Source organism: Mesorhizobium sp. WSM4840, assembly GCF_055811755.1.
In genome coordinates this window covers 1-57,671 of sequence record NZ_JBVVQD010000031.1, presented here as the reverse complement: position 1 = coordinate 57,671, position 57,671 = coordinate 1, and the positions used below count along the sequence as shown (strand labels likewise).

Genomic DNA, 57,671 nt, shown 5'->3' with positions numbered 1-57,671 from the left:
CGTCAACACGCCTGCGATGATCAGCCCTCCCGCCGTCAGTTCGTCTCCGGTCGCGAACACGGGGTCCAGCACCGGGCGGCAGCACTTGAAATAGGCTGCTGCATCTTCAACGCTGATCAGGGGAGAGGCGTAGGGCGCGCTTCCATCGCCGCCGACGAGAACGATTTTCCCGGCCAATGGCTGCGGGTAGCCTTCAAAGATGGTGAAGGCGGTCAACCCGTCGCGTAATCCTTCCTCGTCGACGAACAATGTATGCCGTTCATCGAAACGCACAACCTCGATCATTTGGCAGCTGATCAGGTCATACAGTGGTTTGTAGCTGTTCCCGGCCGGAAACTCGACCGCGCGAAAAGTCGTCGTTTCGGGGTCCAATAGGTAAGCGGTCTGTTTCATGGTCTAGCTCTTTCTTTCTCCGCGAAGCGGTCCTGCTCTTGCCCGAGGGGCAGGAGCCCCGCTCCTGCTCCCGAGCTCGTGCGGAACAGCGGGAGAGAGGGAGGCAGGGGAAAAAGCGGAGGGGGTTCGCCCGCCCGCAGGCGAAGCCGGAGGGTCGGCGCCGATCCGCGCATGCGGAACCGCGTCGATCCTGCACGGAGCGCGGCATTGGCCGCGCGGAGGAAGGACGGGGAGACCGCTTTTTCGCTTGCGAGGGAGAGAGGGCAGAGCCCTCTTTCCCTCTCCCACTTAATTAACGTCGGCCGCGATCGCGGCCGTCATTCTGGACTGAAAGGGAGCCGTCGCCGGCTTACGCTAGGACGGCTCCCCCGCGGTGTATGACAAGAAGGGCTAGCTACTTGCCACCACCAACTCTGTGCTGTGTGCCGTGGCGCACTATGCTGAATTCGCTCCGCGCTGTAAACGGCTGATACCGCCAATATGGTTCACTGACAAATGATCCGGCTGCGAAGCAGCCTGCACGAGCGATCGTTACCCGAATGGGCGGAGACTGGTTGAAAACCACGCTCCGTGCCGCTAGGCATAGAGCGCGGCCGCGAAGCGGCGTGCCCGAAACTTCCGCTTCAGATACGGTTTTCAGGGGGCAACTGCTTACCCAATTAGGATACATGCCATTGAACCGAGTATTTTCGACAGGAGCCAATTGGCACGAGATATGGCAGGACCATCATTCAACGACTGGATAGATCAGCTTGGTTGCGCGAGGTCCGGGATCCTCACTTCGACAAGCCGGTCTATCGCAAAGCTCCGTTCGGCAATTTCACGCTCAGTGCCGACATCGAAAAGGAGATCAGCGCCAGCCTTCGACGCGTGCGCGACAAGCGAAAGATTCCGCGGTCAAAATTCGCCCCGGTGCTCGGCCTGAGCGAACCGGTTTATGTCCGCTACGAGCGGGCAGTGTCGAAATAGACGGTCGGCCGACTTCTCCACATTTGCGAGCTGCTGGATGTTTCGCCGCTGGAGATTCTGTTTCCGGCCGCGCCGCATCTTTGGGGCGACGACTAGGCCGAAGCGGAGAAACGCAAAGCGATCATCGAAAGGCTCGAGGACTTCGACGAGCTGACCCTGACGGCCATCAATGATTTCCACCAACACTTGAAAACTAAGGACTGCGACCGAGGCAGCGCCGGATTGATCAGGGAGGCGCGATGCGTAAGCTTTTAGAGGATTTTGAAGAATGTCAGCGTGAAAATCCGAAAGGAATTAGCGCTGCCGACAAATAGCGTGAACCCAGCCGTATAGCCATATCGTCGACCAAACTTCATGCCACTGAGAGGGTAGAAAGGGCTCTGCCCTCTCTCCCCCACAAGCAGAAAGCCGGCTTTCCCCATGCTTCGGCCTTCGGCCGGCAGCACCGGCCTGAAGCCGCTACGCGGATCTGGGCCGGCCCTTCGGGTGGGCGATCCCCCTTCCGGTTTTCTGCTTGTCCCCCGCTCTCCCGGTCCTCGCCGGACAGGCAGAGGCAGGGCGAGGCCTGCCCTGCCTTCCATTCGGAAGGAAAGATGATGGTACGGCCGCTTTTGAAGGAGCTGGTGCGGCGATGACTGAAGCGAGGATTAGCGGCACGGGTCGGTTCCGGTAGGGGGCGACCCCAACGCCAAACTCATGCTCGCCGGGCCGACTTGTCAGCAGACGACAGAAACCGCTGAACGGCCGCGCCTTAGTAGCCGCTTCAAGCTCAAACCGGCCAAAAAAATGTAAGGCGGCATGGCGAGCGAATAGTGACCACAGTTTAATTCCAAAATATTTGGCCTAGCCCCGGCGTCCTTCAGCCTCTGCATGAACCTCTCCGATAGCTCTGGCAACACCACTTTGTCTCTCTTAGCCAACACAACCTGAAGATCGAGATCAGGCCGTGCCAAACTATGCGCGTAATTCTCCAAGTTAAGTGGACCCCAGGCCCTTCTGAGATCGGTCAGCTCAATCTCAGGCTCAAGGCTATCGCGTATCGATCGTGTCGCGCGGCCCGTCCAAACCATATCCGCTAGACTCCCAGCCGTCAGAAACAACGAGGCTTTTGACACAGCCAAGTCGTGTGCCGCGACTATGGCCGCAACCCAGGAGCCTAAGCTCATTCCGAGAACCGAAATCTCTCGATAGCCTTCGCTTTTCAACCAACGTATGAGTTTTCGCCCATCCAACACTGCCTGCCTTACAGATTGGATCGTTCGACCGAGATTAGGGCTAAGCATATAGTCGGCGTGCACGGAGCCGGGACGGCTGCGTTCGAAGTGATAAGGCATAGCAATCTCGACAACCGTGATGCCACGCTGCGAGAAAACGTTGGCAATCTGACGATTCCGGGCGCTTGCATTCCAATGGTGAAAAATCACCATCGCCTGATCGAACGACCCGCTTTCTGTGATTTTCGCCGAGACGACATTGTTCTGTTCGATATCAGTAGAAATGTCCGATGGAAATTTGAGCCACCCATCTAGCCTTTCAAAACCCTGATCACTCACACTCGGCTCATCGAAAAAGGCTGGATCAGCCGCGGCTTGGTCTGCAAGGGCACAGAATTCCTCGATACTTGTTATCTTCTTCGCACCTGGAAAGGCGCGTTCCGCGTCAAGGACGAAATCCGTTGGTTTCTTCCCTTCCTCACCGCGTCGCGCCCGCCGCTCATCCCAATGATCAAGCCAACTATGATACACTCTGATTGCTTCCTAACTTACTCGCTCGCCATCGCCCCAACCCTGGATCAAACAGGCCGTATATTGCGAGCAGCACTCCAACGCCCAGAAGGATCGAAAAGCCAGCAAATGCATCGATCAGCAAGTAGCCGGCCACGAGTAACGCTACGATCGCTGACATCCTCCACAAAGGCATACAAAACCGACGTTCGACCCCTAAACGGATGGAGCCGTACAGAAATACAACACAGGTCGAGATAGCGATAAGAAGGCTACTGTAATGGGTCGGCCTACGATAACTGATCCCGGCGCCCACATCGTTGTGCCCATAGAAGGCGGAAGACATATCGCTGACCAACCAAGCCACAATATTCTCTCCACGCGATGTCAGGTAAGCACTCTGGACCTTCATGACTATGGCGATCAGAACCCCCAAAACAGTACACCGAAAAATTCCACGCATCACTCTGAGGCTGGCTTCGTGCTGGTGTTGATAATCCACTTCCGGCCGATTACTCGCTGCTTCTCCAATTCTCCAAAGATCATGGATCACCGTATAGAGCAAAATGAGACCTACGAAGAACAGATAAAAGCACAGGCACATGTATAGGTAAGCGAGCCCGGTGAATACGACCGCTTCTGGTACCGATATGACCTCAGGGCGCACAATCGCTAACGAGCCCCAATCCGTCGCATAGTTGCCACCACCTTTCATCAACGGGATCAATGACACGCCGATCCACTGAAAAAGACCGGCGAACAGCACACAAATCAAAAAAACCGCCCAATATGAATACGAAGAAGCTTCTACGCTGCGCGCCCAGGCATCGTCGCTTTCCATCTTGTCGCCCTGCGCTACAAGCTTTGGGCGGCCTTCATCTTTCCAAAAGGTCACTAGCTCGGTCACGAAGGCAAAAAACAGTGGCAAAAACACCATGAAGACGAATGTCCAATTCGCTGTCCAAAGAAACCCAACCTGCTTGACGACGCCATCCGCCCGGCCATATGTCACGCTGTGAATCCCCGTAATATACGACAAAAACCCAAGAGCGGTGACACCCGCAAACACCGACGCCGGTAAATTCAGGGGAGATCCGTGACTAAAAAACGCCTCCGATTTCCTCGCCAAACTAAAACGCCGCCTCGGCCCCTTGGCGTCAGTATCCCGTTTTAGCTCTGCCGGAGACGCTGTGTCGTCATCGAAGGTCGCAGCCAGTGCTGTATCTGGAATCTCCTGTGCAACGCTGCCTCCGGCTCTCTTCCATTCTCGTCTCTTGGCCGATAATCGCGATTGCGCCGCACTAAGCTCCATCTGCCATTCGCTGGTTGCCACCGGATCATCGCACCCAAAAACCCTCGCCAGCCAACGAATATTGGCAGTGCTAATTCCCTTCTCGTTCTCTTGAAACCAAAGCTGCACCGTTCGCAGATCGACCCCAATCCGGTTGGAATCGATCTGTGAAATCGCCTCTGCGAGAAGCTCGGGCGTCCATGGGCCTGCAGGAAACCCGTCTTTGCCCAATGGCCGACCCGCACCCGCCGCGGCCAACCGCTTGAATATTTCTTTGAAATCACTTTTGTCTCCCGGCGGAGGGAGAAATATTTTTCCATTCTTAATCAATGGCTTAGAGGCGCTGCTTTCGTTTCGTTTCGCTGGCCTTCGTATCCTATCGTGCTCTCGTCCTTGATCAACGTTTTTATCAACTCGATTTTGGCCGGGGTGGCAGGGGCGGAGTGTGCCCGCATGAGGAATGAAGCCATGCTGAGCCTAGGAAAATCTTCAAATGACCTATCCGGAGACAACCATTTCACTCGGCAGAATCGCACGGCGATTAATGCTGAGGCGCGGCTCGGCACCCTGGCCGACATAACCGAACGACATGTCGCAGCTCAAAGAGCGGCCAAAGCGTTGCGAGAGGCTGAGAAGGGGCCCGGGGCTGGCGACGTGATCGCGTTGGACGAGGCCGCGGCGCGGCGCGACGTGATTGCGTATCAGCCCGCCGATCACCGGGAATCCATCGGGAAGCTGGTATACATCGCGGCATATTTGATCGCGAGGCGGGAGCGTCTCGAGGAAAGGGAAATGGCGACGGTTATGGAGATGGCGGCGCCTTTTGGGTGAGGTGATCAGCCATCATGGGGGTGAAAAAGCCCGCTGAAAAGCGGGCTTCTTCATGCCACAGGTGCTTGCGGGTCAAAAGTCGATCTGCTCTTCCGTGGATCAACCTGATCGCACCGGCTTGCACGGCACTCGATCAAGCATCCCCAAATCAAAGCGGCGATGAAGTTCCAGCCGAAAAGCAGGGCAATGACGAGGCAGATCAGACCTGTCGCACAGACTGTGGCGTAGTCGAGCAGTTCGTCTTCCATTTTCAGCAACACCTGTTTTCGTCGGTCTCGCCCAGAGGGGGCAGGACGAGGCCTGCCCCTTGCCTTCCAAGAAGGGGGATCGCGACACAGGTGTCCCTGGAAGAAGCCGATCTGTCTTGAGTAGCGGTGGAAGGTTCTAAGAGTGGTGAAATCCTGACGCTTGGTACCGTTTGTGAAAAGCGGAAATGGGTGGTTTCGTGCCGTTCGATTGCCGACTGGAAACGAGCTACCAGCGCCAGGAACTGTCCTCGCTGCGCCGAACTCCAAATGTCGCGATTTGGGCCGAAAGCAGAAGTTCGCTCGACGTACTTCAACGAGTCCGTGGGCTCAAAGCTGACGTCGCCGATGCTTTCAATGACGCTGATCACTACAGTCCCTCTTGATAGTCGACGGGCCTTCTGGATCACGCTCGAGCATGCTTCGATTCGAATGTCCCTGAATTCAGGATTTACAGCTCCGTCGCGGCCGCCTCGTGTGTGACGATTGGTAAACTGCGAATGCCTTGTCACTGCCCAAAGAGCTGCCACGTGTGATCGGTGCGAGTTCATACCGATGTGTGGGGCGGTGTAACCAATTCATGCAGCCCATTCCCAATAGGCCACAGCGGCCAAGGGCTGCCGCGCAGGGGCTTGCGTGCACCGGCAGGCTCGCAGGTCGGGCAGCGTCAAGTCCGCTTCACTGCGATTCCTTGCCTGCGAAATGACTGCGCAGTTCCTCGACGAGGACGCGGTCATTTTCCGAATAGTCAATCGGAACGTCCACCAGGTGGACACCGCCTCCCTTGAAAGCCGCCTCCAGCGTTGGAACGAGATCCTCAACCGCACCGACGCGAGACCCCTTGGCGCGGTAGGACTCGGCGTAGGGGACGAAGTCCGGATTGCCAAACGTGAGTCCGAAGTCCGGGAACCCGTCAACCGCCTGCTTCCAGCGGATCATGCCGTAAGCAGAATCGTTGAGGATCATCACAACCAGATTGAGTTTCAGGCGAACGGCGGTTTCGAGCTCCTGGGAGTTCATCATGAAGCCGCCATCTCCGCACACCGCCATCACGCGGCGCTCCGGATAGAGCAGCGACGCCGTGATCGCCGACGGCAGTCCCGCCCCCATGGTCGCCAGCGCGTTGTCGAGGAGCATCGTGTTCGCATGGTGGGTACGGTAGTTGCGGGCGAACCAGATCTTGTACATGCCGTTGTCCAGACAAACGATGCCGTCCTCGGGCATGACCGCTCTGACGTCATGCACGATCCGCTGCGGCGTGATCGGGAAACGATCCTCTTCACTGCGTTCTTTGATCGACGCGAGAATCGTCGGCCGAAGCTTGATGATCGACTCTTCGGGACTGAGCCTGCCATCGAGTCGATTGGCCAAGGCGGCCACCGTCGCGCCGATGTCGCCAACCACCTCGGCATCGGGGTGGAACACCTGCTCCACTGTCGCGGACGTGAACCCGATATGGATGACTTTCGGGCCGCCCTCGTCACGCATCAGGAATGGCGGCTTTTCAACCGTGTCGTGTCCGATCGCAATGATCAGATCCGAAAGTTCGATTGCATCGTGCACATAGTCGCGCTCGGAAAGTGCTGCCGTTCCGACATAGAGGTTCGAGCCACCATTGACGGCGCCTTTGCCCATCTGTGTGTTGAAGAACGGGATGCGCATCCGCAGCACGAAATCCGAGAGCGGACCGACCAGGCGGGGGCGATTTCCAGCCGCGCCGATCATGATCAGCGGGCGTCTGGCCGCCAGTATCATCTCGGCGGCACGATCGATCGCATAGGGATGGGCTATGGGGCGTTCAAGCGGATGCACCGGAATCGGTGGAACGAAGGGGATCTGTTCGCCCGCGACATCTTCGGGAAGCTCCAGGTGCACAGGGCCGGGACGCTCTTCCATTGCAACCCTGAAAGCATTGCGCACGACCGTCGGGATGCTGTGAGGACTAACAATTTGCCGCGTCATCTTGGTAAGCGGCTTCATCGATCCGATCACGTCAACGATTTGAAAACGCGCTTGCCTTGCGGTCAGTATCGCCTTCTGGCCCGTAATCATGATCATCGGCATCGCGCCGAGATGGGCATAGGCGGCCGCGGTCGAAAAATTCAGCGCGCCGGGTCCAAGCGTTGAGATGCACACGCCTGGCCGCCCTGTCAGCCGTCCATACGTGGCTGCCATGAAGCCGGCAGCCTGCTCATGACGGGTGAGGATCAATTCGATCTGTGAGGTGCGCAGCGACTCGAGGACGGCGAGGTTTTCTTCGCCGGGAACGCCGAAAATCCGATCAACTCCCTCATTCTCAAGGGCGGCAACGAGAAGATCTGAGCCCTTTTTCACTTTTCAGCATCCTCGTGGTTGCAGCGGGGCCCACTTGAAACAGATCGATCGGGAAACGAAAGGAACGAGCTTGATCTATACTCTATCGTTTGGCGGCAGGTATGGTAACTCGGACAAGCACGCGGTGGCGGATAATTGTTCAAGCTCTGTCAAGGTAGGTCAGTCCGATGAATGACCGCATCCAGGAAAGATGGCCGGACATACCGTATCTTCCTTGGCGCGATACCTGTTCCGCGCTGCATCTTTATACCCAGATCATTGGGAAATATCGGCTTGCCCGCACGCCCTGGGTGAACCATTCGTGGCACGCAACCCTCTATCCCAATGCTCGCGGCTTCACCACCGGGCTCGTCCCGGATGTTCCTGGCGGGATTGAGCTGAGCCTCGACCTGATCGATCATCAGGTGATCGGAATGGCCACCGATGGCAAACTGAAGGATGGGCTGTCGAGCGATTGGTCGGAAGCTCTGACCTTGAGCGCTGGTTGCGGCGATGGCGTCAGCGTCCATTTCAATCGTGGCTATGTTCTTTCCCAATTCATGGCGCGCTACATGAAGCGCAAGGGGATCACCCTCGCGGAGTTGAAAGCGACGGCGGTGGTTGTCAGTCAGCAGGTCGACCGGGAAGTTCGAGCCTTCCTTGGTGGAACGCTGCGGGAGGCCATGCTGGGGATAATGGGCGAGGTTGCGGAGTCTCCCAGCCTCGAGCTTCATGCTGCACTCTACGAATTGAGCGACGAGGAACTGATCGACGCTCTCGTCGCTGTTGGGGAACGCGCTCATGTCGTGTTGGCCAATGGCAGCGTCGACGAAGAGGGTGAAGACGAGAACGCGGGAGCACGAAGCCGGCTGAAAGACGCCGGTTGTGTTGTGCATGACCGGTTCCTTGCCCCCAAGGCTTTGGCGCATAATAAGTTCGTCGTTATTGGCCATCGCGAGGGCGTGGGCTTCGCGCCGGAAGCAGTCTGGACGGGGAGCACCAACTGGACGCCGACCGGTCTTTGCACCCAGCTCAACAACGGCATTATGCTTGTGAACAAGGACCTGGCGGAGCGGTACGAAGCCCAATTCAAGCTGCTGGCTGAAAGCGGCGACGTCGTCTCCGATGACCTGCTGGACTCGAACAACCAGCCGAAACGCGGCATCCCGCTTGGCGATGCAACGGTCGATAGCTGGTTTTCCAAGCTGAGCGGCGAGATCGACAACAAGGAACTGGTCGAACTCGTCAAGAGCGCCAAGCAGGGCGTGTTCTTCGTCATGTTCCAGCCCGGCAATGAGCCGGTGCGAACGCTCCTCAAGATGCAGAAGGAAAAAAATCTCTATGTGCGCGGTGTGGCGACACAGTTCACCAGCACCGGCGCCGAGGACTTCAAGCTGCTGAAGCAGGACCCGGAGGAATTTTTCCTCGACGCCGCGCAGACCTCGGGGGTCGGCAAAACGGTCGGACAGTGGGCGGTCGAGGGTACGGCATCACAGTTCCGCACCCACATTGGCCATGCCATCACCCATTCGAAGATGATCGTGATCGATCCGTTCGGCGATGATCCGATCGTAGTCACGGGCTCCCACAATTTCTCAAAGGCCGCGAGCACCAAAAACGACGAGAACTTTATCGTCATCCGGGGTCATCGCGAGATCGCGATGCACTATGCGATCAACGCCATGCAGACCTACAGCCACTATCGCTGGCGCGCCTATCTCGAGGAGGCTGAGCGAGAGGACCGGGACCCATTCCAATATCTGTCGCGCAATCCGAAATGGCAGCGCCGCCGCAACACGGGCGAGACCAAGCGCATGCTAGCCTTCTGGCTGCCGCCCGCTTAATGGATGGAATCATGGCCCGGCGATCCTGTCATCGCAGTCAACGCCGACAAAGGCCGTCATTTCGTAGCCGGCGGTAGCCGAAGATCTTTCCGGGTGTGGCCGTCCCGTCCCGGCCGGGACGTGCGCGCTCTCTCTGTTGGTGCGGGCGGGGGAAGGACACACAACCGGCAGCATGCGACATGTCGAAGAGGAGACATGGCAATGTTAGCATCATTCTGTTGCTTCGAAATGATTTTTTCCGTTGGCATGTTACATGCATTTCATCGACAAACGCGCTCACACTGAGCAGAAATTGTCCATGACCACGCAAAAACGGACCATTCCGGTCTGCGAGGCTACTCATGTGTAATCAGGCTGTTAACAGCTTATGGCTCGATCGTTAAATTGGCTGCGTCCACCTAAATAGAAGGACTCAAAAAATGACTTATCCCGTGGGTTCGCCGTCGGATGGCTCTCTGAAAGAATCTATCGAAGCAAATGGCCATCATAATCCTCGATTTCACGGCATTGATCACATAGCTTTGGCGGTTCATAAACTAGACGACGCTATCCACCTGTTTCAAGATGTCCTTGGTTTTAAGCTTAGACGGCGATTGCATATAAAAGGTAAGAAGACTGGGATGGTGTGTGCGGACATGGTTCGGAACGACATGTGCTTTGTGCTTTGCCAAGGCACAGAGCCAGAGTCGCAGGTGTCTCAACTTGTCCAAAACTACGGGGTTGGTCTAGCGCATGTTGCATTATCTGTCGACGATGTGTCGGCGGCGGTCAATACGCTTACAGCGCGGGGATTGTCGTTCGACACGACCATTATTGAAGGACCTGGCCTAACACAAGCATTCTCTTCTCGATGCGCTAATACGGGGATAAGTTTTGAACTCATCCATCGGAACGGAGAGGAAGCATTTCTTGAAGACAACGTACAAGAGCTTTTCGAGCAGCTTGAGCAGTCGGGAAAATACTGATCAAAGAGGTGTGGCCCACCGGATTTCGCGATCCGACTTCAGGCGCGCCCGCCGGCCTACCAGGGTCCCGCAAGACTGATCGAAGGTGGCATTCCAACTGGACGAAAGGAAAGCGTCACCTGATCTGCGCCAGGCACGGTGAGCTGCCACTGAACTTTCATTCAGCGGCGATCCCCGACCTGTTACGCCGTGGGCGCGGGTTGAGCAATCGGCGAGGACTTCGATCAGCGTACCTCCACCGCCCGAATCGCCAGGGTATCACCTTTAGAGCTTCTGGCCTGATCCTGGCATCGTCCTGTCCTTCAACCCGCCCGCGCGGGACCAACTCGAACCTTCCTCAGATGCTTACGTCCAATGTCCGACAATGTCGGACACTAGTCATCTTAGTAGCGCCACGTAATTGTTACGATTTTTCCTTCGGCACGGCACTTGCCTGGACATGTGTATCTGGGTCGCGGTTGAGGAGAAATCGTCTTATGACTACCCAAAATCCAGTCAGTTCTAGGTGTGCGTGGACGCAGGTTGCCAGCTTCATAGGATGCGAGTCCTCTCGCTTTGAGGGGCGGCTCAGCTTCGAAGACATGCAGCCGCGCAGGATGGATTCATCAATCAAACGATGGGTGCTTTTTGATCAGCTTGATCATTCTGGCGAATAAACCGTGAAAATGCGTGAGCCCTTGGGCCTCAATGATGTCGTCGCTCTGAGACTGGTGTGGTCCTCAGCTCGCCAATAGTCCTACGCAGGGTTCGATGTTGGATCACAGATCGCAATGTTCAGTTATGAACTTTTTGAACGAAGTCTCGAGTGCGTTTCCCTCGGCAGTCTCGCTGGCGTCTGGCAGACCGAGTGAGCGGTTCTTCGACAAGCTCGACCCCCAGGTGCTGTTGAATGCGCTAGTGGTATATCAACGCTATTCAGCTGGCGGTCACGGGGGCGGGCAATTATTGTCGCACTTGCTGCAGTATGGACGAACCGCCGGCATTATCGGCGAGCTCGTTGCGCAACAGGTCCGGTCTGATGAGGGGGTTCCCGCGAGGGCGGATCGCGTACTGATCACCTCAGGATGCCAGGAAGCGCTCGCACTCTGCCTCGCGGCGCTGTGCCCTGAAGCTGCGGATGTGCTCCTAGTCTGCAATCCCACGTATATTGGTGCGACCGGTGCAGGTAAGGCCGCAAGGGTCGCCGTTGCAGCATTGTCCAACTCAGTGCCTTGCGTTGCAGAGGCAGTCGAACTCGCCGTCCTACAATTGCGCCGGAATGGTCGGAGGGCCCGCGCTCTATACCTCATTCCCGATTTTGACAATCCGACCGGCCGCGTCCTCGATAAGGCCTCACGATGCAATATCCTTCAAGTGTGCGCAAGAAATCGGATTATCGTTCTGGAGGACAATCCATATCGGCTATTTCGGTATGAAGGTGATGAGATCCCTCCGATGGCCGCTATGGATGAGGCAGGAAGTGTTATTTACCTGTCCACATTCTCCAAGACCTTGAGCCCAGCTCTCCGCGTGGGAGCTGCGATACTGCCCGATACAATATTTGGAGACGCGCGCGCTTGCCGGGCACTTTGGGAAAACCTGGTCCAACTCAAGAGTTTCATTACCCTCAATACAAGCCATATTACACAAGCGATTGTAGCGGGACTCTTGATGGAGCAGGCAGCAAGCTTGCGTGGCTGGATTCGCCCCGCGCTGGATTGGTATCGTTCAAATCGCGACGTCATGGTGCGTCAGCTGGACAGTGTGTTTTCGCCTTTCCCGGAGCAGATTCGATGGAATCGACCCTCTGGCGGCTTTTTCCTGTCTCTTGATCTTCCTTTCAGATTTGGCGCGGACAGCGTGGACGAGTGTGCAAGGTGTTACAATGTCATTGTTATGCCGATGAGCTTCTTTGCGTTGGATAACTCTCAAGACTGCCGGATTCGATTAGCATTCAGCGCGGTTACTCCTGAGCAAATCCGAACCAGTGTGACAGGTTTAGGCCGCTATGTGGCGCGGCGGTTGGGGAGGGAACTGCCCAGCTTAGTGGATGGACTGGCCGAGGGATGAAGATGGCACGTCACTCTTCACCGGAACGCGCAAGCGCTTGCGAACCAGGCGATCGGGATAGGCCACAACCTGCAGCGCGATCAATCTCCTCCAGCGTCTTTGTTGGCAATGGTACGCTTGCTATCAGCTGCGCGCAGCTGGCAATGGCGGTGGGCCACGACATTCGCGCAGTGCTATGTGGCGACGCTATATTCGCGGATTGGGCGGCTCGCGCCAATATCCCGTGTATTGCGAGTGTTGACGAGCTCTGCTCTCTTCTGAACGCGGAGCCGGTGGATTGGATTTTCTCCGTTGCCAATCCGCTTATATTGCCACCGGACGTGTTTGGGCGAGCGCGACAACGTGCTTTCAATTTCCACGACGGTCCACTGCCACGGTATGCAGGAACTCACGCGACGTCCTGGGCGCTGCTGGCCCAGGAGAGCGAGTATGCCATCACGTGGCATAGTATCGATGATGGTGTTGGTACGGGTGACGTCGTGGTTCAGCGCCAAGTGCTGATTGCGCCCACCGACACGGCGTTGAGCTTGAACCTCAAATGTTTTGAGGCTGCAGTCGAGGGTTTCCGCGAGCTTTTGACTGACCTCAAGAGCGGGAAGCTTATTGCCCATCCGCAGGCGCTGGTGAACAGAAGCTATTTTCCGAAACGTCGACGCCCAGATGCGGCAGGCTGTCTGCGATGGGATCGATCCGCGCAAGAGCTGTCAGCCATGACGCGTGCCCTAGACTTTGGCCCGTATCATCCCAATCCATTGTGTCTGCCCAAGGCGCTCGTAGGCGATGAGGTTGTCACTGTCAGACGCCTGGAGGTGTTGCCTCGACGCTCGGGCTTTCCCGCGGGTTCCCTGCTTGAAATCCACTCCAGCCACTGGCGTGTGGCGACGGGTACGCAGGATGTCGATGTTTGCTTTGGCGGCCCCAATGGTCAGCTGCTGGACGCGCGAGCCTTCGCCAGGCACTCCAATCTGGATGAAGGTGGTCGCCTGCCAATTTTGAGCGATGAACAAGCGCGGAGCATAACTGCCGCCCATGAATTGTTGGCGCCTTCAGAGGATTTTTGGCGACGGCGGCTTGAGCGATTTAAAACATTCCAGTTTCCTTTCCTGTCGTCGCCCGTGGCTGAAGCGCCGCCTAGATGGCAGTCGAGTTCGGGGGGCATTCCAAGTGCTTTGGCTAAGCTGTCGCCACTCGATCGCACGGAATACTTGGTAACGGCTTGGCTGATCTATCTCGCCCGCATCACGGGAGAAGCAGAGCTTCAACTGGGATGGACGCCTGCATCGGATAGATCGCAAGCCGGTTTAAAAGCGGTGGAGATGCTTATCGCCTCTGTCGTGCCGATGGAAGTTACCATTGATCTTGCACATAATTTTGAGGAAGTGCGCGGGGCGGTGGCGGCCGAATTCGCTCGGCTGACGGAGCACGGCAGCTTCGCGCGGGATCTTATCGAACGCTCCCCGACATTGCGAGGTGTGGAGGCACTACGATCACACCGGCCTTGGCCGATTGGCATCACGATTACAGCAGATAGCTGTTCTGCGGCTGGCGATCTAGCTTCGAACGCGAGTTCTGAGACAACCCTATCCGGTGATTTGCTGACATTCGAGCTTTGCACTCGGGATGGGAGCTTTCGATGGCACTTTGATGCAAGTCGATTGGCACCGGAGCAGATCGACCGCATGACGCGGCATTTGCAGAATCTGTTGTGCGCTGTGGTTGCCGATGCAGGGCAGCCGGTCGGCCGGATTGAACTGCTGTCGCCCGAGGAGCGGACCTACCTTTTGGAGGAGCTGAACCGGACGGCGGCGGACTATCCGTCGGATCTTTGCATCCACGAGCTGTTCGAGCAACAGGTGCGCCAGGCGCCCGAGGCGGTGGCATTGGTTCATGAGGGCGAGGCGCTGAGCTATGACGAACTCAACGCCCGGGCCAACCGGCTGGCCCACCATCTGATCGGGCTTGGGGTCAAGCCGGGGGATCACATTGCGACAGTGCTGGACCGCTCCGTCGCCCTCATGGTGGCGCAGCTGGCGATCCTGAAGGCGGGCGGAGTGTATGTGCCGATCGATCGCGGCGTTCCGTCTGAGCGACAAGAATGGCTGATGGCCGATTGTGCTGCGCGCCTGGTGCTTAGCGAGAGTGACGATGACGATCTGCTTGAGGTGACGATCCCTGTTCTGGCCATTGAGCCGCTCATGACCGGAGCAGGGTCCAGTGCCGATCCTGGCCTGGCATTGAGCGCCGAGGCTGCCGCTTACGTGATGTACACGTCCGGCTCGACCGGCCTTCCCAAGGGGGTTGTTGTTGCTCACCGTGCGGTCAACCGGCTCGTCATCAACAATGGCTATGCGCAGTTCAGCTCAAGTGATCGTGTGGCGTGGGTGGGCAATCCCGCGTTTGATATCAGTACCCTGGAAGTGTGGGCACCGCTGCTACACGGTTCAAGCCTGGTTGTGATTCCACAAATTGATGTGCTGCAGCCAGAGGTGCTGCGCCGTCTGGTTCAGCAGCATGGCATTACCGTCCTGCATCTGACAGCCGGGTTGTTCAGCCAGAGCGCTGATGATTTAGGCCCGGCGCTGGCAAGCTTGCGGTTGCTATTGGTCGGCGGTGATGCGGTTGATGTGGCGGCAGTAGCACGGGTCTTGAGGGGGAACCGACCGCAGCATCTCTTGCACTGCTACGGTCCGACCGAGACGACGACCTTTGCGACAGTCTGCGAGATTACCGCGATTGATGAGACGTTTGGCCGGCTCCCGATCGGGCGTCCGATTGCGAACATGCGGGTGTATCTGCTGGACGGTCATGGTGCTCCTGTGCCGTTCGGGGCGGTGGGCGAGCTCTATATCGGCGGGGCGGGGGTTGCGCGTGGCTACCTGAACCGGCCTGATCTGACGGCGGAGCGGTTCATCGCCAGTCCCTTTGTGGAAGGCGATCGGCTGTATAAGACCGGCGACCTGGCGCGTTATCTGCCGGACGGCAATCTGGAGTTTTTGGGCCGCAACGACGACCAGGTGAAGATCCGCGGCTTCCGCATCGAGCCGGGCGAAATCGCGGCGCGGCTCATCGAGCATGCCTGGGTGCGCGAGGCGGTGGTGGTGGCGCACGAGGACCGCGCCGGCGACAAGCATCTTGTCGCCTATGTCGTGTGCGCGCCGGAGGCCGGCTCGGACGACGATGGAGGCGCGCTTGCCGGCGCCTTGCGCGCGCATCTGGGCGGGCGGCTGCCGGACTACATGGTGCCGTCGGCCTTCGTGCGGCTGGATGGGCTGCCGCTGACGCCGAACGGCAAGCTCGACCGCCAGGCGCTGCCGGCCCCCGACGACGATGCCTATGCGCGCACCGCCTATGAAGCGCCGCAGGGCGAGGTCGAGACGCTGCTGGCCGGAATCTGGCAAGAGCTGCTCGGCCTCGAGCGCATCGGGCGCCACGACAACTTCTTCGAGCTCGGCGGCCACTCGCTCCTGGCCGTGCAGTTGATGGAGCGGCTGCGGCAGTTGTCGCTTGGGGTGGAGGTGCGCACCCTGTTCGCCAGCCCGGTGCTTTCCGATCTTGCCGCAAGCCTTGGCAGCCATCGCGAGGTGGCGGTGCCGGCCAACCTGATCGGCGAGCAGAGCACGGCGATCACGCCGCAGATGCTGCCGCTCATCGATCTTACCCAACAGGAGATCGACCAGATCGTCGCCACGGTGCCGGGCGGGGTCGCCAACATCCAGGACATTTATGGCCTGTCGCCGCTGCAGGACGGCATCCTGTTCCATCATCTGCTGGCGACGAAGGGCGATCCCTACCTACTGGTCTCGCAGATGGCGTTTGCCGAGCGCGGCCTGTTGGAGCGCTATCTTGGCGCGGTTCAGCAGGTGGTGGGCCGGCACGACATTCTGCGCACGGCCTTTGTCTGGGAGGGGCTGTCGAGCCCGGCCCAGGTGGTGTGGCGGCGTGCGCCGCTGGAGGTGAGCGAGGTCGAGCTGGATGCCTGTGACGGTTCCGGCGCCGAGCAGCTCAGGCGCCGGTTCGATCCGCGCCAGTACCGCATCGACCTTGGCCGGTCGCCTCTGTTGCGGTTTGTGATCGCGCGCGAGCCGGGCAGCACACGCTGGCTGCTGCTGGAGTTGCAGCACCATCTGATCGGCGATCACACGACGCTGGAGATCATGCATGCCGAGGTGCGGGCCGTGCTCCAGGGTCGCGGGCATGAGCTTGCCGCGCCGCAGCCCTTCCGCAATCTGGTGGCGCAGGCGCGGCTTGGGGTTGATGCCAAAGCGCATGAAGAGTTCTTCCGGGGGCTGCTGGCCGACATCGACGAGCCGACCATGCCGTTCGGGCTGAGCGAGGTCTACGGCGACGGCAGCGGGGTCGGCGAGGCGCACCGGATGCTGCCGCAGGCGCTCAACGATCGGCTGCGGGCCCAGGCGCGGCGGCTGGGGGTGAGCCTGGCCAGCCTGTGCCATCTGGCCTGGGGTCAGGTGGTGGCGCGCAGCAGCGGCCGAGAGCAGGTGGTGTTCGGCACGGTGCTGTTCGGCCGAATGCATGCCGGTGCCGGGGCCGACCGCGCCATGGGCCTGTTCATCAACACCCTGCCTGTGCGCCTCGACCTCGACGGCACCGGAGTTGAGGAAAGTCTGCGTCTCACCCATGCCCGTCTGGCCGAGCTGCTCTTACACGAGCCTGCCTCGCTGGCGCTGGCGCAACGCTGCAGCGGCGTTGCGGCGCCGGCACCGCTGTTCAGCGCGCTGCTGAACTACCGCCACAACACGCCGGCGGCCATGGCCGCCTCCGGCACGGATGATGGTCTGTCCGGCGTGGAATGGCTGGGCAGCGAGGAGCGCACCAACTATCCGCTGACGCTGTCGGTGGAGGATTTTGGCGAGGCGCTCGGCCTCACCGCACAGGTGGCGGAGCCGATCTCTGCGGATCGGGTCTGCGGCTACATGCAGCGGGCGCTCGAAGCGCTGTCGGAGGCATTGGAGCAGGCTCCCGACAGGCCGGTGCGCGCGCTCGACATTCTTCCGCCCGAGGAGCGGACCTATCTTTTGGAGGAGCTGAACCGGACGGACGCGGACTATCCGTCGGGACTTTGCATCCACGAGCTGTTCGAGCAACAGGTGCGCCAGGCGCCCGAGGCGGTGGCATTGGTGCATGAGGACGAGGCGCTCTCCTATGGCGAGCTCAACGCCCGGGTCAACCGGCTGGCCCATCATCTGATCGGACTGGGGGTGCGTCCGGACGAACGGGTGGCGATCTGCATGGAGCGCAGCCCGGCGATGGTGGTGGGGCTGCTGGCGATCCTCAAGGCGGGCGGTGCCTATCTGCCGCTGGACCCGGCCTATCCGTGCGCGCGGCTGCGGCAGGTTCTCGGCGATGCCACCCCGCGGCGGCTGCTTTGCGATGCGGCCGGCCGCACAGCTCTCGGCGCGGAGGCGCTGGCCGATGTGAGCGTGGTCGATCTGGAGACGGCGACCCCGGCCTGGGCCGAACTGCCCGCCTGCGATCCCGAGCCGCGCGCCCTTGGCCTGACCTCACGCCATCTCGCCTATGTCATCTACACCTCAGGCTCAACCGGAACCCCAAAGGGCGTCATGGTCGAGCACCACAGCCTGGTCAATCTTACAGTATGGCATGTGCAAAGGTTTTGTCCGCAACCAGAAACCTGCTGCACACTCACGGCGGGAGTGGCATTCGATGCCAGTGCTTGGGAGCTATGGTCTGCATTATCCAATCGTAGCGCATTGCTGCTCCCGCCCAGAGCAGCAGGAGGAGATCCCCTGCTTCTACTGCAATGGTGGCGTGATCAATCGCTGGAGACCGCCTTTTTAGTCACGCCGCTGGCTACAACCGCGTTAGAAGACAAGCTGATAAATCCCACGTTGGGGTACTTGCTTATCGGTGGTGATCGTCTCCAGCGTGTGCCTTCCCTGGAACCGTCGCCTTTCAAGTTAATAAACAACTATGGTCCGACGGAAGTTACCGTCGTGGCAACCTCGGGACGTCTCTTCAGTGACAACGTTGTGCCGCATATCGGCCGCCCGATTGCGAACACGCGGGTGTATCTGCTGGACGGTCATGGCGCGCCGGTGCCGTTCGGGGCGGTGGGCGAGCTTTACATTGGCGGGGCGGGCGTTGCGCGTGGCTATCTGAACCGTCCCGAGCTGACGGCGGAGCGGTTCACCGCCAGCCCCTTTGTGGAAGGCGACCGGCTGTACCGGAGCGGCGATCTGGCGCGTTATCTGCCGGACGGCAATCTGGAGTTTTTGGGCCGCAACGACGACCAGGTGAAGATCCGCGGCTTCCGCATCGAGCCGGGCGAAATCGCGGCGCGGCTCATCGAGCATGCCTGGGTGCGCGAGGCGGTGGTGGTGGCGCACGAGGACCGCGCCGGCGACAAGCATCTTGTCGCCTATGTCGTGTGCGCGCCGGAGGCCGGCTCGGACGACGATGGAGGCGCGCTTGCCGGCGCCTTGCGCGCGCATCTGGGCGGGCGGCTGCCGGACTACATGGTGCCGTCGGCCTTCGTGCGGCTGGATGGGCTGCCGCTGACGCCGAACGGCAAGCTCGACCGCCAGGCGCTGCCGGCCCCCGACGACGATGCCTATGCGCGCACCGCCTATGAAGCGCCGCAGGGCGAGGTCGAGACGCTGCTGGCCGGAATCTGGCAAGAGCTGCTCGGCCTCGAGCGCATCGGGCGCCACGACAACTTCTTCGAGCTCGGCGGCCACTCGCTGTTGGCGGTGCAGCTGATGAGCCGGTTGCCGCAGGCCGTCGGTGTCGAGCTGCCGCTGGCCACGCTGTTCGCCAGGCCGGTGCTTTGCGATCTGGCGGCAAGCATCGTTGAGGATTTGAGCCGCTCCGGTCCGCAAGACCTGCCGGCGATTGTTGCCGTGTCGCGCGACGAGCCGCTTGCGCTGTCGTTCGCGCAGCAGCGGCTGTGGTTCCTGGCGCAGCTCGACGAGGGCAGCACCAACTATCATGTTCCATTGGCCTTGCGGCTGCGGGGGGTGCTCGACCGCGTCGCCTGGCAGCGCAGCCTTGACCGTCTGTTTGCCCGTCACGAGGCGCTGCGCAGTGTCTTTGTCGCACCGGAGGGCCAGCCCAGGGTCGAGGTGCTGCCGGCCGATGCCGGGCTGCCACTGGTCGAGCACGATCTATCCGGCCGGGCCGATGCTAAGGTGGCGCTTTCGGATCTGTGCCGTGAAGAGGCGCACCTGCCGTTCGATCTTGCGCGCGGGCCGCTGATGCGGGCGCGTTTGATCCGGCTGGCGGACGAGGAGCACGTCTTCCTGCTGACCCAGCATCACATCGTCTCCGACGGCTGGTCGAAGGGCGTCTTGATGCGTGAACTGAACAGCTTTTACCGGGCGTTTGTGGCCGGGCAGGACGACCCGCTGCCACCGCTGGCGATCCAGTATCCGGACTATGCCGCCTGGCAACGGCAGTGGCTGTCGGGGGAACGGCTGCAGACCCAGGCGCAGTATTGGCGCAACGCCTTGTCAGGCGCCCCGGCCCATCTTGCGCTGCCGACGGACCGCGTCCGGCCGGCCCAGCAGTCGTTTGCCGGGGCCAGTGTGCCGATCGTCATCGATGCGGATCTGACGCGGGGTCTGAAGCGGCTGAGCCGGCAGCATGGCTCGACGTTGTTCATGACGGTCCTGGCGGCCTGGGCGGCGGTGCTGTCGCGTCTGTCGGGGCAGGACGACGTCGTGATCGGCGTGCCGAGCGCCAATCGAGGCCGGCGCGAGATCGAAGAGTTGATCGGCTTCTTCGTCAACACCCTGGCGCTTCGGCTGGACCTGTCCGGCGAGCCGAGCGTGTCGGAGCTTCTGGAACGGACGCGGCGCACGGCCCTGGCCGCCCAGGAGCATCAGGACCTGCCGTTCGAGCAGGTCGTCGAGGTCGTCAAGCCGCCGCGGGCCCTCGATCACACGCCGTTGTTCCAGGTGATGTTGGCCTGGCAGAACAATGCCGTCGAGTCATTGGACCTGGCGGGGCTGCGGGTGGAGGCTGCGGGGGAGAGGCTCGATCAGGTCAAGTTCGATCTGGAGCTGAGCCTTGGCGAAGATGGCGATCAGATCGCCGGATCGCTGCACTATGCCACGGCGCTGTTCGACGAAGCGACGATCGAGCGGCAGCGCGGCTATCTTCTGGCATTGCTGCGGGCGATGGTTGCCGATGCCGGGCAGCCGGTCGGCCGCATCGAGCTGCTGTCGCCCGAGGAGCGGACCTACCTTTTGGAGGAGCTGAACCGGACGGCGGCGGACTATCCGTCGGGTCTTTGCAGCCACGAGCTGTTCGAGCAACAGGTGCGCCGCACACCCGAGGCGGTGGCGGTGGTCTTCGAAGGGCAGTCGATCTCCTATGACGAACTCAACGCCCGGGCCAACCGGCTGGCCCATCATCTGATCGCCCTTGGGGTCAAGCCGGATCAGCCGGTGGCGATCTGCGTCGAGCGCAGCCCGGCGATGGTGGTGGGGGTCTTGGCGATCCTCAAGGCGGGCGGCGCCTATCTCCCACTCGATCCGGCCTATCCGGGCCTACGGCTGCGGCAGGTTCTCGACGATGCCGCGCCGCGGCTGCTAGTTTGCGATGCGGCCGGACGCGCAGCACTCGGCCCTGAGGCGCTTGTCGGTGTGACGGTGGTCGATCTGGAGACGGCGACCCCGGCCTGGGCCGAGCTGCCTGCTTCGGATCCCGAGCCGCGCGCGCTGGGCCTCACCGCGCGCCATCTCGCCTACATCATCTATACCTCTGGCTCCACCGGCACCCCAAAGGGCATCGAAATGCCCCACGGGTCGCTTATGAATTTGCTTTGGTCCTCGCCGGAGTTTGGTGCGCCAAAACGACGTACACTTCAGTTCACGACTTTGAACTTCGACGTCTCGTTCCAGGAGTTATTCAGTTGCTGGAGGGACGGCGGGCTACTGGTGCTCGTGCAGGAAGAGACCCGTGCCGACTTTTCCGAGTTGCTGGACTTTGTGTGCAGAGAAGGGATCGAGCGGCTTTTCCTCCCATTCGTAGCCTTGAAACATTTTGCGGAAGCCTGGTGCGCTCGGGGAGCGCTGCTGCCCTCTTTGAAAGAAATTTATACAGCGGGTGAGCAATTGCGAGCCACCCCCGAGCTCAGGTCGTTCTTCGAGACTCACCCGAGGGCGAGGTTGATAAATCAGTATGGGCCTACAGAAACCCACGTTGTCACGGAGCACCGCCTCGTGGCTGATCCATCATGCTGGCCGCAATTGCCTCCCATCGGCCGTCCGATCGCCAACGCGCGGATCTACCTGCTGGATGCTCACGGCGCGCCGGTGCCGGTGGGAGCAGTTGGTGAGCTCTATGTTGGCGGGGCCGGCGTTGCGCGCGGCTACCTGAACCGTCCCGAGTTGACGGCGGATCGGTTCACCGCCAGCCCGTTTGTGGAGGGCGACCGGCTGTACCGGAGCGGCGACCTGGCCCGCTACCGGCCGGACGGCAATCTGGAGTTTTTGGGCCGCAACGACGACCAGGTGAAGATCCGCGGCTTCCGGATCGAGCCGGGCGAGATCGCCGCCCGGCTTTGCGAGCACGAGCTTGTCGGCGATGCGGTGGTGGTGGCGCGCGCCGATCGGACCGGCGACCAGCGGCTCGTCGCCTATGTGGTGGCGAAGCCGGCGGACGGCTCGGAGGGCGCCGATGGCGGCACGCTTGCCGGCGCCTTGCGCGCCCACCTGGGCGGGCGGCTGCCCGACTACATGGTGCCGTCGGCCTTCGTGCGGCTGGATGGGCTGCCGCTGACGCCGAACGGCAAGCTCGACCGCCAGGCGCTGCCGGCCCCCGACGACGACGCCTATGCGCACACCGCCTATGAAGCGCCGCAGGGCGCAGTCGAGACGCTGCTGGCCGGGATTTGGGCGGCGCTTCTCGGGGTCGAGCGGGTCGGACGCCACGACAACTTCTTCGAACTCGGCGGCCACTCGCTGTTGGCCGTGCAGTTACTCAGTCGAGCATTAGATGTTGGGCTGAACTTTAGCGCCGCCGACCTCTTCCGAGCCCCTGTTCTGGAGGAACTTGCATCGAAGATTCATTTGGAGCCACAGCCGAGGACTCCGGGAGTGATTTCCGTACAAGCAACCGGATCGCAGCCACCGCTCTTCTTTGTCCCCTCAGGTTTTGGCGATTGTTCCTACGTCCTCAGGTTGGTGGAGGAAATGGACGTAGACTGTCCCGTCTACGCTCTGCCATGGCCCCCCTTCAATAACCTTTGTCCACCAACTCTTGAGGCGATAGCCGCGGAGACCCTCGTGGCGATTAGAAAGATCCAGCCGCAGGGTCCGTATCGCTTTGCTGGATACTCATCAGGCGGAATCTTGGCTTACGCCATAGCCCAGCTCTTACTGGGTCGCGATGAGGCTATATCTTTCATGGCATTGATCGATGTTACGCTACCTGCAAACTTGACAAAGATATCACCCATCCAAATGGTACGAGACGTGGTGCTGGATTCTTTTGAACCCTTAGATGATGAGAGCTTCGAAGTGTTGGAGCAATTTGCTGGACAAAGTTCAATCGCTCGGCTGCTTGAAAAGGCGCAGCAAATCGGGGCGATACCTCTGGATCGTGATCTCCATACCGATGTTTTGATGTATAAAAGGATCGCCCGGTTTCACGAGGCGCTGCAGGCGTACCAAATCCCAACCCTGCCAATTGAGATACATCAGTTTTATGCCACCGAGGCTCTCTTCAGTTCTCGGGCACGACAAGCTGAAAGTTCATTATGCCCAGAGGCACGTTCGCCCATGCGCGGCTGGGACCGAGTCTTGAGTCCGGAGGCCATTACTGCCGTACCGATTGGAGGCGACCACGTGACGATGATGAGTGTTCTGGAAAACCGCAAGGCTATGGCCCGAGCTATTTCTACGCCCTTAGCCGGGGTTCTTGAAAAAGATCCCTAGCGAACTGCACCGAAGGTTCTGGCACCCAGACGAGGTTCAGTCTCGGATCGCGACAACCCCCAAATGTCGGAGAGTTCTGGCTCGGTGATCCAAAGATGGGAAGCATATTTGGTCTGCCGCCGCTGCTGGTCGACGAGCGAGTCGAGCAATTTCAAGGCCAAGCTGCATGGGCTGAGCTTCTCATCCGAAGAGCTCAAAGGGACCAGATAGAATGGAGACTATCACCATTGATCAACAGAACATTCTCGTCGGCATCCGTCCAATAGAACCGGGTGACGAATCCACCTTGTACGATTCCGAAGTTACCTCGTTGGGACGCGCTGTTACGAAAGTTCGCCGCCAAAGCGGTGCTGCAAGAGTAGTCGCCAGAACACTCCTTGGGCAACTGGGATTCCCACTACTGCCGATCCTAAAGACGCGCTCTGGTGTTCCGATCTGGCCACCCGGCGTCGTCGGATCTTTGGCGCACCACGATACCGTAGCAGCCGCCGCCATTGCTGGGACGAAAAGGATTGCGGCTCTCGGCATCGACATTGAGCCTAATGAACCTCTGCCGGCGAACCTGATCGAATTCATTGCCACCCCTAACGAGCAACGCATGTACGATCTACAGCTGCTCGAGCGGCGGGACCTCTTCGTTTTGAAGGAGGCGGTATATAAGGCGTATTTTCCACTGCACAATCAGTTCATTGAATTCCAGGACGTGGAAATTGATATCTCTGCACGATTAGGGTACGTGGCGAAGGCAAATTGCAGGTTTTCGCTTGAGTTACTTATTTCCAACAATGTAATCGGGTTGGCGTACATGGCCGACATGCGGTGACCTTGCCCCGCTGATCTAATCCGGTTGACGTTCGTTCTGGCCCATCGAGAGGACCAAGACATGAAACGCAATAAAGGCTGCGTGTCGCTGGGACAGCTCTTGTTCTGGCCCCATCAAGGAAGCCCTGCAGATCGGCGCGGAAATCCGGATGCGAAACTTCGCGACAATGGTTTTCGCCGACGGCGAGCGCTATTCGGCCTGCGGCCTGATCTGGGTATCGGGTGCCAGGCGCTACATGTCGCCGAGTTCGAAGATCGGCTTCCATGCGGCTTACCGAGACGAGAAGGGCGAATATCGCGAGAGCGGTGTCGCGAATGCCGAAATCGGCTCCTACCTGACGCATCTTGGTGTGCGGATCGAAGTCATTCGCTTCTTCAGGATCGCTGGGCCGAACGACTTCCTGATGCTCACGCCGGAGCGGGCGCGGGCACTAGGCATCGAGGTGTTCGAGCAGGACGGCATGAACGCGGGACGGTGTCAGCGCCTACACGCAGGCGCTGCGGTACGGCCTGCCGGAGGTCGCCGCCGCGCTCGAAAGAGCAGGTGTTACTGCTGACCTTGACGATGAGGACCTCTTGTGGCCGCCTGCGCGAGCAATGACGCGGCGGCGGCCCGGCGCATCGCGCGCCAGTCCGGCATCGCCAGGTAACACGGGGTGGTTCAGGGCGCTCGAGATCCCGAACATCCGGATTGCGTCCTTGTCGCCGGCAAGCGCAGACGGTTCTCCGAGGATGTGGCAGCGTACCTTCTGGAGAGAGGTTCCGAGCCCTCAGGCTAGCAGTCGTCGAAACAGACAGGGCGAAGATCGCCTTGAACCAGCCGGGCGACACCCAATTGACGTAATGGGTCGAGGCGAAGCCATGGATCATGAGCACCGGATCGCCCTGCCCGATGCCGGCTGGCGGTCGAGGAAGGCAAGGTCAAAACCGTCATGGGAGAAAAACTGCATCTGCGATCGATCCTGCGCGTTCAGTTGTGCGCAGTGCCGATTGCCGGGTGACGCAACAAATCGCCGTCCGCGATGCCGCTCCTGGCTGCCGTGCCTGCCTTGAGCTCGAGCACGAAGCGAACCGGCTCGCCGGGCGAGATCATCGCCTCGGATTGCGGCTTGCCTTGCTTGATCGCCCGGATCCTGCCGTCCTGGCCGACAAAGATCAGGTCGAGCGGCATCGGCGTGTTCTTCATCCAGAAGCTGACATCCTGAGGCTCCTCGAACACGAACAGCATGCCACGATCGTCGGCCATCTCCTCGCGAAACATCAGGCCGGCGTCGCGCTCGGCCGAGGCGTCGGCGATTTCGACGGAAAAAGAGCGTTCGCCGCCTTTCGTCACCGCGACCAGCGGCTGCGGGTCGACGGCAAGGATCATCGCCCGGCTGTCGGCCGAAGCCGGTTGCTGGGAATGGAAGAAAGCGCCTGTGGCGACGACAAAGGCGATCGCGGCGCAGACTACGCCCGTTGTCAGCCAGTTCCTGTGAGTCATTCGAAATCCTCGACCGGAAATCGTCCTAGACCATGATCCCAAAAAGTGGAACCCTGTTTTTGCTGCGCTGACCTGCAGTTCGGAAAGATCATGGTCAAGCGAAAGAACTAGCTAGACTAAAGATTGGCAGGTTCGATGGGCCGATGTCGCTTGGCACTTAATTGGGTTCTCCCTCAATTTGTGTGGCGCGGTGGCAGCATTCGTGCTCTCAGCAGTTCGGGGCCTGCCCTGCCATACATTGCGCGCTTGAGGGTCTTGAGGCGGTTGATCTGACCTTCGGCCTGTCCGTTGCTCCAGGGCAGCGCGATGGCGTTGTTGACGGCATCGATGTCTCTGCGCAAAACACGGGCGAACCGCATAATCGGGATGAGTTCGGAGTCGATTGCATCGTCGATCCAGGGGTCCAGTGTTTCCGACCTCTTGCTGCGAAGGATGCCGTTGAAGCGCATTGCCAGGCGTCGCATCTTGGCGAATGCGTCAGATCCCTGCTTCAGGGCATCGACTTTCCTTGCCTGTCGAGGCGTCAGCAGGCCTCTTGGCTTTATGCACAGCGCCGCGGCAACAACTGGCGAAATCACGTGGCCGGTATCCGGATCTCGAACGGGTCCCAAGCTGAGCGCCATGGAAGGAACATCATCGACGCGCTCTCTTTCGGCCCGCCGCCAAGCTCCCAGCAGGCGCTCCAGATTGGAGAAGCTGCCGGTGTAGCCGCGCTGCTTGACGTCATGAAACAGATGCCGTCCGCAGCGGTTCCCCTCCTTCCAGCATTGGGCAAGGAAGGTTTCAAAATACCATGGTGATGTGTAGCTCAATGCTGCTCGCCGCCTATCTGGCGGAGCTTCGAATGCAAGCCACTTCACGATGCTTCGACGCTCATAGCCGGTCCGTCGTGCGATCTCGCTGTAAGACAGCCCGTCCTGGCGGAAGGCGTGGAGCATCTCGAATATTTCCTGGCGAGATTGCCTATGCGCGAGCCGGGCGCGACGGCGATGTGCCGCAGCGTCGACAATGGCGTCCTCGGACAGGATGGCTCTTCCTGAAGCACGGCCAGAAAGGCTCATCTGTTCCTCGATTGCCGTACGAAGATTCTGGACCAGATGAAACCGATCGGCCACCTGCCGGGCCTGAGGTGCGCCTTCACGGACGGCCTGCGCATACAGACCGCAGCGGTCTCGGCTGACGACCTCGACGGAGGGAGGGTTCCGCAGCCACCTGGCTGCACTATCGACACTTCGATCATCGAGAATGTCGACGACCGAGCGACGCTCGAGATCAACCATGATGGTCCCGTATCTTGTCGCTCGGCGCCAACTCCAGTCATCGATGCCGACCACCCGAATCTCGGAGGTGCAGTGAGTAACCGCGGCATCCCGCTTCAGTTGCCGCAGGATGGTGTCGTCACTGACCGGCATGCCGAGTCGTTGCATGAGGCGCTCGCCTGGACGGCCGCCGGCGCTATGGCCGAGCAGGCCGACAATTTCCGCGACCCTTGTCGTGCGGCGCGCATAAGGGGAAGCAACAGTCGGCAGTCGGTCGGTGAACGTTTGTCGCTCACATTTCTGATGTGCACATCGCCAGCGGCTCAGCAGGAGCTTCACCGTCACGGGCTTGCCCTGGACCGGCAGATCCTGAAGGCTGCGATTGGACCAGCCATGCCGACTTCGGCTTCGCCGGCCACAATCGGGGCAAATGCCGATTGCCGGTCCGGCAGCGGAAACAACCCAACTGTGATCATCAGTGAGCGCGACACCCAGAATTCTGACCCCTGGGCCCGGCGACCATTTCGATTTTGTTCGCATGCCCGCCCATAGCGATAGCGTCGCTAACAGCGGATGAACCACACAAATTGAGGAAGACCCTGTCGGGTTTGCGCATCGGTGATGCATGCTTGCGCCGCGCAATAGGTCTCCGACCGGGCATGGAACGTGCGCATCCAGCCGATCTGGTGAGCGCTGATCCCTTTGGATGCGCTCGCCATCCGTTTCGAACCGAGATTGGTCGCATCGGCCAGCACTCCGGCCAACATAGCCGTGACGTTCCTCGGAGTGTCGCCCGTGCGAACATGCGTGAAGCAATCCGCGAAGCCGGTCCATTCGTGCACCTCCCTCAAGAGGTCAGGCACTTCAACCAGCGGAAAAAGTTCGCTGATCTCGGATTCAGTTCCTCGGCCGCCGCCGGAACTCGCCAGCCGTTGGCGTCACGATCAAGGTACCGGCTTCAAGACGAACACCTTCGAGCTTACCGGACCGTGCCCTATGTCCCAGACGCTTCAGGTTGAAGTCGAGCATCTGACGCGCTTCGACAAGCCACTGCGCGCCGTCACCTTGGACGCCCAACCCGAGACGATCCTCCTCTTTCATTGTGGTGAATGTCGACCGCGGCATCAGATGCTCGTCGAGCGGCCGGAACGATCGGCTGCCGTCGACCCAAATGTCGGCAGAGCCAAGCCGGTCTCGCAAAGCCGCGAGCGTCGCAATCTCGTAGGTACGGCGATCAGGCTTTCCCTGTTCGAAGGTGAGCCGACGATCAGCCTGGCTGAGGTGGGTGACCGGGACGCGCTCGGGGAGTGCCCGACGGCTCTCGGCATACAGGCGTTTCAGGACCGAAATTGCCGCAAGAAGCGGATCGTGTCGCCGCGCCGAGCCGTTGGGCAGGAACGAAAAGGTAAGGTCGGTCCTTTGCCGATCGGTTCGGGGAACGGTATCGCACAGTGGGGGAGTACTTCGCTGCGCATGGCAACGCGGTTGCGATCGAGGACGTATCGCCCTGGTTGTTGGAACTTGCCGAGAACCTCGTCGAAGAGCCGGTCACCGACGACATGGTCGGCTAGGAATTGTGAGGCGGCAAAGAATTAGACGGGCTGAAGGCGGACAAAATCTGTTATAGGTGTCATTCACTTGTTGCTTTACCTCATTATTTGTGCCACTGAGTTGCTCGCTGGAGCAAGCGGGTCATTTACACTGAATTGGTGTACTTGACGCGTAGTTCGTTACTTGGCTGGTCTTTTGGGGGGGCGGCAGGCGGTGGCGGTTAGCGACGAGACCTCGCGCAGACTTCATCCGCGGCTGCGTTGCCTGAAAAACGGGGCGGCGACAGTCAATCTCCTCAGATCCGACATCAGCTCGACGGTAGCTACTGCTCCGAGTTTGTCAGCTGAATCGCTGGGCATCCCCGCGAACCTCGATCTTTGTCAATTTCGCGAGAGCCTCCCGATCAGTCCGGCAAAGATCCCGGTGCGCGCGCGATTGCCCAAGCGGCCCAAACTCCCGGCAACCCAGCAAGCAGATCAGTCTTACGTCAACGTGTTTGTCGAGCTTTACCGAGACGGTGGCACCGACGATGGGGGAAAGGCTGAACGGGCCGCCACCGACCAAGTCAAGCGTATCGCGCAGGCCGGCCAGGCGAGTGCCAAGGCATCGGACAAGGCGTTGTTGGGCGGCCAGATTCTGGTGCGTCGAAACTTCGTGTCAGCGACCGTGCCAATTACCGCGCTTGCCGAGCTTGAAGCCGATCCGAACGTCGCCTTTGTGCATCCTTCCGAGCCGGTAACGTTCGACCGACCGGTTATCACGCGGCAATTGGCTTCGGCTCCGTCCACGCGCTTTCATGCTGACGCGTCGCTGCGCAAGGCCCACCGCGACGGTGAAGGGGTTATCATCGGCATAATTGATGTCGGCGGTTTTGATTTCGCGCATCCGGATTTTCTCGATGACGCGGGCAAGACACGGTTTCTCTCGATCTGGGACCAAGGCGGAGATTTCCGCGAGCCTCCGTCCAAAAATGGCAAGAGTCAGTTCGACTATGGCAGCGAACTGACCAAAGAGTTGATGGATCGAGCGATTGCCGGGGCGAAGAAGAAGGGCGGATTTCCAGCCACCTTCGCCGAGCGGCAATCGCAGCGATCGGAAGGCTCGCATGCCACGCATGTCGCCAGCATAGCGGCCGGAAACAGCGGCGTGTGCCCCAAGGCGATGATCGCCGCGGTATTGATATCAGTCCCAATGCTCAAGGATCAAACGGAGGAGCGCCGCGCGACCTTCAGTGACTCGTCGCGGATCGTCCATGCCGTTGAATACTTGCTTGAGATTGCTGAGCGTGAAGGCAAAGCAATCTCAATCAATATCAGTCTCGGCACGAACGGCGCCGGGCACGATGGATCGAACGGCGTCTGCCGTTGGATTGACGGGCTGCTCTCGACGCCAGGTCGCGCCATTTCCGTGGCGGCGGGTAACGCCGGCCAGGAGAAAGGCGAGACCGCAGAAGACTTGGGGTTCATCATGGGCCGCATTCATTCAAGCGGCCGTATTGCCTCACGCGGCCTGACTGTCGATCTCGAATGGACGGTCGTCGGCAACGGCATCGAGGACATGTCCGAAAACGAGCTGGAGATCTGGTACGGCGCCCAGGATCGCATCACGGTTATGGTCAAGCCGCCGAGCCTGGGCGCCGACTGGATCACGGTTCGCCCCCGAGAGTATGTCCAGAACCGGCGCCTGGCGAGCGGGACGACGGTGTCGATCTACAACGAGCTCTATCACCCGACCAACGGGAGCAATTACGCGGCCATCTACCTGACACCCAACCTGCAGGCCGACAGCCTCCGAGGGGTCGAGGCGGGGGTTTGGAAGGTAAGGCTCGTTGGTGATGAGATCAGGAACGGGCGCTTCAACTGCTGGATCGAACGGGACGATCCGATCGATATTGGGGTACAGGGCAGCCTGCGGCTCTACCGGTTCCCGTCGTTCTTTTCAGAAGGGTCGAACGTCGACTCGCATTCGATCAGTTCGCTTGCCTGCGCCCATCGCGTCATCGCGGTTGCGAACCTGGATGAAGCGCGACAGCGCATGAACATCTCGAGCAGCCAGGGGCCGACGCGCGATGATCGCGCGAAGCCCGACATTGCAGCGCCTGGAACGGAAATTGTCGCCGCCAAAGGGTTCAGCGAGGACGACAAGCAGTGGATCGGCATGACCGGCACCAGCATGGCCAGTCCCCATGTTGCCGGCGTCGTCGGCCTGATGCTGGTGGTCAACAAAGACCTGACGTCAGCACAGTGTTCGGGCATCCTCCAGCGCACCGCTCGCCCACTTCCGGGCAATTCCTATGAATGGCGCAACGATGCCGGCTTCGGCGTCATCGATCCCGCGGCGGCGATCGATGAAGCGCGGACCTTCAACGAACGCGTCGAGGTGAGGGGCGCCCGATGAAGCTTCATATTTTCCAATCCGACAAGGGCGATTGCCTGCTGCTCGAAGGTGCCGAGGACGGTCGGATCCTGTGCGATGGAGGCATGTCGTCCAGCATGAAGAAGAGCGTTCGCGAAGAGCTCTCCAAGCTCCGCGATCAAGGCGCGAAACTCGACTACGTCTATGTGTCCCATATCGATCAGGACCACATCTCCGGCGTGCTCCAGCTACTGGAGGACGAGCTTGCGTGGCGTCTCTTCGATCATCACAAGGAGAACAGCACGCCGATCCGTGCGCCGAAGGTGCCTCGCCCGCCGGAGATGGGCGGCATCTGGCACAACGCCTTCCGCGACCAGGTCGGGCAGAATTCCGGCGATATCGAGAATCTGCTCGCGGCGGCGGCACCGGCGCTGCTCGCGACCTCGGTGCCGGAACTCGTCGATCTTGGTGCAGAGATGCAACAGATTGCCGTATCGATCCCGGAAGCGATCAAGGTTTCACGGTACGCGTCAGCCGAATTGCTCAACATTCCCGTCAACAAGTTGCCACGGTCGCGGGAGGAACCCAGGCTCCTGATGTATCGAGAGGGGCAGAAATCCTTCAAAGTCGGATCACTGCGTTTCACGATTGTCGGTCCGACGGAGACCGAGTTGGAGGCGTTGAGGGAGGGGTGGAACAATTTCCTGCGCAACGTCGATAATCGCCAGCGCCTGCGAGACCTGCGGGCCGAGATCAGGCGAAAGGTCGACGCCTTTGGTCAGGACGCCTTCAGCCTGAGGGACTGGAACGGGATCGAGGATTTCAAGGGCGTTACGACACCGAACATCGCGTCGCTGATGTTCATGGTCGAAGAGGGCGCCAAGCGTCTTCTTCTGACCGGCGATTCCCAGCAGGACATCATTTTGAAGGGGCTTGAACTCGCGGGCTTTCTCGATGAGGGCTACTGCCATGTCGATGTGCTGAAGGTTCAGCACCATGGCTCGGAACACAACGTCGACGAAGCGTTCTGCAGGAAGGTGTCGGCCGACCACTATGTTTTCTGTGGGAACGGCTCCAGCGGAAACCCTGAGCGAACGGTCATCCAGCAGATTTATGATTCACGGCTCGGCCCCGTGGACAAACGCGCCCTGGCTCCAGAGGCGGAGGACAAACCCTTCACATTCTGGTTCAGCACCACGTCCGACAGTCTCGTGGAGGGCAGTGAAAACTACGAAACATTCGTTGCCGTCGAGGACTTGGCCGCCTCGCTGAAGGATCAATCCGGCGGCTTGCTGTCGTTGGCGTTCAACAAGGACGCCCGGATTGAACTCGAAGTCTAATTTGGCCATGCCGGGCTAGCCGTCGTGAGGGCGCAGCAGTTGGGGGAAGCGAATGGAGCCGACCGAGGTCACTGGTACATATACCTACCGTAGCTTCCTCAATGAACCCAACATCATCGATGATTTCAGCAAGCTGAGGTTTGCGGAAGCGGAGCTCACGCTTGTGGCGAACCTCAACGGGACCGTCGCCGGTGTCTTGTCCTGGCCAACGAACGAGGATGATTCCGAGCGGGCGGTTATGACCGTCGAGGGAGAACTGGTGACGCGAGAGCCACCTCTGATCCGCCTGCGCGGTGCTGGCGCGAAGGGCTCCGCCATCGAGACGTTCGAATACATCTATGAGCTGACGCTCGCCAAACACTGGCCGGAGACGACTGGTCCGCGAAAGTGTCTGGTCGGCTCCGTCATGCGCGCCAAGGATCATGGCGACGCCAAGGCCGGTGCCACCGCCAGTGTCATCGCCGTGCACCGGGATTTTCTCGAGCCGCGAGATATTCCGGGCGTGGCGCTGTCACCCTCGACGATCGAAATGCTATCGAGCAAGTGGCATCGCCTCTGGCACGCCGCCTGGCACACGGTCCGTGGTCAATGGCCGAATTTCCAGAAAGAGGCAACGCGAACCGCGATCGCCGATCTCGGCTGGGGAGTCGCGCGGCCGCCACGAAAGAAGCGTACAGAGGGAAACAACCTTATCCTGGACAACGGTGCGGGCGAGGACTTCCTCTTCATGCATCGCTGGATGATCAAGATGGTGCACAGCGGCTATGAGGACCAAGGGCTCCCGCCACCCCTTTCCTGGAAGCGCATACCCGCGGCCGACATTGCGCAACTCGTCTATTCGCCAGATAGCAGCGGCCCGTCAGGGCAGACCGTCTTCAAGCGAGATGCCTCGGCGTCGGGCAATATGGTGGCGTCGACCGGAGAATGGGTGAAGACACCGGACTACTTTTCAACCGTGATGCGCCAATGGGAGGCGAATTACACGAGTTCCTCGGTGCTCGCGAGCTTGAGCCTCGGAGCCTTGGGGAACCTGCTCGAGTTCACCATCCACAATGCGATGCACAATCGCTGGATGACGCCAGCAAGAGATCCGGAGACGGGAGAGCTGATCATCGACCCAGAAACGGGCGATCCGGATTCCCGGCCAACTTTTGACTTCTCGGACAAGTGGAACTCACCGAAATACGACTTTCTCGGTGAGTTCTATTCCTCGCATCTCAACCCGGTATTCTGGCGCCTCCATGGGTGGGTAGACGACAGGATCGAGGACTGGTTCAGGGCGCAAGAGGCGTCGCGTCCGGGAGTAATCAAACGGCGCGAACTCCATGGCATGGAATGGTTTGAAGTCAACGCCCCGTGGGTGGTGGTCGACGAGCCCTTTGTCGGCATTTCGCTCGACGGACATGGCGGGGGGCACGGCCATGTCGGCCACTACCATGGCGCTCCCGACCCGAAATCGGCCGAAATCGACACGATGCTCAAAGTCATGGCGGCAATCCAGAATGACGCCCTGCCGACGACACCATTGTCGTTGGATACCGGACCGGGCGTCGGTCCGCGCCGCGAGAGAATTAGCATGCGCTTCGAGTTGCCGGACGAAGTCTAGATACGTGGCAACCCGATTGGGATGAACGTTTGCAGAGTTAGGTGCAGGATAAGGGGCTGACAATGGTCATCGACGGAGTTTGGACGGTATTTGGCATCGGGTGTGCCGGCGGCGTGCTCGCCGAGGTGCTTCACTGGTGGAATCTCAGGGAAGCGGAGCAACTTCCGGCCTATGTAAAGAGCCTGCTGTACTGGGGTATCACGCTGGCCATGGTCATCGCTGGCGGCTTCATAACCTGGCTCTATTTCGGGGGGAAAGCGGAAGGCATCGTCGCGTTGCATGTCGGGATTTCAACGCCACTGATCTTGCAGAAGCTCGTTACGAGCGTGCCGCAGCCTGCGGGGTCCAAGAATGTGATCGCAAAGCCCGCGCCCAGCATCCGAAACTTCTTCACCTGGTAAGATGGCCGCCGTCGGGGCGTTCATCGTTGGCATTGGGGCGTATTCCCAAGACGTCGTGGGGCGCCTCGGCCAATTGCGGTATGCCGTCAATGATGCAAATGACGTTGAGCAATACCTTCGCACCTGCTGGAAGCCGGCTGAGCTTAATCTCGTCAGGGTCAAGGAAGACGCGGCAACGGCCGCTGCACTTGAGGCCGGCCTGACATTGCTGGCCAAGCAAGGGCCGTACGAGCTTTGTTGGATCTTCATGTCCGGTCATGGATGGGTGGACAATTCGTCGGCAGGGCTGATCGTGCAACCGAGCGGCGGCGGGGCGGGTCTGCCGCTGCTCGATGTCGCACGATTGGATAGCCTGCTGGGCTCGATCGTCGCCGAGCGGACGATACTCGTCCTTGATTGCTGCTTCGCCGAAGGGCTCGTGCGTCACATGACGTTCTTTGACGCCCTCGGTCAGAGCGTCGCGCGCCTCTATGTCGCTTCATCGCGCGAGCAGCAGCGCCGTGGGAGGATGATGGTGTTGAACGCGGTGTATTCACCGCTCATCTTATCGATCTGCTCAATACGGGCAGTGCCGCGAGCTTTGGCGGACGAAAGGACCGCGTGGATGTTGATGCCGAGTTGTTTCCGGCGCTTTGCGAGCAGGTGCCGCTCTATGTCTATGAGCATAAGAACGGCGAACATCAGGAGCCGGTAAAGGGCGGCATTGCACGGGGCTCGGTCACACTGCCGGTTGCAAATACAGCGCAGCGGGTCCAGGGCCGAACCATTCTCGGCACCGTGCTGCGAAGGCTGAGGCAAATCGCGATCGGTATCGCCGCGACCGGCGTCGCGCTCCTGCTTTTTGCCTATGCCCTCCTGTATTATGTCGAGCCAGGTGCGACGGGCACGTTGTTGGTGCGGCACGGTATCCGGTCCATCGAGCCCCTCCTGCGCTTCCTGCCGTTGGACAGGGTCGACACCGGCATCGCCGTCGCGAACCTGTCGAACAATCCTGCAGCGTCGGCGCCGCTCCAGTCTGGATATACGAGCGGCGTCTGGACGCACGTGACGGACTACCGGACGTGGTTCACGGCAATACTCGCAGGTCTGGATCCAGGAGCGGCCGCCCACTATGCAACGCTCGCCGGCGATGCTCCTCCGGCTTTGGGCTCGTCGCCCTCTCCATTGGACATCGAGCGCGCTGCCTGGATGGCGCTCAGCGCGGGCGACCCGCGGGCCCTGGAAGAGGTTCTGGCGCACGTACCGGGCATCGACAGGCGCTCGCGTGAGTTGGTGCAGCTCGACGTCAATCGTATGGATTTTGAAGTCCTGGACCTCAGCCCGGTGAATATGGAAAGCCATGCCGCGGCGTTGTCCTACTCAGCGACGCTGGATCCAGTTGGAGCGTTTCCAGCCTTCCTCGGTTTTGCGAAGGCGACGCAGGAGTGGTTGATCCACAACACCGATGCGCAGCGCGGCCGGGGCGCCCGTGACCGTGTCCTCGATTCCGTTGCCGATATTCTCCGCGTCATCTCCATCGCACGCATCGATCGTGGTTTGGCGGAGCTTGACGAGGTGGATCGAGCCCATCTCCGGGCATTGGCTGATCTCGGCTATTCCGAGGTCATCGGCCTCGCACTCAGCCGCCTGCCAAGGGACAGCGAGGCGCGTCTGGCGGCCGCAACTGACGCACTCACTCGATTTCATGGCAACGCCGATGAGCCCGCTCAGGCCGTTGCGTTTCGGACAATCTTGGCGAGCCTCGACGCTAGCGCAGGGGCCAAAGAGCTCGTGAGCAAGGTAGCAGCGGTATTTGTGCAATCGGGGACGGTCCCTAACAGCTACTACACGCGTTTTCTGATTGGTGCTGCTGACGCTCGTGCGCTTCCGCCGAATCTTGTCAACGAGTTAGTCGCAAATGCTAAAGCTGCTGTTATTTCGAGGAGAGCGAGCTCGCGAGAGTGTTGGCTCACGCTATGAGTCAGATATCGGGCACCGATCGGGCGACTGCATACGGGCTCATCGAGCGTGCTGCAAATTCCGTTACCCCGAAATCGATGATGACCGCTGAGATGTACGGAGTGCTCGGCCGTCAACTACTCGACACCGACGGCATGCTGGCCAAGGTGCGAGAGCAAGCATCGATGGCCGCCCCTTACACGCTTGATGCTTCCAGTGTTTCGGTTAGTACGACGCCCGGCGTTACAATTTTGGTCAATGCAGGTCCTTGGCTAATAGCCCTCGCGGAATTTGGCCGCACGCGCAAACTGTCGAATGAAGACATTGCGCTTCTCCGCGGCCACGTTGCGAACCCGAATATGCGTGAATTCATCGTGGCAGCGCTCCTCTACCAGGAGCAGGGGGCCGAGGCCGCCCACGCCGTGAGTTCGTGGACTGAACGCTTGGCCGCGCTGCCAACCGACGCGAGGGCACGCGATGTCGAGCAGGCGCTCTTCATTGCGGATCTTGCGGTCCGACCGCGATCTGAATTTGAGACCCTCCTTGGTGAGTTGAGGCGAGCGCGCTCCGGTTCCCAGGAGCCGGAGCTTAGGATCGCATTGGGTGTGCTCATCATCGAGTCGCAAATTGCCCGCACGAAGCGAGGTGTGAGTGATGCTTGGCGATAGGATGGTTGAATCGTGGGGCCAGCCTAGCCTGCCTTCCTGGTTCACCGGAAGTCCCGCGTCTTCACCTTGGTGGGCTCAACATGCAGCGTTGGGTGTCGCTTGGCAGATGGGGTGGTTGCCGTCCTCCCCCAGCAACGTCTCGAAAAGGCCGCCATTGGCGTCAAAGCAGGAGCCATAGAGGATGGTGTCCTCCAGGCCGAGGAAGGATGAAATCGTCGCCTCGAGTTCCTTGTGCTCCTCCTGCGTGCCACAGATGAAGCGCACCGACGCCATCCCATAGCCATAGCGGTCGAGCGCCTGGCTGGCCGCCGCGCGCAGCTCGGCGCTGTCGGCGAGGCCGACATAGTTGTTGGCGCAGAAATTAAGCACCTTCTGCCCGCCGACCTCGATCTGCGCCGACTGGGTCGACGTGATCACCCGCTCGGATGTGTAGAGGCCGGCCGATTTCAGGCCGGTGAGCTCATTCGAGAGATGAGAAATGAAAGCGTCGGTCATCGGCAAACTCACGGCGGCACAGCCCTCCCCGCGCTGGGGAGGAACGCTCGACAATATATCGCGGTACTACGGGTAATTTACCGCGGTCGACCATGCCGGATCGGCATGCTTCTCCCAATACAGGACTTTCAGCTGGCGAGTCAGAGCGCCAACCTTGCCGTCGCCTACAACGGTTTCGTCAATCTTAGACACGGGCATGATCCCGCCCGCTGTAGACGTGATGAAAACCTCATCGGAGCCCTTCAGCTCGTCGCGATCAATGTCGCCGGCGCTGACGGATAGGCTCAGTTCGTCGCATAGATCAAATACGGTCTGGCGGGTAATGCCGGCAAGGACGCCATAAGCCGGTGTCTTCAAGCGGCCGTCCTTCACGGCGAAAACGTTGAAGCCTGGCCCCTCGGCAATGTTGTCGTTGATGTCGACGAGCAATGCGGTTTCGGCACCGAAGTCGTACGCATCGAACAGGCCCTTCACCAAATCGAGCCAGTGATAGTTCTTGATGGTCGGATCGATCGACTTGGGCGGGATCCGGACGGTGTTGCTGATGGCGACATGCAGGCCGCGCTGCAGCTGCTCCTCGTTGGCAACCGACCCGAAAGGCACCGCGAATGCAATGAACCTGTTCTCCGACTGGCGCGGGTCACGGCTAAAGGTGGGCGAGCCGCCTCGCGTGCAGATCATTTCCACATACGCCGACTTGTGCTCGGATAGCGCCACACAGGTCGACAGGATATTTTCGATCTCACTGCGGTTGTAGGGAAGCTTCATACGGAGCTTTTCCATCCCGCGGAAGAACCGGTCCAGGTGCAGGTCCAGCCTGAAGAACCTCCCATCCCACACATGGACGGTATCGTAGGTGGCATCGGAATGCAGAAAGCCCCAGTCCAGAACGGAGACCTTGGCTTCGGACATCGGCAGGTACTGACCATCCATGAAGGCTACGCCATGGGGATACTGCCGTTGATCCCGGTGGCGTTGCTCTATGGCTGGGAGAGCTGTTGCAGGTTCGGCTGCAGCAAGTGTCATTCCTGAGTCCTCCAAATCTTGCAACCAGGCGCTCCGCACGCCCGGCTACGATTTGCCGCTGCGGAACCGCCCAGCGGCTCCACAGCTCAGCAATTCAAATGTTGGCGCACCTCGGATCGCCAGCACGCTGCGCGTGCCAGGCGTCGTTAGCGCGATCGATTACCGCTTGAGCGGGGCCATAACCCCTTTTGTGGCCGGCCGCCGGTCGCCCGGTGTTCCAATTAAATCGCAGACTTCGATGCCGTGATTGCGATCAAAGTGGCGCCCCTGCCGCAATGCACGCTTCAAAAACGGGATGGAAGTGGCGGAAACGTTCAGCCTTAAAAGGGCCTACACTAGCGACCGGGGCTCAAACTTCACGCGGTCCAGCGCAATCATGCTCTTGAACTTGCGGACATTGGGATTTGTGTAGAGTTTGGTCTTTACAAAAACGTCAAAGGCCTCAACGTCCTCTACTGCTACAATAAGAACGAAGTCAGCATCACCTGTCACCATATAGCATTGAGTGACTTCTTTCGCCGTCCTCATTGCTCGCTTGAAGTCGTCGACAAGGTCTAAACGCTCGCGATCGAGCTCCACTGTGACGACCACGGTCAGCGACTTACCGAGCGCCTTGGGGTCGACTAGGGAGATGTCTGCGGTGATAACCCCGTCGCCGCGTAACTTATTGACACGGCGCATGCATGAGGCAGCAGACGAACCCACGAGGTCCGCAAGCTCGGAGAACGATAGCCTGTTGTTCTTTTGAAGGGCGCCGAGTATCCGCCGGTCAAGATCATCCATCATACCTACACCCTAGATACGAAACCACAATGTGGCATTAGCGATCCGAAACGCTCGTTGCAAGATCGGACGCTGAATGAAACGCTACCCCATATAAAAGGTGCCATTATTGCAATCGTCGCGGATGGGCGACCGTTTCTTTTCACCTAAGCGCGAGTTTTGCCCGAACTATTAAAAGCAAGGAATGAGCACGGATTGGAGCACAATGGCTGGCCAGGGTGCTCCGCTTGCGCGTGCCATGCCGCCAAACTCATTTCGACATCGGTTAAGGAGCTTGAGGTCAGCACTGCTGCTCTTAAGACCGAGGTTCAACAATCAAATCGAGATCAGTAAGTGTGACTGTCGTCGACGGTGACCCGCAGCAGCCGAGTGCCCCATCTTTGGGATGCCTAGCGAGAACCCGAGTGCGATATCGGTCGCCTTGCACTTGATCTCTGTGGATAGCCGTAGCCAAGGCTGACGTATGTGCCGCCCAGTTTGTCATCGTTCGATCGAGTACTGTGATGGAGTCGGGCGATGCGCAGACGGAAGCTTCTCAAAGATCAAGATCGGCATAGACTTTTCCGTGTGCCGACCGATGAGGACAGCCTCATCCGACACTATTCGCTGTCGTCGGCTGACAGGCCTGAGATTGGCCTTCGGAGGCGAGAACACAATCGGCTCGGCTTTGCTGTTCAGCTTTGTCTGATGCGCCACCCAGGTAGAGTGCTCGCCGCCGGAGAGACTTCGCCTCGCGCAATGCTAAAGTATGTTGCCGATCAGGTCGGCGCTGACCTCGGAACGTTCGCGCTCTATGCGCGCCGTGAAGAAACCCGTCGCGACCACGCCGCGCGCTTGATGATGTATCTGGATACGAAGAGCGCAACGGGGGAGGACCGTCGAGCGGCGCTACTGGCTGCGATTCAAGCGGCAACAATCCCGACGACAGCGTCGGGATTGCGAAAAGCCATCGCGGCGTCTTTTCGGGAACGCGGTTCCCTGCTTCCGGTGACCGAGACGGTCGAGCGAATAGGACTCGCGGGCCGCTCGATTGCACGTCGGCGGGCAGAGAGAGCGCTCATCGAAGAAATTTCGGTCGATACGCTTCAATCATTGGATAAGCTCTTGGAGGTTGACCCGGCCATCGGGCAGACGCGCTTTCATTGGCTGCGATCGGCGCCGGAAGCGCCGGGTGCATCCAACCTGGTCGGACTGACCGAACGGATTGCATTCCTGCGGACGCTGGAGATCGATCCGAAATTGCAGGCGCGTATATCATCCGGACGGTGGACCAGATGATCCGTGAGGCGAACCCATGCCGGCCTGGCTTGCCAATGACCGACGGGAAGCCGGATCTTGTCCCGCTCGATCTGGGCCTGCCCGGCATATGAGCGGGCACGATCTGCTGCGCAAATGACGGGCCGATGGGCTGGAGAGGGCTGGCTCGCTACGTCGCCCACCGGGTCACCGGCGGCGGTCGCCCCCGGCTCTGATAGAATGTGGCGTGCGGCTTTCCCGCACCAAATATAGCCGGCCACAATGGTGTGGGAAATCCACCCGCCCGGATCTTTTAAGGCGAAGCCGAATGGCTGAGCTACTCGGCCACGATACAGAAGATCCAAAAAACGTCGGTAAGTTGACAACGTGCGGTCAGATAACGCGCAGAGATTTGAGGTTGGTACGGAGCTTGCTGGTACATCAGCCGATCGCTTGTGAGAGCGAGATGGCTGGATAGCTTGGACACTGAGCAGAGGCGGGAATTAACTATGGCGCGAACTGACGTAGAGCGATTCGTCAACGAGTTAGGAGAAAAAGGCAGTCCGCTTGAAAACCTCAAACGGCGTGCTGGAGGGCTTGCATCGATTGTAGAGTTTGCAAAGGACCTCGACTACAACATCACACTCGACGAGGTTAAAGGTTTTATCCGATCGAACAGCCGAGAAAAACCAAATAGCAAGAAGCTTCGCGCGACTGCGGGCCGCAAGGGTGGTTCGAGTGTTTCGATCTTGACCAACCTTGTACACACCAATGCGTTGGCTAATTGCACTCCGTGTACATCCATGAGCCCTGTTAAAGTCGGCGGAAAAACTGCAACCGTCGCGGTCGTTGTCCTTATTGTGATAGTTGTAGCGGTCGCGAGCTAGCTCTGATCGCATTGGCTCGAAGGAGCCGGTCTGAAGAGAACATGATCGCAAAGCTTGTCAACGAGAAGATAATGCCATCAGGCGGACAAGGGGCCGCTGCAACGGCTCATCTCTACCCTCGGAGCGAACGCTGGCGGCAGATTTTTGATCGGCGCACGCCTAAGGAACGGCGCAGTTTGTCACATATCAAGCGCTTCATGGAGCGGCTGGCCGGTGATGGGAAATTCCGTACGGCGCTTTCCGAGAACCTCGACAACCCTCGGATAGTGACCGCGCGCTACGGCATCGAAGTTGACCCAATGGAGATGCTGCCGCTCTGGTGCGGTGACTACCTGAAGTATCGCTTCAAGCCGGAGTCTGCCCCGTGGCCGCTGGCTATGATGTGGGATGAGTATACGCGGGAGATGTTGCGCCATCGCGACCTCCTGCGCGGCCAAGGCGAAATGTCGACTATCAACCCTCGCTTTCATGCCTGGCGCGAGCGCCAAATCCGGCGCTGTAACGACGAAATGGGCGAATTGGCGCCGTCGATCGCGCACTCCGTCATCGCTTTCGAGCTGAGCGAAGGCTGCACCGTCGGTTGCTGGTTCTGTGGCCTCTCGGCGGGAACCTTCAAAGGTTACTATGAATACACTGAGGAGCATGCAGAGGTTTGGCGCGGCGTGCTCCGTGTGGCGAGCGAAATGTTTGGTTCGGCAGTCCGCACTGGCTTCTGTTACTGGGCCACAGACCCGATCGACAACCCGGGGTACGACCGTTTTCTGTTCGACTACCATCAAATCACGGGCGAATTGCCACAAACGACGACGGCGGCCCCGCTCAAGGATCAGGCACTCACCAACCGCGTGCTCGAACTGTTCGAACGCTACGGTCGCGTGACCAATCGTTTCTCGGTGCTAAGCACGGACCATCTTAATCAGATACACGCGGCGTTTTCGCCCGAGGACCTGATGGGGGTCGAACTCATCCTGCAGGGCAAGGACGGGCCGACCGCAAAGGCTTTCACCGGGCGCGCACGAGCGCGGAAGGAGAAACTCAGGGCAGCCGGCAAAGCTGCCGCAATCGCCGTGCCGGAGGGCTGTCCCACGACAATCGCCTGTGTTTCTGGCTTTCTCGTGAACATGCGGCAGGGACGTTTACAACTGGTGACGCCGGTACCCGGTAGCGAACGCTGGCCTCTCGGGTACCGAATCGTGGCTCAACGTTTCTTCAGCACGCCCGACGAGTTCCGGAAGGGTCTCGGTAGCATCATCGACGAGAATATGCTCGAAAGCCCGCCTCCCAACCGGCCAATTCGCTTCCGCGGAGACCTGCAATACGAGGCAGGGGACCACTGCTTCCATCTCCGCTCACGCAACAGTGAGCATCGAGTGCTCGACGGGGTGGTTCCGATTCCCATTGGCCATCTAATCGCGAGCGGGAACTGTACAGCCTCGGAGCTGATTATGCGGGTCACGGACGGAGCGAGCGTCCTTGCAGTCGCCGACTTGCTCGATCAGCTATACGCGGCTGGGGTGATCGAAGAGGACCTCGACGACATTTCGCTTGGCAGAACGGGATGACGGGCGCGGGCCGCGGGCTTTTTTGTCCGCAACGCCACTGCCCTGCGTCCCGGACAGGCCGAAGGTCAGATCAACCGCCTCAAGACCCTCAAGCGCGCAATGTACGGCAGGGCAGGCCCCGAACTGCTGAGACCACGAATGCTGCTACCGCGCCACACAAATTGAGGAAGAACCCGGTTAAGTGCCAAATGACAGTGGCCGAGGTGTCCGCTCGCCGAGGCCGCGGGCGTGCTGATCGGACCATCCGCTGTCGCTGAGGCTCTCGCCGGTTCACCGCAATTGTCTCAAAATGGCGGACCCGCGACACGGTTTGTCAGGTCCGCGCCACAGGCCTCGTGGGCCGATCTGTTGTTTGCGGCAGGCCAAAAGAGCTGAACAGCAAGCATAAACTTTGTCGCCGGTTCGTCCGTCAGATTGGAACGAGATTTGCACCCTTTGAGGGTGAGACGACGGCAGCAGCCGACCGGCTCTCCTGTCGCAGGCCCCGCGACCGACACAACCAAGGAAGGAGCCCAGCATGGGACAGGCACCGCCAGTCGAGAACTCGCCGATGGCCGGCGCGAGCCATGGGTCGGTCGGAGATCGGTTGGTCGGCATCGACCTCGCTCGGGGCCTGGTTGTCTTCGGGATGTATGCCGCCCATCTCGGTCCCGACCCCGGCGAAGGAGGACTAGTTGGGTTTCTGATGGAACTAACCCATCGCCCGTTTGCCGTATTGGCCGGTTTTTCGATGCTCCTGATTACCGGTCGCAAAGCGCCGAAGTCGGGGATAGCCGGTGCCAGAGTCGCAATTCGTGCCCTTGTTTTGCTCGCTCTTGGCTCAATCCTGGTCTACCTCGGCACCCAGGTCCTGATCGTTCTGCCATACTACGGAATCTGCTTCTTGTTGGTCCTGCCGCTCTGTCAGCTCAGTGCAGAGCCGCTGGGCTTCCTCGCTGCGGCGACCGCATTAGTTCTACCGCAATTGCGCTTCCACCTTGCGTCAATGTTTGGCTCCGAGAAGTCGTACTTTCGATCCGGTGTTCGAGCTTATGGTCAGCGGCATTTATCCCGCGACAACCTGGGTTCCTTTCGTGATCGCAGGCATTGCCATTGCGCGCCTTGACCTTAGTACGCAGGCAATGCATTGGCGCCTCGGCCTAACGGGGGTCGCGCTGGCTGTGTTGGGCCATGGCGGATCCTTCCTCGCGCTGCGTTTGCTGCCTGATGTACCCGGCGATCTGCAGGAATCCGCCGGGTGGTGGTCGGACGGCGGCGACCTCCCCTGGTCGCCATGGATAGCCGCACCTCATGGCGAAACGACGTTCTCGATCGTGGGCAGCACCGGTTGCGCAATGAGCATGTTGGCGGCTTGCTGGCTCGCTATGGATGCGCTCCCGCAGCTGCAAAAGCTGGTCTGGCCAATAATCGCAGTCGGCTCGATGTCTTTGACCGTCTATGTCCTGCACATTATAGGAATATATTTCCTTGGAGGAGGCTCGGGCCTGTGCGTTCTCTTTGGCTTCATATTGGTTGTAAGCACTTTCACGTTTTCGCCCGCCTCCATGCGCTGGAGCAGCTCCCGTTTTTGGTCCTCATCAATAAATCCTTGCCTTCCGGCGATGCCCTCAGTTTCCTCCCTTGCAGGGAAACTGTCCGCCATTTTTTGTCTCTCAGTCCAGGGGTGCACTCCACCACTGTCCGGGAATTAGCGGAACCCCTGTCCGGCTTTGCGAAATGCGCACTTAGGAATGTGGAAGCGCTGCTTGATCTTCCCCGAGCAGCCTGCGGTATTAGTAGAACTAGTATATTGCGTTGCCTCCATGATGCCGTTTGGATCAGGGCGGCGGACCGGGTCATGCTCTCCGCCGCTACCGCTAGCATCAACATAGCTGTGCGCGGATCGATCACCGGCAGCACTGGGCATTGAGAGATCCGTCGCGAAATTCAAGCAGTGGCGGCCATCGTCGCCTCGCGTTGCTTGCGCGAAAGCGGGGCCTTTGGAGTGCGTCATGATGTGTGATCAATGTCCTGGGTGGTATTCTGCCGGGGGGCGAGAGCTACGCTTTGAAAAGCGGAGTCATACCCATCCTCGTCATGAGGGCACCGTCATCGGTCAAGTTTTCGTTGGTGGTCGCCTGATTTCGAACGAATTCGGTTCCATTCACAATTAAGGTGAGGTGTTGTTGTGTATAGCTTCCTGCTTGCGTCCTGGGGGACGTCGGGTAATCTGAGTCCGTTGCTGACTGCGGCCCGAAGACTGCAACGGCGCGGCCATAGCGTCCGCGTCATGGCTGATCCAGTGATGCAGAGTGAAGTGGCTTCGGCGGACTGCGAATTCGTGTTCTGGCGGCGTGCCCCGATAGGCAAAGACGCGGACCCGACTAACTTTTCGGACATCCGTGACTGGTTTCAAAAGGCGGTGTTCGGCCCCGCGCCAGCCTATGCGGCCGATATCCGGGATGAGATCGGCCGCATCCCGACGGATGCTGTCATTGCCATCGATCTATTGTTCGGTGCCGTATTGGGCGCCGAAGCTGCGGGCGTGCCTATCGCAATGTTGGCACCCCATGTTAGCCTTCGCCCTCTCCCAGGGACTCCGCCGGTCACCAGCGGGTTCGTGCAGCCGCAAACGCCAAAAGAGCGGATCGCGGCCGCTGCGGCGAGCGAAGGCTGGGCGTGCTTTTTGAACCAGTTCCTTCCACTTTTAAACGAGGCGCGCGCCGGCCTCGGCCTCTGCGGCTTAGACAAGACGGTGGATTTGTTCCAGTGTGCTGATCGGTACTTGCTCGCGATCAGCCAGACCTTCGACTTTTCAGCCGACTCTCTGCCCGATAACGTTCGTTATGTCGGGCCGCTGCTCGATCAACCGAATTGGTCGAAGGGCTGGGCGGCTCCCTGGCCTATGGACTCCGGTCGACCTCGTGTGCTTGTCGCCTGCAGCACCGGGGCTCAGGGTCAAGACGAATTGGTTCAGCGGATCATCAGCGCACTGGGTACGCTGGACGTGGACGCAGTAGCGACCATCGGCCCCCATCTTGACTCGAGAAAACTGGAGGCCCCCAGGAACGTGCATCTGCTGCACGGTGCACCGCATGACCTAGTGATGAAGGAAGTCTGCCTCGTCGTGACGCAGGGCGGCCACGGCACCGTCAGCCGCGCGTTGATAAACGGTCTGCCGCAATTGGTGCTCCCGAACGGGCGCGACCAAGGGGATAATGCCGCACGAGTTGTGTCGAAGGGAGCTGGTCTACGCCTACCGTCGAGTGCTCCTGAGGCCGAGATCGCGACGCCGTCAGTCGGCTAGTTCAGGAACCGTGTTACCGGGATGCGGCCCGACGCTTAGGCGATGCCATGAAACATGAAATCGCGGCCTCCGCTCTCGTTGACGAATTGGAGGCTATGGTGGCAAATAGGCGCGTTGTCTGATCGCCGCTTTGACACTGGCGGTCCGATCCTGCTCAGACATTTAGATCCTTCAAGTTCACCTTCGGCCGCGTCGGCATCTTACCGACTGGCTTTACGCATCCACGTCATTCCCGCCGATGCTTCTGCACCGGGCCAAGTCGACATTCCCCGGCTTGGTGCCTCTTACAGACCATCGTGTTTCAGCATCAGTCGGTTCCTATTTTGCCGAGGGTCAGGACCGATTGATAGCGGCCTTCCGCTTTCGATCGGGCCGTCTGCTTTCAGGAACTGTCAATCCGGCTACGCCGGCCGGGAAAGGATCGGCGAACGCATCGCCTCCGCGATCTGACTGCGTTCGGGTCCATTCTCCGCTCTGGGCACAATCATCTACCCTTTAGAAGGCCAACACAGAGAAAAGGAGCCGCACTTGAAGAACGCAGCCCGATCGGGTCCCATTCTGATGAAGCGCGCCGGGGTATGCCTCGCACACTTCGAAGCAAGACCGGCTTCACCCCTGACTCCACCGCTGATCTTAATTCACGGTTGGACAGGCGATCACAGGATATTCACGCCGCAGATCGAATATTTTGCTCACAGTCGGCACGTTGTAGCGGTCAACCTTCGCGGTCACGGGGAGAGCGACGGACCGAAGCAGGAGTACACGATCGAGGGTTTTGCCGATGACGTAGCATGGCAATGCGCCGAGCTGAAGCTGGAGAAACCGCTGATCATCGGCCACAGCATGGGTGGATCGGTCGCACTTGATCTGTGCGGGCGCTATCCAGACCAGGTCTCAGGTCTGGTGATGATCGATTCCATTGTCACGCCAGGATCGGCGTTGCGCGAAAGCGCCGACGTCGGTCGTTTACTGGATGAAATTTCCGGTCCAAACTATCGGGCCGTTTTGCGGAAAAATGCGTTGTCCATGGCCGTCGACTACGACGATATTGCCAGGCGCGAGAGCATCCACAACATCTACATCCAGCCCTCGTGCGAGAAGACACCGCAGCATGTGGCCTATTCGGCAATGCGTAACTACATTCTCAACTATGACGCGTCTCCGCCGCATCGCGTTGCAAAGTCCCTATGGCTTACATATCGGCGGATGTGCCGTTAGTGAACGCTACCCGGGATCTCGACTGGCTAAAGGCTCGTTGTTCGCAGCTCATCCTGGCCAAGACGTTGTTAGCTGGCCATTTCAACACCATCGAAGTGGCTGACCAGGTGAATGCAATGCTCGACCGCTTCCTAGCAGTCGGCCTCCGACGCCGCGCCACTACGCGTATGTAATACATGTGCGCAGGGCGCTGCATACACGTCAGTGGTGGGTTTGGTCGGGTTATGACCGGCGTTTCGGCCGATCGGCTAAGCGTGTCCGTTCGCAAGATGGCGTGCTTCCGTCCTGCGATTTTGAGACATTTCCAATTCGTGACCCTCCGCATTTGTTTCGTGGCTTCGGTCATATAGCCAGGATTCCCATCGGTCCGTAGCTGTGATTATGGGGTGGCCCGCCCCTCTCTGGAGCGATCCGTTAGGATTGCTCCGTTTGGAACCAGAGAGGGGACGAGCGCCTCGCGGTCGATCGGCATCTGCGCGAGTTCGACCAATTGGGCGAAGACCTCCAGGTCATCGAACGCGATGTTGCCCGCTCGGCTCTCGCGGATGAAGGCGTGAAGCGGGTGATGACCATTCCCGGCGGGGCGGCGAAGCCCCTGAGCCACGCGACCGAAAGCGGCGCAACAGGGCAGGATGGTCTGCGAAGAGTTCTCGGTCGAGCCGTCGGCGGCAGGCGGTGTAATAGATCCTTCAAAGAAATTCATAGACTCTTAGAAAACTCCAAACCGCTGCCAATGCTAACAACATAGACTCATTAAACGCCGTCTCGTTGGCCTTCTTTGTTGCAGGAGCTGACTTGGGAAGCATCTCGATCCGTGTTGATGGTGTAGCCATCCATATGAAGCGCGCCGTCCACCCCCACGACGCAATCACCACGATCGGGCAAGCTGCCATGACAAAGGCTTAGTTAATCCATTGAGCATCTCACGCTTCCTCCAAGTACCCGCGTCTACGAGCCGGAGTCCCTCGCCATCCTAGGCCAGAGAGCCTTCGCCCGACTCATCAACTTGGAAGGCCCCGATCTCCCTCCGAGGAACCCGAACGATATTGCGATCATAGCCCACCCCAGAGGGGTCATGGGCAACCTCTGGAGGTACCTGCCGCATCGACCATCGGTTGGAATAGAAGAACTGCTCGGTTCCAAGAAACAGTCGCGACATAGATATCCATGGAACCGTGATCAGTCCCTCCGCTAATAATTTTGAGAGCACGGCACCGCTCCCATACGCGCCGATTACGAAATTGCCGTTGATCTCCTCTTTAATCGCGTGGAAGTAGGCGAGGATGGGGCCGTCGATCTGCGTAGCCGGATAGTCCAAATCGACGGCGAAAAAAATCGTACTGCCCCTATCTTTCGGCTGGCCGACTCGCTTTGCGAACCCCATAGCACTCTTTGCATTTGCAGTACCGATCGAGCTCGAGAAATTGGAAATATGGCGGCTGCTGTCCTGGAAAATCGGTAGAATTCCGAAACCCTGCCTAGACAGCAGTTTCGCCTCTTTGAGCGTGACGGTTTTTGGCCTCGCGGAACTCGCGTAATACCGAACGACCGTGGTCACCCCAGATCTTCGCAAGAAAGTGAGAAATTTCCGGCCCGCCTTATTGTTGAGACGAACGCTGACATCCGCTGCGGACCATCCGTCCGCCTTCGCGAAGTCTTCACAATAGGGCATGGGCTTTCCCGCTACAAGGCGCACACCGACTTCGCTTCCGCCGACGGAATGTGCGGTATTCACATATTCCTCCTTCTGGCTGAATGTAGAATCTGGCATACGGATCAGGGCAAGACGCGCAGGTAGTAAGGTGAGTCGCTCGGCGGGCCGAAGCGGCCGAAAACCTGCGCGATAGTGGACTGCGTATTCTTGTTTGACAGATTCAGGCACGCCTTCAGCAATGTTGAGGTGACGGCGAAACTGCCAGGGCTTCCACCATCGAAAACGGCAAGGCAGGTTAAAGATAAATAGATTTTCGCGGAGTCCGATTGATCCAGGATGAAGCAATTGAATGCAGTCGGTTCGCCGTATCTGCTCAGATAGACACTGATGGGCTTCGCCAGATTGACGCCTGCTTTGTCGCCGTCGGCAGCATCGGCGCAAATTGACGCAAGGGTTCTTGGGAAATCCGCAACGGCCATCCTGCGGTTCAGGGTCTTCGAAGCCATGGCGGCGTCCACCTGGTTCGGCACCATTTGCATGGCATTCTGCCACAATACTAGGATCCAAGTTCAGAATTGAGCCTTCGGACAGTTTCTGGATCAAGCCTGAGCAAATCCTCTCCGCTTCGAGGGGGCCGCTGCTATGGGCGCCGATTACCAGGAAGAGGCCCGCAGTTGTTTCTGCGATGGGGTTCATAGTTGGTTTCCTATAGAAGCGGGGCCGGAGTTCGTCGGCACCGCTGACAGCCGGACCTGATCTATGACGCTGGCGAGGTTTCTTCGAATTGACACCGTCGGTTGGTGCGCTGCTGCATTCGAGACCAATCATTAGGATCAGACCTGGGGCGTGATGTCTTGTTGCGGGGTCGAGCCGCCGTTAAAGAAGTTCTTGGCATTCATAAACTGCTCGGTGGCGTTCTTATTCACGATCCCCTGGAAGTTCTTGTAATCGGGGCCGCCGTTGCGGATCCGGCGAGTCTGAACGATATTGGTAACCTCGTTATAAATTATGTCGACATTGACGTATCGTGTCGACGAGCAAGAAGATTTTAGATCAAGGAAGTACTCATTGAACTTGACTTGTCGCAGAACAATTGCTCCGTAGTCGTAATATCCGCCTGCCCCGTTATCGAGAAGATAGCTTTGGTAGGTGCATGTCAGAGCCTTGTACTGCTGCGACTTGCTGTTGGCGCTGAAGGTCAGGTTGCCCATCTCAGTGAGGAAGGACTCGAAATCCGTTAGCAGAGACGCCCCGTCAGTGACGATCGCCTTCGCGATCAAGGAGAGGAACGTGGCTGAAACGGAGGTGCCAGCAAACTTGTTTGAGTAACCTTTCTGTTTTTGCCCTCCCATCGAAAGATCGGGAATGTTGCCCACAACGTTCGTCCAGGTGTTGATGTCAAGTTTTTTCGCATCAACGTTAGGATAATGGGTATGCATGTAGTGGTGAATGAGTCCTCCTATAGCCAGAAGGTTGTCCTGATTTTCTTTCATGATGCCGCTGTACGCCGGGTCATCGGTCTTCTGACCAATGAGGTGAAACTGTACTGTTCCTTGATCGTTGGCGATCGTGTCGTCACTGGGGCGCGCAGCACCTGGCTGGGCCAAAACCAGGGACTTGGCGCCGAAAAACGCGCCCGCCGCCTCATAGTTCTCGTCCGAATAGCTCTGTTCATGCCCTTGAAAATGCGCTGCGACCGCGTTCAACATGCTTGTCTTCCTTTTCTGAGCGTAGCTGTAAAAGCCGCAAAGTGCCTGGAGTGGGTAAACGCTTGAGTATCAGGTGATCTTTGCGCGTCTTCACTGGCTGTATACCAGTTTCTTCCGATCCCCACCTTTGCGTCAGGCAGACCTTTCTCTGCGCGCCGCCATTTTGCGATAGCGCAGCGGCGAGAGCCCATGGATCGCCTTGAACGCCGTGGAGAAATTGTTGCTGTTTTCGTAGCCTAAGGACTCAGCGATCTCGGCCACGCTTTCATGCCCGCTTCGCAAGCGGGCGGCAGCCTCCATCATCCGGTAGTGCCGTAACCAGGTCATAGGCCCGCAGCCAAAGGCAGCCTCGAAGCGGTTGACGAGCGTTGTCTTGTTGGTCCCGGCTATGCGCGCCAGTTCGCTGAGGGCGATCTGCTGATCGACTCGCTGTGCCAGCAGATCGCAAGCCTTCTGAACGAGGGTATCGGCTGAGAAGAATAGCGGTGCAGAACGCCGCGCGATCTGAGCGACGCAGGCGGTCAGTCTGCTCACAACTTCCTGCTCGATCAGTGGCCACAACAGGTAATCGGAATACCCGTCGGAGAAAACCGCCTCTCGGTCCAGCCTGTCTTCGGAAACCAGGGCTAGTTGCAGCAGTCCGGAAGAGAGCTTCGCATGACCGTACCCATGTTGCTCCCATTCGCGGCAATCGATGATGACGATCTGCGCGCAGCGCCCCGGCCGCAACAAACGGTGCTCAAGGATATCGATCTGCCGCACATCGTTGGGCAGATTGCCGAAGATCCGAGAACTCGCAATTTGTGCCAAACACTTACCTGCCAAAGGGTCCGGGCCAAGATACGCGGCCAGAATCGATGCATGCACCTCGGTAACACCCTGAGAACCTGGCCTGCGAAACCCTTGATGCGGCCGAACGGCGGTCGAAGGAGGTGGGTCTTGGTTTGTGTAGTTGGCTGAAACTGTGAATACCTTCTTCACAGCAGATGCTCGCTCGAAGTCAGCGCGCGTCGGTTTCACTGAGTTGGGACAGCGGAACCAGAATCGCGTCCCGATGGACGAGGGGGTAATGAACTGGCTCGGTCCTGAAGATAGTGCCAGACTTCGATCGCATCATGCTTCTTCCCTTGGCGAAGCATCAGCCGTTTGCCCTCTCATTTTCGATGGATGCGCCAGCTCTGTTCCCGCCGCCGCTGCGGCGGCAATCTTGTGGCGCAGCCAGTGATGCTCTGGGTCGCGATGGCAACGCTCGTGCCAAATCAGCCCAACCTCGTAAGGCGACAGTTCCACCGGCGGATCGACAATCGCTAGGGGGAGCAAGGCGGCGATCCGTGTCGCGACGCGGTGTGGTACAATCAGCACCAGATCGGTCGCCGCGATGGCCACAGCGGCCGTCAGGAGGTTGGAAACCAGCACCGGATCGCGATCTTGGAGGTGTAAATTGGCCAGATCGTCATGCACCCGGCCGAAGCCGTCCTTCGAATCCGAGTCAATGGCGGCGTGGCGAAGGGCAGCGAAGGCCTCCATCGTCCATTCCTGCGCCAGGGCTGGGTGGTCGCAACGTAGCAGGCACGCGAAGCGGTCAGTATAGAGCCTGCGCCGAAAGAAGCCCGGTGGCGTGCCACCGGTCTGCCCAACGGCCAGATCGATCTCGCCTTGTTCAAGCCGCCGGAGCGCGCCAGTTAGAAACGAGCCGGTGACGATGTCGAGATTAGGCGCGTGCTCGCGCAGCAGGGGTAGGAGAGGCGGCAGCAAGATCAGGGCTTGATGGTCGGGTATCGCCATTATTGTCTTTGATCGCCATTCCCCCTGGCGGTTCACCATCCCGCGGAGCGCATCCAACACCGGCGGCAGCATTTGGGCCAACCGTTCGGCCTGCGGCGTCGGGACCAAGCCGCTCGAGCCTCGAACCAAAAGATCGTCATTGAAAATGCCACGCAGCCTTGTCAACGCTCGGCTCATCGACGGTTGGCTCAAGCGCACGTGCCGAGCCGCATGCGTGACGTTGCGGTGCTCCAGCAGCGCCTCAAGAGACAACAGTAAATTCAGGTCAATGGATGCCAGCATTTGCTGTGGCCGTGCGGCGCGAGCGCCGCCGACAATCAGTCGTGGCCGCTCACACGTGTTTGAAGAAATCTGCCGACTGCAAGAGAGCTCACCCATGTCTTTTTCCTCTTGTTTTAATATGGAATGTGCTCAAGCTAACGTCTTGAGATCTGACGTCCGGTGTAGGTCGATGCTGCTTAGCACATCAGCAATGTCGCCAACCGGGTGGTCGACATATTCAATACACGGGGTCTCGATCAGCGAAGCGATAACAGTCGAATGCTCGACACTGACGGATCCGGCGACGAGAGCCCTATTGCGGATCGGCTCAACTAGTTCGATGAGTGGCCGCAGCCGCGAGTTCTTCGCTCCCGTGCCAGCACAATCGGTTACAACCCAACTGGGTAATTGGTCTGCGGTCGTCGCCATCCGGCTTACCCACAGCACATTAACCACGCCTCGGCGAGGCCCGAATGCTGCCCTGATTCACTTGGTCGCGATCAGCCTCATGCTGGCAAGTCCTCCGCCTCGAGGTTGGCGAGAAAGTCGTGGCACCATCGATACACATCGTGGCCGTTGAGACTGTTCTTCATTGCGCCCCAACGGTCTTTCCGTTCGTCTGGCGACATGCGAAATGCCTTTTCCGTGGAGGCCGCCACAGCCTCTGGGTCATAGGGATTGACAAGCACCGCTCCCTCCAATTCGCCAGCGGCGCCGGCGAATTGCGAGAGCACGAGGACGCCCGGATTGCTTGGGTCTTGCGCAGCCACATATTCCTTCGCCACCAGATTCATGCCGTCGCGGAGCGGCGTCACCAGGCCAACGCGTGCCAGTCGATAGAGGCCGGCCAGTTGCAGCGGGCCATGCGAACGATTGGTGTAGTGCACTGGTACCCAATCGATGGTTCCAAGTTCCCCATTGACACTTCCCACCAATTCGGCGATGCGCTTTTGCAGCGCCAGATAGGCCGGTATTTCCCCGCGGGATTTCGGGGTAATCTGCAGCAGTAGCGTCTTGCGGACGCGATGGCTGTTACGATCGAGGAAATGACGAAACGCCACGATGCGCTGATCGATGCCCTTGGAATAATCCAATCGGTCGACACCAATGGCGACGTCACAGCCAGCAGTCCTCTTGTAAACTTCCTGCAGATCCCCGTCGCGCGTCGCTAGCTCTGCGAGGCTCTCGAACTTGGCCGTGTCGATACCGATTGGAAAAACCCCGCAGCGAAACTCCCGCCCTTTGACTAGGCAGCTACGGTCTTTCATGAGACGCCCTAAGTTTCGGCGGCGTAGACATTCGGCGAAGTTGTCAAGATCGTCGTCGGTTTGAAAGCCGACAAGGTCATAGAACGAAAGCGCTTCCAGTAATTCTTCGCAGAGCGGCACGGTGGCGAGGATGTCCGCCGGCGGCCATGGTATGTGCAGGAAAAAGCCGATCCGGTTGCGGCAGCCGCGCTCGCGCAGTTCTTTCCCTAGAGGGATCAGGTGATAATCCTGCACCCATATGACGTCGTCTTCGCGGTGGAGCGGCATCAAAGACTCTGCGAAGAGTCGGTTGACGCGGTAGTATCCTGACTTTCTCGCGTCGTTGTATTCGGCGAGGTCGACACGGCAGTGGAAGACCGGCCAAAGAACCCTGTTGGCGAAGCCGTAGTAATATTCGTCCAGATCCTTCTGTGAGAGATCGGCAAGGGCATAGGTGATGCCGTTGGCCTCCTGCATCGTCGGTGACAGCTGGTTCTTCTCGGCTTTCACCTTCCCCGACCAGCCCATCCAAAGGCCGCCTCGTTGCTTGAGCGCGGCGTTCAGCGCAATGGCCATTCCGCCCGGGGGCAGTGACCCGTGCTCGTCGGGCAGCGCAACCCTGTTTGACACGATGACCAGTCTACCATCTCCACCGTCCCCACCGACACTCATAATGTTCTTCATGGTCACTCCTGTTGCCTGCCAGCTTTTGGCTTTGATCGCAGCCAAGTTAGGGACGGTCATCAGGTGGGACAATCTCATTAGGCGTATGGCAGAATAGCGCACACAAATAGGCACTACGCGGGGCAGGAACTGAGCTCCCAAAGCTTCGGTTTTTGGATCATGTTTCTCCTGAGTTTTTTAACTGAGAGCGTGGGCCCGATTCCGTACGACCACTAGTGTGGCAGACCGGCGCCTCCGGGTTCGCGATGAGCGCATCAACCTCCCAACTTTCCCAGAGCTTTGTCACCACGTCTACGAATTCGCCCGCGCTCTTGTACGGTCGGCGTGGGTTGGGTGTCGGTCAAAGCCGAAATTCAACGCCGCGACCCGACCATTGGCCAGACACGCTTTCATTGGCTGCGATCGGCGCCGGATGCGCCTGGTGCCTCAAACCTGGCGGGCTGACCGACCGGATTGCCTACCTGCCCAAGCTGGAAATCGATTGCTTCATCTTGCGGCGTCGATCAACACCCGTGCCATTGTGCCCTCGACGATCTTGAAGAAGCTTTCGGCATCACCGAGAGAAGCCAACTGGCCAAGCTCTTCGGGAACTCGGCCGCATCGAGCGGTCGCTCTCCACGATCGAATGGTATTCGAGTCCGGCATTGCGCCGACGATGTCAGGCCGGTCGTCCCTGATGGCGCTGAGAGCAATGGTTATGTGCAACGCGGTCGCAAACCCGGCAGGCCGCCCTGGTTACATCGGCTTGAGCAAGCGCCCACACTGAGGCGCCCGTATCGGAAGTCGGCGCGCATTCGTCGAGGTCGATCTGCGGCTGACGGAGAGTGACAAAAATCGTATCGCCGATGTTGTCACAATGCTGAGCGAGTATCGGATCCCGCTGCGGCCGACGCCGGCGAACGAAGCTAGTTCGAGCGGCGGCTCTCTAGTCTAAGCCGAGGGATGCCTGACTGAACGGCACCCGATCGGCCTGCGCAATCCCGACCAGCTGACGGCCGATCGGGCGCTCTCGTTGTGGCCGTCCCCACCGCCATGCAACATTTTCTACTTTGCTGGCGCCCCGACATTAGGACACCGGTCGGCGCTAGCCGCCCTGCGTCGAACTGCGCCTGGTCAAGAACAGCGCGGCCTCGCGCGGAAGCGGCTCACAGGGTCGGGGCATGTCGCGATGCGTTCGCAGATAGTGCAGTGTTCTGCAAGTCAACAGCTCCTATATCGAGATGGCAGCGCCTCACGGTAGCGCGGGTTCTGCCGGCCGCATCGACCGCCGCGCCTCCGCCAGATCGAGCGGCGTAGAGCCTCCAACATTGGGTTCGCGGTGCCGCTGTCCTAGCCAGCGAAGGTCGTGTTCGTCATCCCCGCGGTTCGCGTGCATCCGCCGCTGGCCCATCTAATGCGCGCTTCGCCCTGCGGACAGCAGACAGCGAAGCCGCCATGGCCGCGAAAATCTCGCAATGTCGGCTCGATTCCAGGTCCCGCCCGCCACTTTTGCGAGGTGATCCGTGCAGGTGCCGGTGGATCATGCAATCCATCCCGTGACCGCATCATTGCCATCGTCCTCCTTCAGGCGGCCGAGCCTTCCGACGCCGAATCGATTATGACGATACTCTCTGAAGAACAGTCTCTTTTAGAGAGCGTGACGGTCTGCGCCGTCTTACCGAGTTTCAGCCTTTGCCATCGCCTCCTGCCCTCCCTGCCGCGCGTCACTCTACCCTGCTCGCATCGCCTCACCTCACGCGGGAAAAGAGTGTCGTTAACGTCATCCTGTGCGGCAAATGTCACAGCGATAAGACAGAACGCAGAAACGCCATAATGGCGTCCTGCCAAGCAATGGGCATCGAGGATGCCGAGGCCTCAGTGATCCTGGGTTCGATTCCTGCAAGCGGGCCGGCTGGCTCTTTAACCGGCCTTCCCTGGCGCTCGCGCGCCGGCAACTTCGCCACGGTTACCTCCGATGTGGAGAAGCTGTCATGTCGCAATCCGCTGTCGGTCAGGACTGGCACACGGCCAACAAGGCGCGTTCGGGGCTGACACCGTCAAGCTCGGAGGGCATTCCTAGTCAAGTCGTTGCAGCTCCCGGCTTGAAGTCGGTGACCGGCTTAAGAAGGTTCCTGATCGCCGCACTGGGACATTATTCCTGACCCGCTCAATTGGATCAGGCTACCCTAACGACACAAAAAGACTCGGCACAATCTGGGTGCCGGGTCTTTAAGGTCACATGTGATTGGGCAGGTGCTGTGACGCTTCTTGGCTACGCCCCGCATGATTAACGAGCCGTTAACTGCGGGGCATTCCTCAGCTTCTATTCGGCGACAAGAGCGTCCAGATAGGTCTCTTGGCGCCGGGAATAACCCATATGCCCCGGACAGTGTGCCGGCGTTGTTGCGTTCATGGGTTCAATGGGTGATTGATTTCGCTGTTTTCGGTGTTGGTCAAGAGGGCCCGCTGCATTTTTGCTTTCGCAAGCTGTCGCCCGTCAGCGATGTGATGGCGGAATATCCTATCAGGAATCAACGCCCTGTAAGGCCCTCTCGAGATCGCACAAACGGGAGTCGGCTTCCGATTTGCTGTCCGCCTTCGCGGCGATCTTCGCCACCCGGCTGATTGCCGCCGCAAGCCTGCGCGTGCGATGGCTCTACCGGCCAGAAACTCGGGACGGCTTATGGATGATGCTGGGGACACATTGGCAGGGCTCGCTTGGCAACCCTATTGCAGAGTCAACCGGGCCAGGGCGACATAATCAAGGGCTCTCGCATAAGACAAGCCGGTGTTTGGTTACTCCCGGATCATCTGCGATTTAAATCAAATCCGTCTGTGGATATTGACGATTGCGCGACCCTCACCTCGTAGACGGCCAGCGCGGGCGGCAACT

37 protein-coding genes and 6 pseudogenes (1 of these 43 running past the window's edge) are annotated in these 57,671 nt (G+C 59.4%); 23 read left to right on the top strand and 20 right to left on the bottom strand.

Features of this window, described 5'->3' with window-relative positions:
* Positions 1–393 carry the 5' portion of a DUF3846 domain-containing protein gene (locus AC0L3I_RS29795; protein ID WP_473529265.1) on the bottom strand. It extends 57 nt beyond the left edge of the window, so 393 of the gene's 450 nt are visible here — the first part of the coding sequence; the start codon lies at positions 391–393; its stop codon lies off the left edge, out of view.
* Positions 394–1,149: 756 nt separating this feature from the next.
* Between AC0L3I_RS29795 and AC0L3I_RS29790 the strand changes: the two genes are divergently transcribed.
* The gene (locus AC0L3I_RS29790) at positions 1,150–1,362 is read left to right on the top strand and encodes a hypothetical protein (RefSeq protein WP_473529264.1); all 213 of its coding nucleotides are present in this window, start codon (positions 1,150–1,152) and stop codon (positions 1,360–1,362) included.
* Between the two features lie 716 nt (positions 1,363–2,078).
* On the opposite strand, the gene AC0L3I_RS29785 is transcribed toward AC0L3I_RS29790, so the two are convergent.
* A complete protein-coding gene (locus AC0L3I_RS29785) occupies positions 2,079–3,107 on the bottom strand; it encodes an RcgR family putative quorum lactone hydrolase (protein ID WP_473529263.1) in 1,029 nt (342 codons plus the stop codon).
* Positions 3,097–4,707 carry an RcgA family putative transporter gene (locus AC0L3I_RS29780; protein ID WP_473529262.1) on the bottom strand — a complete coding sequence of 537 codons (1,611 nt, stop codon included), beginning with the start codon at positions 4,705–4,707 and terminating at the stop codon, positions 3,097–3,099. The genes AC0L3I_RS29785 and AC0L3I_RS29780 overlap by 11 nt, the downstream gene beginning before the upstream one ends.
* Positions 4,708–4,770: 63 nt before the next feature.
* Between AC0L3I_RS29780 and AC0L3I_RS29775 the strand changes: the two genes are divergently transcribed.
* Positions 4,771–5,208, top strand: a complete 438-nt coding sequence (locus AC0L3I_RS29775; RefSeq protein ID WP_473529261.1) for a hypothetical protein — start codon at positions 4,771–4,773, stop codon at positions 5,206–5,208.
* Positions 5,209–5,258: 50 nt separating this feature from the next.
* On the opposite strand, the gene AC0L3I_RS29770 is transcribed toward AC0L3I_RS29775, so the two are convergent.
* Complete coding sequence (locus AC0L3I_RS29770) at positions 5,259–5,456, bottom strand: hypothetical protein (RefSeq protein ID WP_473529260.1); 198 nt, start codon at positions 5,454–5,456, stop codon at positions 5,259–5,261.
* Between the two features lie 675 nt (positions 5,457–6,131).
* On the bottom strand, positions 6,132–7,787 hold the full coding sequence (locus AC0L3I_RS29765; RefSeq protein WP_473529259.1) for an acetolactate synthase large subunit: 1,656 nt from the start codon (positions 7,785–7,787) through the stop codon (positions 6,132–6,134).
* A 167-nt stretch (positions 7,788–7,954) separates the two neighbouring features.
* Here AC0L3I_RS29765 and AC0L3I_RS29760 point away from each other — a divergent pair, with 167 nt between their 5' ends.
* The 6 genes from AC0L3I_RS29760 (at position 7,955) to AC0L3I_RS29735 (ending at position 24,922) form a co-directional block, all read left to right on the top strand.
* Positions 7,955–9,610 carry a DUF5996 family protein gene (locus AC0L3I_RS29760; protein ID WP_473529258.1) on the top strand — a complete coding sequence of 552 codons (1,656 nt, stop codon included), beginning with the start codon at positions 7,955–7,957 and terminating at the stop codon, positions 9,608–9,610.
* A 419-nt stretch (positions 9,611–10,029) separates the two neighbouring features.
* Positions 10,030–10,575, top strand: coding sequence for a VOC family protein (locus tag AC0L3I_RS29755; protein ID WP_473529257.1), 546 nt, complete (start codon positions 10,030–10,032; stop codon positions 10,573–10,575).
* A 780-nt stretch (positions 10,576–11,355) separates the two neighbouring features.
* Entirely contained in the window at positions 11,356–12,624 is a 1,269-nt protein-coding gene (locus AC0L3I_RS29750; RefSeq protein ID WP_473529256.1) for an aminotransferase-like domain-containing protein, read from the top strand.
* A complete protein-coding gene (locus AC0L3I_RS29745) occupies positions 12,621–23,543 on the top strand; it encodes an amino acid adenylation domain-containing protein (protein ID WP_473529255.1) in 10,923 nt (3,640 codons plus the stop codon). The genes AC0L3I_RS29750 and AC0L3I_RS29745 overlap by 4 nt, the downstream gene beginning before the upstream one ends.
* A 211-nt stretch (positions 23,544–23,754) precedes the next feature.
* Positions 23,755–24,366, top strand: a complete 612-nt coding sequence (locus tag AC0L3I_RS29740) for a 4'-phosphopantetheinyl transferase family protein (RefSeq protein ID WP_473529254.1) — start codon at positions 23,755–23,757, stop codon at positions 24,364–24,366.
* Between the two features lie 148 nt (positions 24,367–24,514).
* Positions 24,515–24,922, top strand: coding sequence for a hypothetical protein (locus tag AC0L3I_RS29735; RefSeq protein ID WP_473529294.1), 408 nt, complete (start codon positions 24,515–24,517; stop codon positions 24,920–24,922).
* A gap of 247 nt (positions 24,923–25,169) precedes the next feature.
* On the opposite strand, the pseudogene AC0L3I_RS29730 reads toward AC0L3I_RS29735, so the two are convergent.
* From AC0L3I_RS29730 to AC0L3I_RS29715, 4 genes and pseudogenes are all read right to left on the bottom strand, one after another.
* A pseudogene (locus tag AC0L3I_RS29730) lies at positions 25,170–25,315 on the bottom strand (alpha/beta fold hydrolase); the annotation flags it as partial.
* Between the two features lie 20 nt (positions 25,316–25,335).
* Entirely contained in the window at positions 25,336–25,848 is a 513-nt protein-coding gene (locus AC0L3I_RS29725; RefSeq protein ID WP_473529253.1) for a DUF192 domain-containing protein, read from the bottom strand.
* Positions 25,849–26,021: 173 nt separating this feature from the next.
* Positions 26,022–27,647 carry an ISL3 family transposase gene (locus AC0L3I_RS29720; RefSeq protein WP_473529252.1) on the bottom strand — a complete coding sequence of 542 codons (1,626 nt, stop codon included), beginning with the start codon at positions 27,645–27,647 and terminating at the stop codon, positions 26,022–26,024.
* Positions 27,648–27,709: 62 nt separating this feature from the next.
* Positions 27,710–28,490 (bottom strand): annotated as a pseudogene (locus AC0L3I_RS29715) (Tn3 family transposase); the annotation flags it as partial.
* 381 nt (positions 28,491–28,871) lie between these two features.
* Here AC0L3I_RS29715 and AC0L3I_RS29710 point away from each other — a divergent pair.
* From AC0L3I_RS29710 to AC0L3I_RS29680, 7 genes are all read left to right on the top strand, one after another.
* Positions 28,872–31,055 carry a S8 family serine peptidase gene (locus AC0L3I_RS29710; RefSeq protein ID WP_473529251.1) on the top strand — a complete coding sequence of 728 codons (2,184 nt, stop codon included), beginning with the start codon at positions 28,872–28,874 and terminating at the stop codon, positions 31,053–31,055.
* Complete coding sequence (locus tag AC0L3I_RS29705) at positions 31,052–32,353, top strand: MBL fold metallo-hydrolase (protein ID WP_473529250.1); 1,302 nt, start codon at positions 31,052–31,054, stop codon at positions 32,351–32,353. Before AC0L3I_RS29710 ends, AC0L3I_RS29705 begins: the two co-directional genes overlap by 4 nt.
* Positions 32,354–32,405: 52 nt before the next feature.
* Positions 32,406–33,959, top strand: a complete 1,554-nt coding sequence (locus AC0L3I_RS29700; RefSeq protein WP_473529249.1) for a hypothetical protein — start codon at positions 32,406–32,408, stop codon at positions 33,957–33,959.
* Between the two features lie 62 nt (positions 33,960–34,021).
* A complete protein-coding gene (locus AC0L3I_RS29695; RefSeq protein ID WP_473529248.1) occupies positions 34,022–34,360 on the top strand; it encodes a hypothetical protein in 339 nt (112 codons plus the stop codon).
* Position 34,361: 1 nt separating this feature from the next.
* On the top strand, positions 34,362–35,054 hold the full coding sequence (locus AC0L3I_RS29690) for a caspase family protein (RefSeq protein WP_473529247.1): 693 nt from the start codon (positions 34,362–34,364) through the stop codon (positions 35,052–35,054).
* Positions 34,961–36,319 carry a hypothetical protein gene (locus tag AC0L3I_RS29685; protein WP_473529246.1) on the top strand — a complete coding sequence of 453 codons (1,359 nt, stop codon included), beginning with the start codon at positions 34,961–34,963 and terminating at the stop codon, positions 36,317–36,319. Before AC0L3I_RS29690 ends, AC0L3I_RS29685 begins: the two co-directional genes overlap by 94 nt.
* A complete protein-coding gene (locus AC0L3I_RS29680) occupies positions 36,316–36,966 on the top strand; it encodes a hypothetical protein (RefSeq protein WP_473529245.1) in 651 nt (216 codons plus the stop codon). Before AC0L3I_RS29685 ends, AC0L3I_RS29680 begins: the two co-directional genes overlap by 4 nt.
* A 120-nt stretch (positions 36,967–37,086) precedes the next feature.
* Here AC0L3I_RS29680 and AC0L3I_RS29675 read toward each other — a convergent pair.
* The 3 genes and pseudogenes from AC0L3I_RS29675 to AC0L3I_RS29665 all read right to left on the bottom strand — a co-directional run.
* A pseudogene (locus AC0L3I_RS29675) lies at positions 37,087–37,461 on the bottom strand (aminotransferase class I/II-fold pyridoxal phosphate-dependent enzyme); the annotation flags it as partial.
* Between the two features lie 66 nt (positions 37,462–37,527).
* Positions 37,528–38,487, bottom strand: a complete 960-nt coding sequence (locus AC0L3I_RS29670) for an aminotransferase class IV (RefSeq protein ID WP_473529244.1) — start codon at positions 38,485–38,487, stop codon at positions 37,528–37,530.
* A gap of 330 nt (positions 38,488–38,817) precedes the next feature.
* Positions 38,818–39,273, bottom strand: a complete 456-nt coding sequence (locus AC0L3I_RS29665; RefSeq protein WP_473529243.1) for an Lrp/AsnC family transcriptional regulator — start codon at positions 39,271–39,273, stop codon at positions 38,818–38,820.
* Between the two features lie 513 nt (positions 39,274–39,786).
* On the opposite strand from AC0L3I_RS29665, the pseudogene AC0L3I_RS29660 reads away from it, so the two are divergent.
* The 6 genes and pseudogenes from AC0L3I_RS29660 to AC0L3I_RS29635 form a co-directional block, all read left to right on the top strand.
* Positions 39,787–40,588: pseudogene (locus AC0L3I_RS29660) on the top strand (DUF4158 domain-containing protein); the annotation flags it as partial.
* Between the two features lie 427 nt (positions 40,589–41,015).
* The gene (locus AC0L3I_RS29655) at positions 41,016–41,393 is read left to right on the top strand and encodes a Nif11-like leader peptide family natural product precursor (protein WP_473529242.1); all 378 of its coding nucleotides are present in this window, start codon (positions 41,016–41,018) and stop codon (positions 41,391–41,393) included.
* 41 nt (positions 41,394–41,434) lie between these two features.
* Complete coding sequence (locus AC0L3I_RS29650; RefSeq protein ID WP_473529241.1) at positions 41,435–42,955, top strand: radical SAM family RiPP maturation amino acid epimerase; 1,521 nt, start codon at positions 41,435–41,437, stop codon at positions 42,953–42,955.
* A 517-nt stretch (positions 42,956–43,472) separates the two neighbouring features.
* Complete coding sequence (locus tag AC0L3I_RS29645; protein ID WP_473529240.1) at positions 43,473–44,060, top strand: acetyltransferase domain-containing protein; 588 nt, start codon at positions 43,473–43,475, stop codon at positions 44,058–44,060.
* Between the two features lie 1,164 nt (positions 44,061–45,224).
* Positions 45,225–46,241: a nucleotide disphospho-sugar-binding domain-containing protein gene (locus tag AC0L3I_RS29640; RefSeq protein WP_473529239.1), complete on the top strand. Its 1,017-nt coding sequence runs from the start codon at positions 45,225–45,227 to the stop codon at positions 46,239–46,241.
* 528 nt (positions 46,242–46,769) lie between these two features.
* The gene (locus AC0L3I_RS29635; protein WP_473529238.1) at positions 46,770–47,459 is read left to right on the top strand and encodes an alpha/beta fold hydrolase; all 690 of its coding nucleotides are present in this window, start codon (positions 46,770–46,772) and stop codon (positions 47,457–47,459) included.
* Between the two features lie 379 nt (positions 47,460–47,838).
* Here AC0L3I_RS29635 and AC0L3I_RS29630 read toward each other — a convergent pair whose 3' ends face one another.
* From AC0L3I_RS29630 to AC0L3I_RS29595, 8 genes and pseudogenes are all read right to left on the bottom strand, one after another.
* Complete coding sequence (locus AC0L3I_RS29630) at positions 47,839–48,162, bottom strand: hypothetical protein (RefSeq protein WP_473529237.1); 324 nt, start codon at positions 48,160–48,162, stop codon at positions 47,839–47,841.
* Between the two features lie 270 nt (positions 48,163–48,432).
* Positions 48,433–49,194, bottom strand: coding sequence for a glycoside hydrolase domain-containing protein (locus tag AC0L3I_RS29625; protein ID WP_473529236.1), 762 nt, complete (start codon positions 49,192–49,194; stop codon positions 48,433–48,435).
* Positions 49,195–49,235: 41 nt separating this feature from the next.
* Positions 49,236–49,667, bottom strand: coding sequence for a glutamate acetyltransferase (locus AC0L3I_RS29620; protein WP_473529235.1), 432 nt, complete (start codon positions 49,665–49,667; stop codon positions 49,236–49,238).
* A 279-nt stretch (positions 49,668–49,946) separates the two neighbouring features.
* Positions 49,947–50,822 carry a hypothetical protein gene (locus AC0L3I_RS29615; RefSeq protein WP_473529234.1) on the bottom strand — a complete coding sequence of 292 codons (876 nt, stop codon included), beginning with the start codon at positions 50,820–50,822 and terminating at the stop codon, positions 49,947–49,949.
* A 132-nt stretch (positions 50,823–50,954) separates the two neighbouring features.
* Positions 50,955–51,689: a helix-turn-helix domain-containing protein gene (locus tag AC0L3I_RS29610; RefSeq protein ID WP_473529233.1), complete on the bottom strand. Its 735-nt coding sequence runs from the start codon at positions 51,687–51,689 to the stop codon at positions 50,955–50,957.
* Between the two features lie 246 nt (positions 51,690–51,935).
* Complete coding sequence (locus tag AC0L3I_RS29605) at positions 51,936–52,958, bottom strand: LysR family transcriptional regulator (RefSeq protein WP_473529293.1); 1,023 nt, start codon at positions 52,956–52,958, stop codon at positions 51,936–51,938.
* Between the two features lie 416 nt (positions 52,959–53,374).
* Positions 53,375–54,799: an alpha,alpha-trehalose-phosphate synthase (UDP-forming) gene (locus tag AC0L3I_RS29600; protein WP_292516523.1), complete on the bottom strand. Its 1,425-nt coding sequence runs from the start codon at positions 54,797–54,799 to the stop codon at positions 53,375–53,377.
* 229 nt (positions 54,800–55,028) lie between these two features.
* Positions 55,029–55,162: pseudogene (locus AC0L3I_RS29595) on the bottom strand (LLM class flavin-dependent oxidoreductase); the annotation flags it as partial.
* 118 nt (positions 55,163–55,280) lie between these two features.
* Between AC0L3I_RS29595 and AC0L3I_RS29590 the strand changes: the two are divergent.
* Positions 55,281–55,467 (top strand): annotated as a pseudogene (locus tag AC0L3I_RS29590) (Tn3 family transposase); the annotation flags it as partial.
* Positions 55,468–56,769: 1,302 nt separating this feature from the next.
* Positions 56,770–56,940, top strand: coding sequence for a hypothetical protein (locus AC0L3I_RS29585; protein ID WP_473529232.1), 171 nt, complete (start codon positions 56,770–56,772; stop codon positions 56,938–56,940).
* The last annotated feature ends 731 nt before the right edge of the window (positions 56,941–57,671 follow it).

Coding starts and splice junctions, on each gene's coding strand:
- AC0L3I_RS29770 (WP_473529260.1), bottom strand. CDS start 5,456: ATGGAAGACGAACTGCTCGACTACGCCACAGTCTGTGCGACAGGTCTG.
- AC0L3I_RS29760 (WP_473529258.1), top strand. CDS start 7,955: ATGAATGACCGCATCCAGGAAAGATGGCCGGACATACCGTATCTTCCT.
- AC0L3I_RS29755 (WP_473529257.1), top strand. CDS start 10,030: ATGACTTATCCCGTGGGTTCGCCGTCGGATGGCTCTCTGAAAGAATCT.
- AC0L3I_RS29750 (WP_473529256.1), top strand. CDS start 11,356: ATGAACTTTTTGAACGAAGTCTCGAGTGCGTTTCCCTCGGCAGTCTCG.
- AC0L3I_RS29745 (WP_473529255.1), top strand. CDS start 12,621: ATGAAGATGGCACGTCACTCTTCACCGGAACGCGCAAGCGCTTGCGAA.
- AC0L3I_RS29740 (WP_473529254.1), top strand. CDS start 23,755: ATGGAGACTATCACCATTGATCAACAGAACATTCTCGTCGGCATCCGT.
- AC0L3I_RS29735 (WP_473529294.1), top strand. CDS start 24,515: ATGCGAAACTTCGCGACAATGGTTTTCGCCGACGGCGAGCGCTATTCG.
- AC0L3I_RS29725 (WP_473529253.1), bottom strand. CDS start 25,848: ATGACTCACAGGAACTGGCTGACAACGGGCGTAGTCTGCGCCGCGATC.
- AC0L3I_RS29720 (WP_473529252.1), bottom strand. CDS start 27,647: ATGCGAACAAAATCGAAATGGTCGCCGGGCCCAGGGGTCAGAATTCTG.
- AC0L3I_RS29705 (WP_473529250.1), top strand. CDS start 31,052: ATGAAGCTTCATATTTTCCAATCCGACAAGGGCGATTGCCTGCTGCTC.
- AC0L3I_RS29700 (WP_473529249.1), top strand. CDS start 32,406: ATGGAGCCGACCGAGGTCACTGGTACATATACCTACCGTAGCTTCCTC.
- AC0L3I_RS29695 (WP_473529248.1), top strand. CDS start 34,022: ATGGTCATCGACGGAGTTTGGACGGTATTTGGCATCGGGTGTGCCGGC.
- AC0L3I_RS29690 (WP_473529247.1), top strand. CDS start 34,362: ATGGCCGCCGTCGGGGCGTTCATCGTTGGCATTGGGGCGTATTCCCAA.
- AC0L3I_RS29680 (WP_473529245.1), top strand. CDS start 36,316: ATGAGTCAGATATCGGGCACCGATCGGGCGACTGCATACGGGCTCATC.
- AC0L3I_RS29670 (WP_473529244.1), bottom strand. CDS start 38,487: ATGACACTTGCTGCAGCCGAACCTGCAACAGCTCTCCCAGCCATAGAG.
- AC0L3I_RS29665 (WP_473529243.1), bottom strand. CDS start 39,273: ATGATGGATGATCTTGACCGGCGGATACTCGGCGCCCTTCAAAAGAAC.
- AC0L3I_RS29655 (WP_473529242.1), top strand. CDS start 41,016: ATGGCGCGAACTGACGTAGAGCGATTCGTCAACGAGTTAGGAGAAAAA.
- AC0L3I_RS29650 (WP_473529241.1), top strand. CDS start 41,435: ATGATCGCAAAGCTTGTCAACGAGAAGATAATGCCATCAGGCGGACAA.
- AC0L3I_RS29645 (WP_473529240.1), top strand. CDS start 43,473: ATGGGACAGGCACCGCCAGTCGAGAACTCGCCGATGGCCGGCGCGAGC.
- AC0L3I_RS29640 (WP_473529239.1), top strand. CDS start 45,225: ATGGCTGATCCAGTGATGCAGAGTGAAGTGGCTTCGGCGGACTGCGAA.
- AC0L3I_RS29630 (WP_473529237.1), bottom strand. CDS start 48,162: ATGAATTTCTTTGAAGGATCTATTACACCGCCTGCCGCCGACGGCTCG.
- AC0L3I_RS29615 (WP_473529234.1), bottom strand. CDS start 50,822: ATGTTGAACGCGGTCGCAGCGCATTTTCAAGGGCATGAACAGAGCTAT.
- AC0L3I_RS29600 (WP_292516523.1), bottom strand. CDS start 54,799: ATGAAGAACATTATGAGTGTCGGTGGGGACGGTGGAGATGGTAGACTG.
- AC0L3I_RS29585 (WP_473529232.1), top strand. CDS start 56,770: ATGTCGCAATCCGCTGTCGGTCAGGACTGGCACACGGCCAACAAGGCG.